Origin of the sequence: Zobellia russellii, from assembly GCF_018728565.1 — a bacterium.
GTDB lineage: Bacteria > Bacteroidota > Bacteroidia > Flavobacteriales > Flavobacteriaceae > Zobellia > Zobellia russellii.
Genome location: NZ_JACSOI010000006.1, coordinates 230,686 through 288,356 on the forward strand (window position 1 = coordinate 230,686; position 57,671 = coordinate 288,356).

The window sequence follows — 57,671 nt, forward strand, 5'->3', positions numbered from 1 at the left end:
ACGGTTGTTATCGTTAGCCTTGGCATAGTCCGATTCATTAAAATACACCAAACCCTTATTATAAATTAACCTGGCAACACCCTTTAGGTCATTGTTCTCCTCTCGTATTTTCATAGCCAAGTCATACGATTCCAAAGCCAGCGAGTCCATACCCAATGCGCTATAGTTATGCCCCCTGTAGGCATATGCAGTAGCCGTGCCTTCATAATTTCGCAATTGAAGCCCCAAATCTATAGCCTCTTGAGATGTATCTACCCCAGATTGGGGGTCAACGGAATAGTAGGTATACGCTAGCTCGTTCAAAGTTTTTAACCTAACTGAATCCTGATTCGTGGTTTTACGTAAAAGGAGAGTTAAACTATCAATTTTGGACCGCTGCGCTTCTACTGTATACACTGATAACAGAAGGAATAGAACAAGGCTGGTTATTCTAAAAAAATGCATTGGCGCAGTTGGTATATGGTTCTCCAAATTTAACAGTTTAGCAGAAGTGAGCACCACACAGGCAGAATAAATATTGTGATAAATTGTTCTTTTTGAGGTTTGTACATATAAAAATACAGAAATTACGATTATATCAAAAAAACCAACACATACCTCAACGATCATCACAGTTAATAAATGCCTATGGTACGGTAGGCCGCTTCTTCTTACTTTCATCGTACCAAACCAAACATCCAACTCCCATGATGAAGAACCACTACCAGCACAAATTTTTAATTATCTTCATCGCACTCTCCCTTTGCTTTGCTGTTGGATGTGACAATCATCCCATAAACGAATTAGCCGAAGACCTTTCAGATGAATTTGAAGAAATAGACAAAGAACAAGAAGAACAGAAACAAGACAAAGAACAAGAAGAACAGAAACAAGAGGAAGAACAAGAAGAACAGAAAGAAGAAGAAGAAGAAGAAGAAGAAGCCTTATATACTGGTTCTATGATTGCTATTGCTAACAGCAATGAATTTCAATCATCTGAATATTTAAAACAATTCAATACCATTTATGCAAGCATTACAAAGAACGATGAGCTATTTATGGTATACATCTCAGGTTACGACATAAGCTTAGGGCTGGTAAATGCTAAAACAATTATTTTATGGGCCGTAGGAGAAGACTTTTCCACTCTCAAAGCAGGCAAAACCTGGGATTCCCCCCTAGTAGATTTTCTCCACGAAGGAGTGATTGCAAATTATTACGAAAGTGAAGTGACAGATGACAATGAGAACGAAGACGATGACGAGGACCCTAACCTTGAAGAAGTAGATGATATATATCTAAAAATTACCGCAATTGATTTCGAAAATCAAAAATTTTCTGGTGAGTTCAATTTTGCGGGAAAAACTGAAGACGGCACATCCATTACCGTAACCGATGGCAAGTTTACCGATTACTATTTTGAATATAACGAACAATAACAACCTCACCCACAAACCTCTAAAAACCATGAAAAAATCTATAATCTATTTTTCAGCTTTTCTTTTAGCCTTGTCTACTTTTATTAATTGCTCCGTAAAAGATGTTGTAGACGACCTTAGCGACACACAAAAAGCACTTGATTGCGCCCGTTTAATTGAAGACATTGATGAAAAATGGGACGACGAGAATAGAGATTGTGATGATATAAAGTCTGATGTAGCAAAAATTCTGGACACTTGTAAAGATTTTATAAGCGAAGAACAAAAATCTCAACTGGAATTCTATGCCGCAAATTGCGACACAGCCAATTAATGATATTACAATAAACTTAACCTCACTTTGTTTTTCTAAATGAATGCAATAAACCTGAACCATTACCGCACTAATCTGCTGCTACTGGGTCTAAATCTATCCGTCCCAAAAAGCAAGGGCGCAAACAAAAGAAAAAACAAAAAGGACACCTGTAGTATTTCAGGAGTGATACGATTGTTCGGAAAAGAGACCCCAAATTTGGGAACGTCCTTAAAAATCGGAAACCTTGCCGTAGGCAGCTCCGCTATTGGAAAAACCATCTTACTTACAGATATCCACACCAAAATAAATGATTACGGCCCTAAGCCCAAAGATTGTCAAAACTATTTTCTGATCACTGGCCTAGACCTAAGAACAACATCTGCCAACAGTTCTTTCAGCTCCTTGTCCGTAAATATCACAATGGAGGGGGTAGCGTACAAATACACCACTCCCCCACCCATTTCCAACAACAAGTTACAGCAAACGACCAGTTACCTCATCGACTTGAAAAAAAAGGAAATTCAATTTTTAGAAACAAAAGTTGTCAATACTAAAACAAATTCTGTCTTGACCATGAACGGCACAGTAACCTGGACATAACTCTAAAACTAAAAACGCAAACATCTAAACATCGCGAACAATGAATCTACCGAAAATAGTATCCATATACACGCTTATACTCCTTCTGAGCACCACCATATCCTGTTCCGAAGATAATTCAACCATAGACCCTCCCGTTCCAAAAGAGCAAAGCGAAGAAGACCCGGTTACAGAAGAAGAGAACGAGAGCACCACCGAAGAGGAACAAGAAGAGGAAACCAACGAAGAAGAGGAAGTGGAAGAAAGTCCGCAAGAAGAAGAAGAAGAAGAAGAAGAAGAAGAAGAAGAAGAAGAAACAACTAACAATTTTGGCACTATAGAATTGTCCGGTGATGAAACCTCTGATGTTGGCACTGAGCTCGTTGTTGGACACATTGCCGTTGGTCGTGCAGATTTGACAGGCACGGAAAAATCAGTGATTTTAACGGACGAAAACACTCCAATTACAGAAGAAGGACCAGAACCTAAAAACCTTGACAAAGGCTTTGTTCTTATAGGTGGAGACGACCTTAATGCCGGTGGAACTACTTCCGCAGAAAAAGATATCTCTATGGTCATATTTATTGACGGTGAAGAATACCGCTTTGGATGTTCCGTACCTAGCAGCGGAAACTTTATTGATTGCGGAGCCGACTACAATATAGATTTTGATAAAAAGGAAATGGTTTTTAATGAAACCACAGTTGTTAATACCGAAACGAAAGTAACTTTGACAATGAACGGCACTATTACATGGGAATAGCTCCTATACAAAGGAAAAACATGCTTTTGCAACCTCTAAATAAAATGGTGTTCTATACCGAATTCACAAGCCAAAAGAAACCAATTAAAAAATATGTACGTAATTTTACTGAGAATTTTATTCTAAATAACAACGTTACACTAAACACTATTACAATGAAAAAAACACTTACACTATTAGCTGCCTTTACATTTGTAGTGCAGCTTGCATCCGCCCAGGAATTTGAGGTAGGCTCAAACGTAATTAACGTAGGTCTTGGCTTAGGAGGATATTACGGCGGATACGACACTTCTACACAAAGTCCTGTATTCAGTGCTAGCTACGAAAGAGGCGTTTGGGATGTTCCTGGCCCCGGTGTTGTTAGTCTTGGTGGATACCTTGGTTACAAAAAGTTCACCTATGACAGTAACTTCAACAATGCGGATTATAGCTGGTCCTATACGGTCATAGGAGCTCGTGGCGCCTATCACTATACCGGTTTTGATATTGATAACCTGGATGTATACGGTGGGGCTATGATATCTATGCGTATTTATAATGGAGATGATTTTAACGACCTAAACAGCAGACCTGGAGCAACCGCTTTTGTTGGAGGTCGTTGGTACTTTACAGACAGTATTGCCGGTTTTGCAGAAGCGGGTTATGGTGCTGCCTTCTTAACACTAGGAGCTTCTTTTAGGTTCTAACAGCCTAGAAATAAAATATTAAAAGCCTTCTTAGAATTTAATTCTGAGAAGGCTTTTCTTCTTTAAGTGCAGCTTTAATTTCTTGGTTCCAGAGCAACTGCTTTTGCAAGTCTCTGGAAAAATTGGTCTCCCTATCGTATTTGTTCTGAAAATTGCTTAGCTCTTTTAAAATAGATTTATATATAGCCCTCACTTCCGCCTTGGCATCCATTGTAAATTGAGTCTTGGCCAACCGTTCCCGCATTTTCCTGGCATAGAGCTCGGATATATCAAAATGCAACTGCTCATGGCTTAAAATAATTGAATCGCATAATTCCGGGCGATACCATGATTTATTGGGGTAAAATTCGCTCTGCACTACAAAATCCAAATAGAGCTGCCCATTTTTCTTAAAAGATGAAAACGAGTAACTAATACCGCTGGCCGTTGTTGCTGCGGCCCATTCGGTTTTAAAATAACTGCCCTTAAAATCGGACCATTGCAGTTTTCTGTCCGCATCCCAAACCATGATTTCTTCCTCTTGGGAAAAAACCATACCGGTCACCAACAAGCAAAAGGCCCAAAGGCTGTTTTTTAGAGCTCCCAATGAAATGTGATTACCTTTTCTATATCCGGATGCAAACTGTAGTGCACGGGGCACGTCATTGCCGTATGCTCCAAGATTTTTCTATCCTTCTCCGAAACATCCGAAGGTAAAATGAGTTTGGCTTCAATTTTAGAGATACGTCTTGGTCCGGCAGCCATGTGCTTCTTGATTTCCACCGTAGAACCATCCAACTTTACCCCTAGTCCTTTGGCCTTTATCCCCATCATAGTAACCATGCAGCTCCCCAACCCGGTAGCTACTGTATCAGTTGGTGAAAAAGCCTGTCCCAGACCATTATTATCTACGGGAGCGTCCGTAATGAAAGTGTTACCGGAGCGCACATGTTCACAAGTGGTTCTTAATTCTCCGTTGTAGGTTACTTTTGAAGTCATACTAAATTGGGTTTAGAATTTATTGTTCTATTCGTAAACCCTAAGTTAGTACTACCTGATTCAAAAAAGAAATAATTTTTACTGATTTCTAAACTTACTCCGCCTCTTTTATCCGAAGGTCCTCAAACATTAAAACGTAGGATGATTGATTAAAGTAACCAGAAGCTCCATGCTTTTCATAATCAAACTTACTACCGGAATACTCCGTTTCACCAATAACCTTGGAAGCTTCCATTAGGTTATTCTTGTACGCCAGCTTCAACAGAAGGTCATACGTAATATCAAAACCACGTACGGCATATCTATCCGGAGTACTTCCAAATCGTTTTTCATATCGTTTAGAAAATGAATCGTTTGAAGCTGTTTTATACACGGATGGGTAGGTGAAATGTAAATTTGATAAGTGGGCATTACTGATTACCTCGTTATCAAAAGCATTGTTTTTATTTGTAGTGAACATGCGCACTTTTATATCCTCTGTATTCCTAGAGTTTAATATAGAACTTACACTTGAAACCAATTTGAAATTATCGGTCTCTACAAAAACCCAGTTATCCGAATCTTCAGAAAGAAGCTCCGTTAACTTTTCTATGTTAATACCGATGTTCTTTTCCTCTTGGGCCACTTTTAATGTATCGGCACCGGGAAAGCTTGCTAACAGTTGTTTTTGCACAGCTTTGTTCTTGTCATCTGCAATAATGATAATATGCTGCTCAGCAGTGCGCTTTTCCTGTACATAGCTTATCAGACGGTCACGTAGCACCTTCTCAGAAGTATACGAAAAGAAAACATTGGACAAACTTAAATCGCTCTTAGCGGGAATAGGGGCTACAAGAGGAACTTGTTTACCACTAGCCCTTACCGCAGTCTCTTTCAAGGAAGGCATATCCAACGGACCTACAATTGCACCGTACCCGGAAAGATTCTCTCCTTGAAGGATTTCTTTGGTTCTTGCCAAGCTCAGTTGATTATCAAAAGTTTTAACATCTACTGAAATTCCTAAATCTGCAATAGAATCAATTGCTACCAATGCCCCCGAGTAAAGCCCCAAACTATACTTAAGACTATTTCTTTTATCTATGATGTTAGCTACGCGGTTTTTATCACTTAAGTCCAACTTATCCAATCGGAAAGGCAAAAGAAACATCAACTTTGGCTTGTTCTGCGTGTTAACACTATCCACAAGATTGATTTTATCCAACACCAATGAATTACGAACCTCAAAATTACCTTCCTGTTCTTTAGGCAATTTTAGTATCATACCTGCTTTTAACCCTTGGGACAAATCCGGATTCAATGCTAAAAGTTCTTTATAACTTATACCGAATTTACGAGTAAGTGAGAATTCGGTTTGTTTTGGCTTTACCTCATAAAAATTAAAGTTCTCCGTATTAATGGCTCCGCTATCCGCTTTTTTCTGCGGAATACGAATTACCATACCTTCTTTTAAGCCACCTCTTTCTGTAATTTCAGGATTCAAGCGAACGATTTCATCCGATTTTACTCCAAATTTCTGCTCTAACTGAAAGAAATTCATTTTAGGAGGAACCGTGTACGAAGTATACAGTTCTGTTTGCTGGTTATCTACAGTGCTTCCCGCAATCTTTGGCAATTTTAACTCTTGCCCTACGGCTAAGTAGTCATTGGATTTTGACAACTCAGGATTTAAGACCACCATACTATCTACAGTAATGCCATACTTATACGCAATACTCCATCTGGTTTCTTTGGGAGCTACCTCATAAATTTCAAAATCATCTTCGTTAATAACAATCTCGTCTTCCGGTTTTACCCTGCGGTATTTCGGAATCTTCAATGTCATTTTTCTTTTTAGTTGCGAAGAGTATAATTCTGGATTGTATTTCTTAATTGCTTCTTCGGTAATCTGAAACCGTTTCGCAATACTGTACAATGTTTCCTTTTTCTTTACTCGGTACGATGTGAATCCAATAGGTTCTTCTTGCGCTTCGCCCTCATCTTTTTTCACGGATGCGGGCTCTACTTTTCTTGTAGATTGAGAGGCAACTTCCTTGGCTTTACTATCCTTAGGAATAACCAATATTGTATTAGCCCTCAGCTCATCACCGCGTTTTACCTCTTTGTTTAATTTAAGTATAGTTTCAGTATCCAATCTATACTGTTTTGCTATACCCTCCAAGGTCTCACCCTTCTTTACGGCATGCGTGGTAAACTTCTGTGCAGAAGCTTTGCACCCCACAAAAACGAACAATAATAATGTTAGACCTACTTTAAAAAACTGATTCATATTTATTCCCATTCAATGGTTGCCGGCGGCTTAGAACTTATGTCGTACACAACCCTGTTAACGCCCGGCACTTTGTTGATAATATCGTTTGATATCTTTTGCAAGAATTCGTAGGGTAAATTCACCCAATCGGCGGTCATACCATCGGTACTTTCTACAGCTCGCAAAGCTACGCATTTTTCATAAGTACGCTCATCTCCCATAACTCCTACACTATTTACGGGCAAAAGCATTGCTCCGGCCTGCCAAACCTTATCATAAAGGCCCCAATCACGCAATCCCTGTATAAAGATATGATCCACCTCCTGTAGTATAGACACCTTTTCCGGCGTAATGTCACCCAAAATACGAATTGCTAGTCCAGGACCAGGAAAAGGATGTCTTCCCAAGCGCTCATCACCTATGGCCATACTCTTACCTACGCGCCTAACCTCATCCTTAAACAACATTTTTAAAGGCTCTACCACATTTAACTTCATAAAATCCGGCAAACCACCTACATTATGGTGACTCTTAATAGTTGCCGATGGACCTCCAGTAGCAGAAACCGACTCAATTACATCTGGATAAATAGTACCTTGTGCCAACCACTTTACATCCTGCACTAGGTGCGCCTCATCATCAAAAACATCTATAAACACCTTTCCTATTATCTTTCTTTTCTTCTCCGGGTCACTTTCTCCAGCAAGAGCATCCAAAAAGCGTGCCGAAGCATCAACTCCTTTTACATTAAGCCCCATATGCTCGTACTGATCAAGTACGTCCTGAAACTCGTTCTTTCTTAAAAGACCATTATTCACGAAAATGCAATAAAGATTCTTTCCAATAGCCTTATGGAGTAACACAGCCGCAACCGTAGAATCTACTCCACCGGACAAACCGAGCACAACTTTATCGTTACCTATTTTCTGTTTTAGCTCCGCCACGGTCAAATCAACAAACGCATCCGGCGTCCAAGTTTGTTCCACTCCAGCAATGTTTACCAAGAAGTTTTCCAGTATTTTTTTTCCATCTGTAGAGTGATAAACCTCTGGATGAAATTGAATAGCATAAGTATCCTCGTTTTCAATCTTATACGCAGCACGTTCAACATCATGTGTGCTTGCTAAAACCACTCCGTTTTCAGGAAGCTCTTGTATCGTATCGCTATGGCTCATCCAGACTTGACTACCTTCCGAAACACCTTCAAAAAACGCTTCGCCAGATTTAATATAGGACAGATTTGCACGACCATATTCCCTAGTATTGGAAGGCGCCACATTGCCGCCACCAAAGTGAGCCAAGTATTGCGCTCCATAACAAACCGCCAATAAAGGTTTCTTGCCTTTGATTTCGGACAGATCCGGATGCGGAGCATCATCGGCCCGTACCGAGAACGGGGAACCCGACAGGATTACCGCGTTATAAGAGGATAAGTCCTCCGGAGGCTTGTTATACGGCTTTATTTCACAAAAAATGTTGAGTTCTCTAACCCTTCTAGCGATGAGTTGTGTGTACTGAGAACCGAAATCGAGTATAAGGACGTTGTTTTGCATGGCCAAAAATAGCAAATTCCATTCTCCCAAAAAGACTCTTTTTACATATTTATAATCGGGTTTTTAACAATCACCCCAAATAACAGAATTACAACAGTAGGGAGTAAGCCAAATTGAAAACTAAAATTCCTACAATTCAAAAAACATCCACCCCAAAGATTCATCAAAAGCTAAATTTTTCACAATACCCAAAAGTCCATCTCAACGTTCCTTTTTTCAATTTTTTCACGAAAATCACCAAGGATTTCGCTCAAAAAAGAGCGATTTCAAAGAAAATATAAAAATCACAACTAACACTTCATTACAAATAATTTAAAATACTGGTTTTAAATAAATTAAAACAATTCCTACAAAGTGTTAAATTATGTTAAAATTAACCTTTTTTAGTTATTTTACGCGGTTATCTTGGCCGATTGGGTTACGGACGCAGAAAAAACTAAAAACCATTTTTGACCTCTCTTGATGTTCATTTTATTTATCTTTTTGTTAACAGCGTGCTTTAAAGATTATAACTTTCTTGCGTAAGAATTTACTGCTATAAAAACATTTCATCAGTGCACAAAAGCAGTAATTACATCAATCAAAAAACGAACACATCTTGAAAAAAGCCATCTGTTGCACCTCATTTTTTCTTGCTCTATTTCAACAAGGACATTCAAAAATGAGTAGACTCCATTGCGGGATAGAAAAGGGAATTCAAAAAAATTCCAGAACACCTTTTATTTTTAAAGACAACTTTTTTACCCCCGATCAAGCGGATGAAAAATATATCGTTAGCGGATATGTTACAGAAAGTGGAAGTGGAGAACATCTATTGGGGGTATCCGTTTATGTTCCTGAATTAAAATTGGGCACCACTACAAATGACTATGGTTTTTTCTCATTGACCCTACCCGAAGGAAACCATGAAGTCATCATTTCATACATTGGTTACGGAAATGAAAAACGACAAATTAATTTAACGGAGGACAAAATTCTATCCGTTACCCTAAAACCTTCTACCCAAAATCTGGATGAAGTTGTAGTGAAGGCAGATGAGAGCATAAAGGAAAGCAAGGTCACCCAAATGAGTAAAGTACAAATCAATCCTGCGGATATTCAAGATATACCTGCACTATTAGGTGAAAAAGACGTAATGAAGACCTTGCAGCTCATGCCCGGAATTCAAGGAGGTTCCGAAGGAAGTTCCGGTTTCTTTGTTCGCGGGGGCACACCGGATCAAAACCTTATTATCTTGGATGATGCGGTGGTCTACAACTCCAATCACCTTTTTGGATTTTTCTCGGTCTTTAACGGTGATGCCATTAAATCCGTAGAAGCTTTTAAAGGTGGTTTTCCCGCCCGTTTTGGTGGCCGACTATCTTCTGTCATTAAATTGGATATGAAAGATGGAAACAAAGAAAAGCTTTCAGGCAAGGTTAACATTGGACTTATCTCCTCATCCGCATTACTTGAAGGCCCTATTAACAAAGGGAAGACTTCTTTCATTGCCAGCGGGCGCCGTACTTATGCAGATATTATGGCACGACCCTTTGTAGATAGTAAAAAAGGCAATAGAACGGGGTATTACTTTACCGATTTCAATTTTAAGATTCATCATATTTTTAGTCCAAAGGACAAATTGTTCTGGAGCAACTACTTGGGCCAGGACAAATTCTATGACAATAGTGTTTATGATGATGGAAACAGAGACAAATCAAGGTTGCAATGGGGAAATATCACCTCTACCCTTCGTTGGAACCACCAGTTTAACAATAAACTTTTCTCTAACACCTCACTGATTTTCAGTAACTACAAGTTTAAAATATCAATTGAGGAAGATTTTGATGACCAACAATACCTGTTTAAAAGCAGTTCGGGTATTAATGACTATACCTTAAAGACTGATTTTGACTATTATCCGAACAATCAGCATACAATCCGGTTTGGTGCCAACGCAACCATGCACAACTTTACACCACAGCGGTTATTGCTAAAAGATGAATTTAACGCGGATATAGATAAAGAACAAGAACTAAATTCCTTTGAAGGTGCCATCTATGCCGAAGACGACTGGAAATTGACGGATAAATTGAGTCTGTCTCCCGGCCTTAGACTTAGCTATTTCAATTATAAGGATAAACACTATGTAAACCCTGAACCCCGGTTGGCATTATCCTATAACATGAAAACCGACCTGGCCTTTAAAGCCTCTTATTCCCGGATGAACCAGTATATTCACCTACTGTCCAGTTCCGGCATAGGCCTACCAACGGATTTATGGGTCTCATCTACGGACAACATAAAACCACAAACCTCCCAACAGTTCGCTGTAGGTATCGCAAAAGATTTCTTTGACAAGGATTACTCCATAAGCCTAGAAGGCTATTACAAGACCTTGGATGATGTTATTGCATACAAAGAAGGCGCCTCTTTTTTAGCAATTGATGATTTGGAGAGCGGAAAGAATACCAATTGGGAAGAAAATATTACCTCCGGAAAAGGATGGGCCTACGGTGCCGAAATACTTTTCAGAAAGCAAACAGGCCCCTTTACGGGCTGGCTAGGTTATACTTTAGCATGGTCCGAAAGGCAATTTGATGAATTGAACCTGGGTAAGAAGTTCTATGATCGCTATGATCGCAGACACGATATATCACTAGTAGGTATTTACAAACCAAGTGAAAAAATAACCTTATCGGGTACTTGGGTACTTTCTACCGGCAACAATTACACCTTGCCCAACCAACAGCATGTTGCGGAACCGGTAAATTTCCCGGTTGCCAATTATCCAACGTATTATAACTATTCGGGAATGGAAAATTTCACCACACAACGAAACAATTTTCGAGGTGAAACCAGTCATAGGTTAGATTTGGGCGTTCAATTCCATAAAAAGAAAAAGAAGAACAGAGAACGCACTTGGGGACTTTCGCTCTACAACGCCTATGCCCGTAAAAATCCGTTTATATACACCATTGAGAATAAGGATTACGATTTTTACAACCCAGATGCTCCGGAAGAAAAGCAACTGACCCGGACCTCCGTACTCATATTGATACCTTCTATTAACTACACCTTTAAATTTTAACCATGAGCAAATACATTCAGATAAGTTTAATGTTAGTTCTGCTGTGTAGCGCGTGCCAAGACCCTGTAGATGCAGATGAGTTGCTCAATGTAGACGACGGCACCTATATTATTGGATATCTATCCCCTACCGATACTGTGCTAACCGTTCATGTTTCAACAGCGGTTCCTGCTGTAGGAACCCCTATATATAACCATGTGGATGACATGGGCTCCGGGTCAAACACAGACCCATTCATCATAAAGGATGCAACTGTTCTCATTAGTGATGAAGATGACAATGAAATTCAACTTACCTATAATCCGGAAAGTAGAAATTATCAGGTAGATGCTTCCGAATTTGATATTAAAGGAGAGGCAACTTATTTTTTAAGGGTTTCCGCTAACAACCAAGAATTTACCTCATCCTGTAGCATTCCCAAAAAGATTGAGCCCATTACGGAAAAAATAACCGCGGGAGAAAAAAACGAATTCTACCAAGATTATAATCTGGATATTGCTTTTCAAGATATTAGCGGCTCAAAAAACTATTACATAATAGGAGCAATAGCCGAAGAAACGTACGAAGGAGAGACCTACCCTTACATAATAGATTTTGAACTAAGCAGTTTTTTAACAGATGTTATCGGAGATGGGGAAACTCTTAGTGCTAATACCATTATCACCAATTACGACGTTGAAAATTCAACTTCCGCCAAAATAACCTTACAAGTGGCTAATGTAGAAGAAATGCTTTATTTGAACCGCCGAGCCACTTATCTAAACGATTATAATGATGGTAATCCTTTTGTTGAGTACAGCATCATGCCTAACAATATTGAAGGAAAAAACGGGGTAGGCGTCTTTGCGGGATATCAACTTACTGAAAAGGTGATTGAATATGAATTAAACGGAAATCCTTAAAAAAGTAAAAGTCCGGGATACCAAACCCGGACTTTTCATCAAAATCAAAAAAACCAACCTAAACACATGAAATCGTTTAGTTAAAAAACTTTTTCATAGCATTTTTACTAATAACACTCTACTTGACAAATACCCTACCCTTTTTTAAAAGTTTTTTCTACTTTTATTTAAAAGCATATAAATGACTTCTATTTTTTGGGATGAAACCCTAAGCGAAATAAAAAAGGGAATTGTAGAAAGAGGACATCCTTTTCGGTTTTTTACATTAGCCACCATGGGCAAATCTGGGACTCCAAGTCAACGTACAGTAGTCTTTAGACATTTTAATGACAACCTAAGCCTTGTATTCTATACGGACAAGCGTTCCCAAAAAGTTAAGGATATTGAGAATAAAGCAGATGTAAGTTTATTATTCTATCATCCTGAAAATCTTTTGCAGATTGTCATAAAAGGAAAAGCATCAAAAATTACTAAACCTGAAATACTAAAAGAATACTGGAGTGCTGTTCCGGACAGCAATAAAAAAGACTACACTACCCATGTGGCCCCCGGGAGTATTATAAAAGCACCGGATACCATTACATATTTAGATGACCGCAACCATTTTTGCGCTATTGAAATAGTACCTGACACTATTGAGTACCTAAAATTAAAGCGACCCAACCATATTAGGGTGCTTTTTTCCAGAACCGATGCATCTTGGGAAGGGGAGTTTTTAACCCCTTAACTTGTACTGCCAACTATACCTTTACTACTGTGAACTCTTGTTGAAGTGGCTTTAAGGTATCCAAAAGCATAGGCACTAGACTTTCTCCTAACTCCAAATAAAGCTCGGAGAAATTTACGTTCCGCTCCTGTAAAGACTTATTCGGAAAAAGTTCGTTCTGAATTTCCGTCATGCGAAGCACGTGGTCTTTAAGTTTTCGTTTTTGAGCCTGCAGCAACCTTTTTTCAAGATGGTCCAAACCTTTCTTTTGCTTTACTTCTTGGGCCTTTACGGCTCCCAAGAAAGAAGCATCGGTCTGTTCTGCTAAATCATACAAAGCTTTAAATTGCTCCTCTAACAGTTGTTTTTGAGGGGCAAAGTCAATATCAATATTAGATATTTCCCTGATTTTTTTATTAATGAAGCTACTTTGTTTTAAAAACAGGTCTTTTACGGCAAGGTTCATTTTAGCCAACTTTTCCGCTTGCTTTTCAGTTATCACCAATGCCGAATTTCTCAGCAACAAAATAGGAAAAGGTACTTGCATGGCCTCGAACATGGCTTTCAGCTCCAACCAATAAGCTATTTCCCCTCCTCCACCTATATAACATAGATTAGGCAGGATTACCTCTTGGTATAATGGTCTTGCGATTACGTTGGGAGAGAACCGTTCCGGGTAAGCTTTTAATTCTTTTTTCAGTTCTTCTTTCGTAAAACGAATTTCAGTATCGTTTATAAAATATTCCCCGTTTTGCTCCACAATCCTTTCTCTGAGCCCCTCCTTTAGGTAAAAATAATTGATTTCACGAGGGTTTACCTGAATGGTATACTTCTGCTCCAAAGCTTCAAATTCCGCTATGGTTTCGGAAACCTTCCGGTGTGCCAATTGGTCAAAAATATCCTTCTCGGCATAAGGCACTAAAAGACTTTTTAAGCTCTTATCATCACCATCTACAATGACCAAACCTTCATTTCCAAAAAGTGCATTGGCTAAATAACGTGTTGCATTGGTTAAATTATCGTGCTGTAAATAAGCTTTCTTAAAAAGCTCTTTTAACGCAATGGCATTGGTACTATTCCCTATTTGATTTGAAAACGCTTCAAAAATTTCATCCAGACCTTCCGTATCCAAGTGACCTACGGCCCCAGATGCCGTTCTATTCCATTTTAACTTTTTTCCTTGAAAGTTAAAGTAGTTGATTTCCTCAAAATCATGGTCTTCCGTAGCCATCCAATACACAGGTACAAAATTGTATTTTGGATATGCTTTTTTAAGCTCCTTTGTAAGATTTATGGTAGATACTATCTTATAGAGGAAATATAACGGTCCCGTAAAAAGGTTTAGTTGGTGCCCGGTAACTATAGTAAAAGTAATGGGTTCCTTTAGTTTTTTTAGGTGTGTCTGGGTTTCTTCCGTTACATCAAACCCCTGGTATTGCTTTTGTAATGCTTCATAGAGCACTTCTCTATGGGCTTCGGGAAAACTTGTGGCCTTTTCAGCTATTTGACCTTTAAAATTCTCTAGGTTGGGAAACCGGTTGTAAAAGTTGCGCACCTGCGGTTCTTGGGCAAGATAATCACATATAAATTCCGAAAAATAGCCGGTCCGGTAAAAGGGTAAACAGTCAATATCCATAAGGGTGTAAATATAAAACTCTTCGCTAATGCGACTTCCTAAAAATACGTTAATTACTTCAACCTAATTTTCATACCACTAATGGAGAAACCGCATCTTTATTTAACCATAATCGTTAGCTTTGGTAGTATTCTCTGGAAACACCTTACAAATGAAAATTCTCTTATCTGTTTTTGCCTTTTGTATTTGCCTTACACTCTCGTCCCAAGAAATAAAATCGCCCTCTGATTTTTTAGGTTATGAACTGGGCTCACAGTTTACCAGACACCATCGTGTAATGGACTATTACGAGTATCTGGCCCAAACTGACCCGGCCAGAGTGAAATTAGAGAATTATGGCGAAACCAATGAGGGAAGACCTTTGTTACTTGCATACATATCCGCTCCGGAGAACATAAAAAATATTGAAAACATCCGCCAAGAACACTTAAAAAACACAGATGGTGAAGGGAACCCCACAAAAGCCATTGTATGGATGAGTTATAATGTACACGGCAATGAGAGTGTAAGTACTGAAGCCTCTATGAAAACAGTCTATGAACTTCTGACTAAGAAAACGGAATACCTAAAGAATACTATAGTTATCATAGATCCTTGTATGAATCCGGATGGTAGGGAACGTTATGTAAATTGGTACTATCAATATAAAAACGCACCTAATACCATAGACCCTAATAGTAAGGAGCATCACGAACCTTGGCTAAACGGTAGACCCAACCATTATATGTTTGATTTAAATAGGGATTGGGCATGGCTTACACAGACTGAAAGCCAACAGCGCATTAAAGCTTACAATAAATGGCTGCCCCATGTACATGTAGATTTTCATGAACAGGGTGTAGACAACCCTTATTATTTTGCCCCTGCCGCAGAACCGTTTCATGAGGTTATTACGGATTTTCAGAGAGAATTCCAGACCACCATGGGGAAGAACCATGCTAAATATTTTGATGCCAACGGGTGGTTTTATTTTACAAAAGAAATTTTTGACCTCCTTTATCCTAGTTACGGAGATACCTACCCTACGTATAGTGGAAGTATTGGCATGACCTACGAACAAGGTGGTAGCGGAAGCGCCGGATTAGGGGTCATAACAGGTTCAGGTGACACCCTTACCTTAAAGGACAGAATCCTACATCATCACACCACCGGATTATCTACGTTAGAGATTGCCTCTAAAAACGTATCAAGATTAAACGAGGAATTCAAAAAATTCTATCGCCCTAAAGACTATAAATACAAGAGTTATGTTCTTAACGGCAATACGGATAAGCTGAAAGCTCTTACCCATTTATTGGAGCAACACGAAATAAATTATGGTTGGGCCACGGATAAAATCGCCAAAGGCTACAATTACAGTACAGGTAAAGTAAGTAGTATAAAAACCAATACAAACACCTTAGTTATTGGCACCGAACAAAAAAAGGCTACACTTGTAAAAGTACTTTTTGAACCCAACACCAAACTTACGGACTCCCTTACTTACGATATTACCGCTTGGTCTTTGCCCTATGCATACGGACTTGATGCCGTAGCTTCGGAAACCAGAGTAAACGCAGATACCCGTGAACCGAAATTATCGGCGCCGGAAAAAGCTAAAATCACCAAGGAAGCTTACGCATTTATAGTAGAATGGAACAGCTTTAGCGACGCCCAATTTTTAGCTGAGCTTCTGAATAGCGGCATTAAAGCCAGGCATGCTAAGAATCCTTTTTCAATGGAGGGCACCGAATACAACCGTGGTACACTTTTAATTACCAAAGCCGATAATAAAAACAATCCTGATTTTTTAAAGTCTCTTTCCGCCATTGCCAACAACCATAATAAGACCCTAAAAGCCTCCACAACAGGGTTTGTTGAGGATGGTAAAGACTTTGGCTCCAATTCCGTACAAATCATAAAGCGGCCTAAAGTAGCCATCCTCTCGGGAGAACCTACTTACACTCTAAATTTTGGCGAAATCTGGCATTTTTTTGAACAACAGTTAAAATACCCTGTTACCATATTGGATACGGATTACTTTAAAAATGTAAACCTTTCACAATACGATATTCTCATCCTTCCGGACGGAAGTCATTACAGTAGCTTCCTTACCGAAAACAGAATGAGCCAGTTAAAAGATTGGATAAGCGATGGAGGAAAGTTGTTAGCTTTAGGTGGAGCCTTAAAGGCCCTGGCCAAGGAAGATAAATTTCAACTGAAACCAAAGGAAACCGAAGAAGACACCAGCTCTGCCATCCCCGTTTACGACCATAATCAGCGAGAACAGATTAGAAAAGAAATTACAGGAGCTATATTCAAGACCAAAGTAGACCAAACCCACCCTTTGGCCTATGGTTATAATCACACTTACTTTAGCCTAAAATTAGGTGGGGCCGCTTATAAGTACCTGGAGAAGGGCACAGTAGTTTATCTGCAGGAAGAAGACACCAAACCTGCTGCTGGTTTTGCAGGAAGTGATGCCCAAAAGAAAATTGGGGAAAGCTTGGTGTTTGGGGTAGAATCCCACGGTAAGGGAAAATTAATCTATTTTGTTGACAATCCTCTATTTCGTGGGTTTTGGGAAAACGGAAAACTATTTTTTGCCAATGCACTTTTTATGGTAGACTAAATTTCAAAACTTCTTTTCGCTAAAATATAACGACTTTACACTTCCTTTTTCAATTACAAAACGCCGCGCACCTTTGACAAACTCCTATATTTGTTTATCTAAGGGAGAGCAGTCAAATGAAAAATTTTAAAAAGCAGTTCGGAGGTAAATTAACGAATGACTTAACCGAACGTTACGGCCAATCGGAAAATTGGAAAGATGGTAAGTTTCTTAATCTTGAAGAAACCAGTATGTCCATTAACTTTTGGGATATTCCAAAACTTTTGTACAAACAATTTACGGATACGGAGAAAAGAGAACCTGCCGCTCCATTGCCTGTTGCTTCGTTTCATAAAGAATCTTTTCTGTTGGATGACGCACCATTTAAATACATATGGTACGGACACTCCGTAGTATTAATGAGAATGAATGCCAAGACCATTCTAATAGACCCCATGTTAGGGCCCAATGCGTCTCCCATAGCACCGTTCAAAACCAAACGCTTTTCTGAAAACACACTGGGCTTGATCGATGATTTTCCAGAAATAGACTTGATGGTACTGAGCCATGACCATTATGACCATTTAGACTATGACAGTATCTTAAAACTAAAAAACAAAACCAAAAAGTACTATGTAGCCTTGGGAGTAAAACGGCATCTGGTCACTTGGGGCATTGACCCGAAGTTGATAACGGAATTCGATTGGTGGGACAATACTACATTCCATGATATAAAAGTAACATTTACTCCAAGCAGACATTTTTCGGGCAGGGGATTAACGGATAGGTCCAGATCGCTCTGGGGAGGATGGACGTTTACATCTAAGAATCAAAACATCTGGTTTAGCGGAGATAGTGGCTATGGTTCCCATTTTAAAGAGATAGGTGAGAAACTTGGTCCGTTTGATTTTGGTTTTATGGAAAATGGTCAGTACAACCAAAAATGGCATCAGATACATATGTTCCCGGAAGAAAGCATACAAGCGGCGCTAGATGCCAAAGTTAAAAAAGTAATGCCGGTACACTGGGCCGGATTTGCCTTGGCCCAACATGATTGGAAAGAACCCGCAGATAGATTTAAACAGGCCGCCAAGGAACAAAAACTTGAGGTAACTTTTCCAAAGTTAGGCGCGTTATACGCCCTTGATAATTGTACTGAAGAAAAATGGTGGTAAGTTTTTTAGGGAATTTAAAAAGTCCGCTACAAAAGACCGATTATTAAAGTATGGAGTAGTATCCGTAAAAACAAACCCCCAGACCTATAAAACCTACACCAATCATAAAACCGGTAAAAACCTCTTGCAATCTACGGTTTTCATTAATAATCAGTCCTAACACCCCAAATAAGATACTTATTTGAAGAAACAAAATTCCTATGTCTATCTGGGCCACTAAACCGCGGTTTGTAAGGCCTATTTCCTCCCATGCCCGCAGACCTACAATTTTACCCATTTCACCATCCAAATCTTGAGACCAGGCTTCTCTAGGTATATTATCCGAGCCTAAAAGAATCTCGGTCTTTTCTTCTTCGTATTTTCGGATAAGGTCATCTGTAAGTTCTATTCTAAAATCTAACTGTTCCAGTTTATCATCTGCAACAAGTCCCGTGCCACGCAATGACTCCAAATAATCGCGTTGGTTCTCTTTTAGTATCTGTTTGATACTTTTGGCATTGTACCAACTGGAATAACTCACGTGCTTATAATTGGCCCTGGCTATCTTCTCCTCCAACTTACTGTTAACTACTTTCATAACAGCTAATAAGGCCACTAGTATTATAATTATTACACCTCCCCTATTCTCTATTTTACTATTTTTAGACATTGTTTTGTATTAAAACTGATTTGGTTTTGGTCAAGACCAGATCTAAAAAGGACTAATCTTATTTATTATACGTAAAAAACCGCATTAAAGTTGATATTAGACATAGAATGGCCTTTGTTTTAACGAAACTATCTAAACTTTAAGAAAATAGACTTTCAAAAATAGAAACCTCTGTAGAAGTTGAAATTTTACTCTTACAAAAACATACATGAAAAGTTTTTACACCAATAGACTTGAGATAAAACCAACTTCTGAGGAAGACGCCGCATTCATACTTAGACTATTCAATACTCCGGATTGGATTAAATATATAGGGGATAGAAACATACATTCCACAGATGCCGCCAAAAACTATATTCAAACTAAAATAAAACCACAGTTCAATAGATTAGGCTTTGGCAACTATACTGTAGTTCGCAAAGAAGATGGTGCAAAACTGGGCTCATGCGGATTGCATGATCGAGATGGTTTAAAGGGTATAGATATAGGGTTTGCTTTTCTGCCCGAATATGCCAACCAAGGTTATGCTTTTGAAGCATCGTCAAAATTATTGGACCTAGCATTTAAAGAATTTCATTTAAACGAGATAATCGCTATAACGGGAAAGGACAACCTTCCTTCTCAGAGGCTATTAAACAAGCTTGGACTATCTAAAACCAGTACAGTTATCCTACCAAATGACTCCTTAGAACTTTTACTTTACTCCATAACAAACGTTACCGTTTAATTTTTGAAAAACAAGGTGTTAAACCTATGCCAAGGCTCAAAATATTTCAATAATACTTTTAAATTCGCACTCCAAAAAAATAATTAAAGGTTGATTGGACAATTCCTCCCTATAAGCAGTCAACACAAAATACAAATTACCGTTTTATATGAAAATGGCCTTCTTTTCATTACTGATAACCCTTGCCGCTACGTGCAATAGGCAAGCATTAGAAATTGAGGTAGTAGACACCAAATTGCTACACAACGTTCCCAGCGCTTCCGGCATCACCAAAGCTGGTGAAAATTTTTATGTGGTAGGAGATGATTCTCCATATCTGTTCAAGGTCGATGATAAGGGAACCGTTCTAGACCAAACCTCTATTTATTCTACGGAATTTTTAAATGGTAATAGGCTGGACAAAGCAAAGAAACCCGACTTCGAGGCTTTGGAAACTATAAACGGAAATGAAATCTTGGCTTTTGGGTCAGGTGCCAAATCTCCGGAGCGAGACATTTTCCTTCATATCTCACTAGAAGATAGCACCTCTTTTAAAACCTATCAAATTACAGAATTATACAATCATTTAAGAAGTAACAAAACCCTTGGTGGCGCACACTTGAACATTGAAGGCGTAGCAATCTATCGTGACATCATTTACCTTTTTAACCGAGGAAAAAACGTTATATTCAGTTTTAAATATGCAGATTTAATCGGATATATTGAAGGGATTAACCCTGTATTTCCTGAACCAGAGACACTTCTTTACGAATTACCTATAATAGACGGGTTCCAATCCGGTTTTTCCGGAGCTACTATTTTAGAGGACGAAAACCTGGTCATATTCACGGCTTCTGTAGAAAAAACAGGTACTGCATATAATGATGGTGAAATAGCCGGAAGTTTTATAGGCGCCATTCCTATAAAGAACAATACCTTTTCGAACAAATACAGCGTTGCCTCCGTTCCATCTTCAGATACTCCGCTTAAAGTTGAATCGGTTACCGTGGCCGAAAAAACTCCGGATGGAAAAATCAGAATTGCCCTGGTAACGGATGACGACAAAGGAAACTCGTTACGATTGAACTGTCTTCTAAAACTATAATCTGTAAAACCTTTTATTCAAAATTCTGTTAAAATTCATTTTTCTTCGTGGCAGAAAATATATTAATCGTAATATTGCAATGTACTTATGAAATAAATACATGGGATTAGCTAAAACAGAAATATTCACCGATTTACAAAATGAAATTGCACTTTATGCCAAGGTCTTTGGACATCCGGCCAGAGTATCAATTTTACAGCATTTGTTCAAAATTGACACCTGTGTTTGTGGCGATTTGGTAAATGAAATCGGTTTGGCACAACCTACCATTTCACAACATTTAAAAGAACTAAAGAATTTAGGCCTTATACAGGGCACGGTTGAAGGTACAAGTGTTTGTTATTGCATTCACAAAGAAAATTGGACAAAAATGAAAGAAGTGATGTTCAAATTTTTAGACCAAGACTTGCCTAAAAGCGATTGTTGCTAAAAAAATTTAAATCCTTTTATCGTAAAAATACAATAAATAAAAATTCAGTATGAAAATATCAGAAATTAAAACGGAGCTTTCTAAACTAGACAAAATTGCTTTTCAATTACCTAATGGGGAATTGGTACCAAACCACTTTCATGTAACAGAAGTAGGTAAGATTACCAAACATTTTATAGACTGTGGAGGAACGGTTCGCAAAGAAGAGGTAGTGAACTTTCAACTTTGGAACGCCAATGACTACGACCACAGGCTACATCCTGAAAAGTTAGTTCACATCATAGAGCTTTCCGAAAAAACTTTGGGAATTGAAGACTTGGAAATAGAAGTGGAATACCAAGCGGACACTATAGGTAAGTTTGGATTGGACTTTGACGGCACTAACTTTTTATTGACCACCAAACAAACAGATTGTCTTGCAAAGGATAATTGTGGTATTCCTGCCGAAAAACCTAAACTACAATTCTCAGATCTAGGCCAGGGTAGTTCTTGCGACCCAAAAAGTGGCTGTTGTTAACTATTCTATAATATCCAACTAAATAGAACATAATGAAAACTTTTGAACAGATTGAAAAGACCATTGCTTCTTTGGAAGTGAACTCTATATCTAACGAGCGTAGAGAAGTATTGCAACTCTTAACAGACTTTATACAAAGTAAGGTAGACGCGAACGAAGAAATACGATTGAATTTTATTTGTACCCACAACTCACGAAGAAGTCACCTTTCACAAGTTTGGGCCCAGGCTATGGCGTATCATTTCAATATTAAAAACGCCTTTTGCTATTCTGGAGGAACTGAAGCAACAGCACTGTTTCCAATGGCTGCCGAGACCCTAAAAAATACGGGTTTTGATGTGGTAAAGCGTTCAGAGGACAAAAACCCTGTTTACAGTATTAAGTATGCAGAGAACGAACATCCTGTAATCTGTTTTTCAAAAACATTGGATGACGATTTTAATCCGCAATCCAATTTTGCTGCAATTATGACTTGTAGCCAGGCAGATGGTGGTTGTCCTTTTATTGCTGGAGCGGAGAAGCGTATTCCCATTACGTTTGAAGACCCTAAAGCTTTTGACAATACTCCTCAACAGGCAGAGAAGTACCATGAAAGAAGTATACAGATAGCTACTGAGCTCTACTTTGTCTTTTCAAAAATAAACGCATAGCCATGGCTAAGAAATTAAGCTTTTTAGACAGTTACCTGACCCTATGGATTTTTGCGGCCATGCTTATAGGAGTGGGCGTTGGAAATTTATTTCCACAGCTCCCTGAGCTAATAAATTCCGCTAGTAGTGGTACAACCAATATACCAATTGCCATAGGACTTATTCTTATGATGTACCCGCCATTGGCCAAGGTAAATTATGCACTGCTACCCAAGGTTTTTAAGAATGTAAAAATTCTATCGATTTCCTTATTATTAAATTGGGTTTTAGGTCCCGTATTGATGTTTCTATTGGCCATAACCTTTCTTCAGGACTATCCTGAGTATATGGTGGGGCTAATTTTAATAGGTCTGGCGCGCTGTATAGCCATGGTTTTGGTCTGGAACGATTTGGCTGAAGGAAGTAGCGAATATGGTGCCGGACTGGTAGCTCTCAATAGTATATTTCAAGTGTTTGCATATAGTTTTTATGCATACATTTTTATCACCGTACTACCTCCCTATTTTGGTTTTGAAGGTGCTATTGTTGATATTTCAATTGCTACAATTGCCGAAAGTGTTGTTATATACTTAGGTGTTCCCTTTGTGTTAGGTATATTGAGCCGCTTTATTCTGGTTCGGTTAAAAGGCGAGGAATGGTATTCAAAGAAGTTTATCCCTACCATTTCGCCTATGACACTTATAGCCCTTCTTTTTACGATTGTGGTGATGTTTTCTTTAAAAGGTGAATTAATAGTTGAGATACCTATGGATGTGCTCATTATAGCCGTTCCTCTACTCATCTACTTTTTACTGATGTTCATCATTGGCTTTTTCGTTACTAGAGCAACTGGTGCCACGTATGATAAAACTACCTCTGTAGCCTTTACGGCTGCCGGCAACAATTTTGAGTTGGCCATAGCTGTAGCCATTGCTGTCTTTGGATTAAATTCCGGACAGGCATTTGCCGGGGTAATTGGTCCCCTGGTAGAAGTACCCGCTCTTATTTTACTGGTTAGGGTTTCCTTCTGGTTGCGGAAGAAGTATTATAAAAAGTCAGAAAAAGTAATAGTGTAAAATTAGATTTTGCCAGTAGTATTATAAACTTTGCTCTTCGCATAGCTATAATGGTACTGGAATTCTAATTATCTTAGGTACTAGTTAATCTGGTTAACGCTTAACCCAAACTGTAAGCAATAAACTAAAATATTTTAGGGTTTTAAAAGGTGGACGAAACAAGCAACACCCTTCAAACACCGTTATATCTTGGTTTTTAATACTTGTATAAAATGTTTTCCTCAAAGCTTTTTAAATTCAGTTGGACCTGGCCTCCGTTTACTTGCAGGTTAGAAATATCAAATGTTAGCTCTTTAGTGATGTATGCTTCACACATTTCCTCATTCTTCAATAACAATCTCAAATTTCTTTGAGGCGGGTTTGATTCTAGAACATCTTCTGAATCTATAAGCTTCAATTCCCAAGTGTCTCCGCTACAACCACTAGAACTAAAACTAATTTTCAAGCATTTATCATTAATTTCCATACTATTTATGTTTATATGGTCAGACGGTGAGTTTTTGTATTGTTCATTACTTACTATAGTTTCAAAATCACAATTGCTTAAACTTTCATCGTTATCGGAACAACTTAAAAAAGCTACCCCCATTATAATTAGAATTAGTATTTTCTTCATGCTGTAACGTTCTTTTCTCTTACTTAGATAATTTTTCTTAAAAATGGTTGCGCTAAATATAACACTGCAACTACGCCTATTGTATTTTTTATTGGTCTTTACGGCAACTCGCCCTTGTTTTTGATTGATTTCCTTCTTTAGAAACAATATCTTGCACAGATACTTTTTAAGCATACAAAGGGAATGAATCTTACTATTGAAAATATTGTTTTAATTGGCTCTCTATTACTGTTTATTAGTATTGTTGTTGGTAAAACATCTTATAAATTTGGTGTTCCTACCTTATTACTTTTCTTGGGTATTGGTATGTTGGCCGGATCGGAAGGAATTGGAGGAATTGTTTTTGACGACCCCAAAATAGCTCAATTTATTGGCGTTGTATCTCTAAACTTTATTCTATTCTCCGGTGGATTGGACACGAGTTGGCCCGCGGTAAAACCCATTCTTAAAGAGGGTATTCTACTTTCTACCATTGGTGTATTGCTTACCGCCGTTTCATTGGGAACCTTCGTGCATTTTGTTACCGACTTTACAATTTACGAAAGCCTGTTATTGGGCTCTATTGTATCTTCAACAGATGCTGCAGCGGTCTTTTCTATTTTAAGAGGTAAAAGCCTAGCCTTAAAAACCAACCTTAGACCCACATTAGAGCTAGAAAGTGGTAGTAACGACCCCATGGCCTATGTGCTTACCATTGCCTTTCTTTCTTTGGTAATTAATCAAGACCAAGGTTTACTATCCATTATTCCTCTTTTTCTACAACAAATGATACTTGGTGGAGCAGCAGGGTTTGGCTTTGGAAAGGTGAGTAAACTGGTTATCAACAAAATTAAGTTAGATTTTGAAGGGCTTTATCCTGTATTGGTTATTGCTTTGATGTTCATCACCTTTTCTGCTACTGATTTTATTGGTGGAAACGGATTTTTGGCCATTTACATTTGTGCCGTTTATTTAGGGAACCAAGACCTTATCCATAAAAAAACCATTTTCCGTATGTTTGATGGTCTGGCTTGGCTAATGCAAATTGTACTCTTCCTGACTTTAGGACTACTGGTTTTCCCCAGTCACGTTGTGCCGTATATAGGAATTGGCCTTACCATTTCATTGTTCCTGATTTTTGTAGCACGGCCTGTAGGCGTATTTATCAGCCTTATGTTTATAAAAATGAAACTCCGCAGGCGTTTCTATATTTCATGGGTGGGCCTACGTGGTGCCGTACCCATTGTATTTGCCACTTACCCCCTATTGGCCGGTATAGACAAGGCACATATTATCTTTAACATCGTTTTCTTTATTTCGGTTACCTCGGTGCTTATACAAGGCACCACGTTGGCACTGGTTGCCAAATGGCTTCATGTAGGTTTGCCCGAAAAAGCAAAACGTATTTATGAAAAAGAGAAGTTCCTTGCAGAAGTTCCCAAGGCGGTCATGAAAGAAATTGTAATTACGCCCCAATGTTTTGCGGTAGATAAGAAAATAGTGGATTTGAGTTTCCCCAAGAACGCCATTATTGCCATGATCAAAAGAGAAGACGTTTATATTACCCCAAAAGGCTCTACAGTTATTGAAGACGGTGATACATTAGTAGTGCTTTCCGATAATATGGAAGGGCTGAACGAGGTTCAGGAATGTTTAAATCAATAACATTTTTTTAGCATTTTCAGGTAAATATAATTCTACCTTTGTTCTCATGAAAAAGGTTAAACAGTTATTTGGTCTGTTCATGCTAACAGCAATTTATTGCTGTGCCATTGGCATGGGATTAAATACTGACCAAACCCTTACGACCGAAAGCTCCAATCATTCCCAAAAAGAATCGTTTGCTGCGGTAAGTGCCAAGCTTTATTGCCATACCTCGGAATCCGAAACCCTAGTTGATGCCCCATCTAACAGCGCTCCCAATCAACTTGAAGGTTCAAACCACTTATGGGGAACGCAAAAAATAAGCGAAAGCAGCTTTGAAAGCAAGCTGGCGCAATACACCCGTTTCTCGCAAAACCTGCTGGTTTCTTTACGTAAAACGGATATTATATTTCCTTTTCATTACTTCTGGTAAATCATTTTTAAGTCACTCATAGTCAAATCCTGAATTTGACACTTTTTCATTGGGCTTGCATCGCGCATAGCTCCATTTATCAATTTAAAAAACTTAAAAATGAATTTAGATTTAGGTACAACCCTTATTGGGACCATATCAGTAGTAATTTGTGTAGCCCCTTTTGTTTTGGTTACCAGAAGTGTAAAGAAAAAAGAAAAAGAAATGCTTCGCGCTTTGAACGATTTTGCAAATCTTGACAACTGCAAAATACACGAGCATGAATATATTGGTGATTTTATAATAGGAATGGACACCACTAAAAATGTGGTTTTCTTCTATAAGAAAGAGAAGGATACTCTAGAGAAACTATCTGTTGACCTGAAGGATGTAAAAAATTGCAATGTCTCCAAAATAGGGAAATCTGTACGGAAAAATGGAAAGGTAGAACAAATTATTGAACGTATAGAACTTGTTTTCACCACTAGCCCATCTGCAAGTCGTGATGTGGTTTTTGAGTTGTTCAACACTCAGAACAACCTACAACTTAACGGAGAATTGCAAACCGCAGAAAAATGGGCCCAAAAGGTAAATACCATAGTTTAATTTACAGCAAGGTCATAAACCAAAAATCCCCACAGTGTACCGTGGGGATTTTGTTTTTTTAGCCACAGATTCTATTTAAGCGAAACACTCAATATATAATCATCAGCGGTTAAATACAGTATTTTTTCATCCTTCCCAAAAACACAGTTGGCCGTCTTTTCACCTGTAAGGATTCTGGCGATAGGTTTTCCCATATCATCAAAAATCCAAACACCCCCGGGTCCCGTAGCGAACAAATACCCCTTGCTATGCATTTTCATACCATCGGGTAAACCTTGTTGTTCTTTTTGACCCACCAGTTCAGTTACATTATAAAACAGCTTTTTATTATCTACCTTACCGGGTGCAAAAACATCATACTGGTACCATACCGCATGCTCAGGATTGGAAACCGCAACATAAAGTTTAGAGCCATCGTTACTCACCGCAACACCATTGGGGCGAGATAATTTATCAACCAAAACAACCTCACCAGATGTCTTTAAACAATACACTCCTTGGTAGTCCAGTTCTTTTTGTGAATCATCCATTTGTTCGGGCAATCCGTAAGGAGGGTCTGTAAAATAGAGATTTCCCTCTGCATCATATACCCCGTCATTAGGGCTATTGAAACGTTTACCTTCAAAAGAATCCGCCAACGCCTCATACTCGGCCTTTGGAGCGTTCAATGCACTTTTCATTTTAGCCACACGTCGTTCTCCGTGTTGCATTAACACCAATTCCCCTTGGGGACTTAAAAGTAATCCGTTGGAACCAGGTTCGGCCCCATAATCGCTTTCCCCTAAATATCCAGAAGGTTTTAGATAAACACTTTGCTTTCCTAAAGCATCAATCTTAAAAACCGTATTGTTAGGTATATCCGAAAACAATAGATAATCACCATCTGCAATCCATAAAGGCCCTTCTGTCCAGGTAAACCCGCTTCCCAGCACTTTTATTTCAGCATCACTATCAATGAGCTGTAATGCTCTGTCATCAAGTATTTCTACCGAAAAGGCATTCATTTTTTCTTGTGATCGGATGGTAATATGAAGTCCTAACACCAAAGCAAACAAAAAAAATCTTCTCATAATTATTTGTTTAAGGTAAAATACCGATTTAACATCACCCCATAATTTTAGAAATACAGAAAATCAAAGTCATTGCAGATGTACCTAATATTAAGGTACCTACGGTCTGTATCTGGTTTCCTTGTTTGACATCCATTCCCGTTAATTGTGTAAATACCCAAAAGAAACTATCATTGGCATGTGAGACCACTGTAGAGCCTGCTCCAATAGCTAAAACGGTCATAGTCTTCATAAAAGTTTCATCTAGACCAAGGGCAGGCATCATTGGTGCCACAATAGAAGCGGTAGTAATCAAGGCCACCGTAGAAGAACCTTGTGTGGTCTTTAAACAGGCCGCTAACAGAAAAGGGAAAAACAAACCGATGGACATACCCGAAAAGCTTTCCGTAATCAACTCTGCAAAACCCGAATTTTGAAGCATTGCCCCAAAAATACCACCTGCACCGGTAATTAGGATAATAGGAGCGGCAATACGCAACGAATCTCCCAGCCAACCGGTTGCGGAGTATACATGTTGGTCTAATTTCTCCGGAAGCAGCAAGGACAAAAGAACACCTATTAAAAGCGCTATAACCGGTGTTCCCAAAAAAGCTATGATGGGGTACATAGTGGAGCCTGTCATATCTAGTTCCGGATAATCAAAAACCGATTTTAATACAATCAGAATAATAGGTACTATGATGCATAATAATGAAAGTGACAATTTTGGCCTGTGCACCACATCTGGCGCAACTTCCATACGAATAGGGACATTTACCTTAGAAGCAATCTTAGTGGCAAAAAAATAACAACTGACCAATGACAATGAACTTACTACCAATCCCCACAAAATTACACTACCCAATTCCGCATTTAAAATTCCCGCTGCGGCAATAGGGCCAGGTGTTGGTGGCACCATTACATGCGTGGCCGTAAGTCCCAATGCTAAAGCTGCCGTCGTACCAGCGTAGGCAACCTTTGCTTTTTCCGAAAGTGCCTTATTAAGCGAATTCATAATAATAAAAGCACTATCCGCAAAAACGGGTATGGAAAGAAGATACCCCGTTAACATCATGGCCAGGTGAATGGATTTCTCTCCAATAAGTTGAATCATACGGGTTGCAATAACCATTGCTCCTCCCGATTTTTCAAGAACGGTACCGATGGCCACACCAAAGAAAATGATGAGACCAATTTTACCCATTATACTTCCAAAGCCATTATTAACAGAATCAATTATTGCCGTAACACTCATTCCGGTTATAAAACCATAGCCTATGGCCGCCAACAGCAACACAAAAAACGGATGGATTTTCCAGCGAACAATACCCAGAATAATAAATGCAAGGGCGCAGACTAAAGCAATAATATAAAGCATAGCGGGTTGGTTAATTTTCTTTTAAATTAAGAAGTAAATCGTTCAAAAACTGCTATTTAGACAGATTTTTTTTACCACTCCGCAAAACTTCCGTCCTCATTTCTCCAAACGGGATTTGCCCAATTATGACCAATTTTTTGGCCTTCCCTTAATTTTTCTTCATTAATTTCTACTCCAAGACCCGGTTTTTTTAGAAGCTCTATGTAACCATCCTTCACATCAAAAATTTCAGGATTATCCATATAATCTAACAAATCAAAACCTTTGTTGTAATGTATGCCCAAACTACTTTCTTGAATAACGGCATTTATGGAGTTAAAATCTACATGAAGACATGAAGCAAGGGCTACAGGTCCCAATGGACAGTGTGGTGCCAATGCTACATCATAAGCCTCTGCCATTGCGGCAATTCTACGTACTTCGGAAATACCCCCTGCGTGACTTAAATCTGGCTGAATAATATCTACGGTGCCACTATGTAAGAGTTCTTTAAAATCCCAACGAGAGAACATCCGCTCTCCGGTTGCAATAGGAATGCTGGTATATGGATAAATATGATCAAAAGCCTCCTTGTTCTCGCTCAGTACGGGTTCCTCAATAAACATAGGATTGTATGGTGCCAGTTCATCAATTAAACGCTTGACCATGCCTTTATGGATTCTTCCGTGAAAATCAAGTCCTATATCCAACGTATCTCCAAACTCTTCGCGAAGCAACCTAATATTGTCGGCCACGGTTTTTATCTTCTGTAAGGAATCAATCCAGGCAAAAGCTCCAGTAGCATTCATTTTTACGGCCTTATAGCCTTGCTCTACTTTTTCACGAGCCTGCTCAAGAACAACTTCCGGATGGTCCCCCCCAATCCAACAGTACATTTTCATTTTCTTACGAACTGCACCACCCAAAAGGTCATAGACCGGTACTCCAAGATGTTTGCCTTTAATATCCCAAAGAGCTTGATCTATACCTGAAATAGCACTCATAAGGATAGGTCCACCACGATAAAAGCCGCCGCCATACAGAGTCTGCCAAATATCTTCTATATCATTGGCCGAACGTCCAATTATATATTGAGATAGTTCTTGTACGCAAGCTTCCACAGTAGCCGCTTTACCTTCTACAACAGGCTCACCCCAACCTAGAATTCCACTTTTTGTTGTTATTTTCAGAAAAAGCCAACGTGGTGGCACTTTAAAAAGTTCTATTTTTTCAATTCGTAAGTCGTCCATACTCCACTACAGTTCTTAAGGTTGATTAAATACGTTCAATTAGCAGTACGCACTGCTAAAATTAGTTTCCCCTAAAGTAATGAATAATTTTGAAGTGTAATTATTACGTTTAAAATAACCCTAATACGCAACTATCTGCCACAAAAAAACCTGTCCATTACCGAACAGGTTCTAATTTTTAATAAAGAGTTTACGCCATTACGCAGGCTCACCATATAAATCAAAATCAGCCGCTTCGGTAATCTTTATATCTACAAATTCTCCTTGTTTCAAATAGAATTGAGCGGCATCTATCAGCACTTCATTATCAACATCGGGCGAATCAAATTCCGTACGGCCTACAAAATACTGCCCTTCTTTACGGTCTATGATACAACGGAAAGTCTCCCCAATTTTCTCTTGGTTCAACTCCCATGAAATTTGAGATTGTATTTCCATAATCTCATTGGCTCTTTCCTGCTTTACGTCTTCCGGCACATCATCTTCTAAAGTATATGCATGCGTATTTTCTTCATGACTATAGGTAAAGCAACCCAAACGCTCAAAACGCATTTCGGTAACCCAGTCTTTTAAGGTTTGAAAATCTTCCTCGGTTTCACCGGGATAACCAACTATCAAGGTAGTACGAATGGTCATTTCTGGAACGACGGCCCTAAATTCCTTCAACAATTTTGTTGTTTTGGCCTGTGTAGTACCACGCCGCATACTTTTTAAAATGGAATCGGAAATATGTTGAAGCGGAATATCTAGGTAATTACAGATTTTAGGTTCTTCCTTCATTACATCAAGCACGTCCAAAGGAAATCCTGTTGGGAAAGCGTAATGCAACCTGATCCATTCAAGACCATCAACTTTAACCAAAGCCTGTAATAGCTCTGCTAAATTTCTCTTTTTATAAAGATCAAGTCCGTAGTAAGTCAAATCTTGCGCAATAAGAATCAACTCTTTAACACCCTTTGCAGCCAATTTTTCGGCCTCGGTCACCAAATCTTCTATTGGTGTACTGCGGTGTTTACCCCTCATTATAGGAATAGCGCAGAATGAACAAGGTCTATCACAACCCTCAGCAATCTTTAAATACGCATAATTCTTAGGCGTAGTAGTCAGCCTTTCACCTATAAGCTCGTGCTTATAATCCGCCCCAAGTGCCTTTAACAAGTTTGGCAATTCACTGGTTCCAAAATACTCGTCTACATTTGGAATTTCTTTTTGCAAATCCGGTTTATAACGCTCACTAAGACAACCGGTCACAAACACCTTATCTACTTGTCCGGCTTCCTTTTTTTGAACATATTCCAAGATAGTATTGACACTTTCTTCTTTTGCGTTCGCGATAAATCCGCAGGTATTGATTACCACAACATTACCTTCCTCTTCATGTACCACTTCTTTGTCGTTGGCACGCAATTGCCCCATGAGTACTTCGGAGTCGTAAACGTTTTTAGAGCACCCCAAAGTAACTACATTGATTTTATTCTGCTTCTGCGATTTTGTTCTCATAACTAGAAATTGAGCGCAAAAATACAACAAGCTGAACGAACAGCTCAGTTTTGGTACGATTTCTTACAGAATTACGTTAAACTTTCATATACATCTGATGTCCAACATGAAACCAAGGTCATGAAATATAAGAATTGTATTATCATAGGTTTAATCTTAGCCTTCCTCAGTAGCTGTTCAAAAGATACTCCCCAAGTTGAGCCGGAAATAGAAACCAAACCAAGTGGTATGTATTTTCCTGAGGTTGGAAGTACATCATGGGAAACGGTTAGCCCACAACAACTAAATTGGAACGAAGACAAACTACCCAATTTATATGATTACCTAGAAACCAAGAACTCAAAAGGGTTTATTGTTCTAAAAAACGGACGCATCGTAATAGAAAAGTATTTTAACGGTCATTCCCAAAATGACAACTGGATTTGGTACTCGGCCGGAAAAACGCTGGTTTCCAGCACCGTGGGCATTGCTCAAGACGAAGGTTATTTATCTATAAACGATACATCTTCCGACTATTTAGGAACCAATTGGTCTTCCTTAACTACCGAAAAACAAGATTTAATAACTGTTAAAAATCATTTGAGTATGAGCACAGGGTTGCAAGATTATGTAGGACAGACCTTAAAATGGATTTGTACACAACCCTCCTGTTTTAATTATGAAGCCGATGCCGGTGAAAGATGGGCCTATCACCAAGGTGCTTTTACTATGTTAAAAGACATCGTAACCAACGCTACCGGAACAGACTTTAATGATTATTTCTACACCAAAATCAGGGACAAAATTGGAATGAACGGCTCTTGGAACGAACAGACCTTATTGACTTTGTACGCTAGCGACACTAGAAGTATGGCGCGCTGGGGGTTATTGATCCAGAATGAAGGGATCTGGGACTTTGAACGTATTATTAGTAAAACTTACTTTGATGAAATGACCAGCACTTCCCAAGACATTAATAAATCATACGGCTATTTATGGTGGCTAAATGGCAAAGAAAGCTACATGAGCACTACTTCACAAACCGTAGTTTCAGGTTCGCTAATACCTAATGCTCCAACAGATATGATCGCCGCTTTAGGTGCTAACGACCAGAAAATATATGTGGTTCCCAGTAGAAATTTAGTGGTGGTACGCTGTGGTGATAGTGCGGGAGAAACCCAATTGGGTCTTTCTAGCTTTGACAACGAATTATGGGGTAAAATAAATGCAGTAATCAATTAGTGTAACCTTATACCTGGCCACCCCAAAACCTAGATACTATACGTTAAAAAATGAATCTACAAATTCATGTTTATTAAACACCTGTAAATCTTCTATACCTTCGCCAACGCCAATATATTTAACAGGAATTTGAAACTGATCAGAAATTCCGATAACCACTCCCCCTTTTGCAGTACCATCTAGTTTAGTAACTGCCAGTGACGTTACTTCCGTAGCCTTTGTAAATTGCTTAGCCTGCTCAAAAGCGTTTTGACCTGTAGATCCGTCAAGTACGAGCAGAACATCGTGCGGGGTATCATCCACAACTTTTTGCATTACGCGCTTTACTTTCGTCAGCTCGTTCATTAAGTTCACTTTGTTGTGTAGACGTCCGGCGGTATCAATAATAACCACATCGGCATCCTGTTTTACGGCGGAACTCAAAGTGTCAAAAGCTACTGAGGCCGGATCGCTGCCCATCTTCTGTTTTATGATGGGTACATCTACCCTATCTGCCCATACCTGCAATTGGTCAATGGCTGCAGCACGGAAAGTATCTGCAGCACCCAAGACTACTTTTAGACCTTGCTTTTTAAATTGATGGGCCAATTTACCAATGGTAGTTGTTTTACCCACGCCATTAACGCCCACCACCATAATTACATACGGTTTTTTATCTGTTGGAATCGAAAATTCCGTTTGGTTGCCAAGATTGGTTTCCGAGAGAAGACCGGAAATTTCTTCACGAAGAATGGTGTTAAGCTCATCCGTGCCCATATATTTGTCCTTGGAAACGCGGGCTTCTATACGTTCAATAATTTTTAAGGTCGTTGTTACCCCTACATCCGAAGAAACTAGCACCTCTTCAAGATTATCCAATACATCATCATCTACCTTAGACTTACCGGCAACCGCTTTGCTAAGCTTTGAAAAGAAAGAAGTTTTGGATTTCTCCAGGCCCTTATCAAGGCTTTCTTTTTTCTTTGACGAAAATATATTTTTGAATAAACTCATGTGCTCTTTGTATTAATAGGCTCAAAGATAATAAAGTAAGGCGGAAGTTTTTACTATAAATAGCACTACTGTGAATTCAAACCCACGGGCTATGCCCTGAAACTTCTTCAACCTGTGCGGTAAACAACAAAAAAAGCCCCTTCTTTATGAAGAGGCTTTATCATACTTTAAAAAAGTATCTTACTTTTTAGACAACCATTCGTTGACCGCTTCTGGGGCCATAACAGATTCTACAAAAGTGTAAGAACCACTTTTTGGAGACTTCACCATTTTAATGGCTTTTGTCAATCTTTTTGAACTTGTCTGTAAACTTGCTACCGTCTTCTTTGCCATGACTAATATGCTTTTATGTTCTCGCTAAAACGAAAACTTATTTAATCTCCTTATGGATTGTCATCCTTTTTAAAATAGGATTGAACTTTTTAATCTCCATTCTTTCGGGAGTATTCTTTTTATTCTTGGTAGTAATGTACCGTGAAGTACCTGGCTGTCCCGATTCTTTATGCTCGGTACACTCCAAAATTACTTGTATTCTATTTCCTTTCTTTGCCATCGTATTCTAAGCTTATTTTACCAATCCTTCTGCTTTTGCATCTTTCAATACAGCAGAAATACCCTTTTTGTTGATAATCTTCAACGCCTTTGCAGAAACCTTCAAGGTTACCCAACGGTCTTCTTCGGGAATATAAAAACGTTTCTTAGAAAGATTAACATTGAACCTTCTTTTGGTCTTATTGATAGAAAACGATACGTTGTTACCGAACATCGCTCTCTTCCCCGTAATTTCACAAACTTTTGACATCGCGCTGATTTTTCTTTAAACAGGGTGCAAATTTATATCATTTTTATGGATGCACAAAACAATATTTCAGATTTTTGAAATTTCTTTTTGCAACAGCTCCAAAGCCTTGTTTACGGACTTCTCTACAATGCGTTCTCTATGGCTTCCCATATTGAACTTATGGGCATAAACTCCGTTTGGTGTTGCAATGCCTATAAAGACCGTTCCGATCTCCGCATCCGAATCTCCTTTTGTAGGACCGGCATTACCTGTAGTGGCTATAGCATAGTGCGTCTTGAACAGGTGTCTAACGTTTTCTGCCATTTCCTTAGCTACTTCTGCACTCACTACAGAGTAAGTTGTTACAACGTCCCTTGGCACTTTAAGCACGTTTATCTTCGCATCTGTGGCATAGCTTACCACACTACCTTGAAAGTAAGCTGACGCTCCTGGCAAGGCTGTTAGTTGCTCCGCAATTTTCCCTCCGGTAAAACTTTCGGCCGTAGAAAGGGTCAATCCTTTTTCCGTACATAGTTTGGCCACAACTTGTTCCAAGGTTTCCTCATCCTCAGTGCCGTACATAATATCACCGATCAACGGATTTAATTTTTGTACCTCGGCATCAACGGCATCCTCAAGCGCTTTCTTATCCGGACCTTTAGCGGTCAATCGTAACCTTACTTTACCCAAACTGGGTAGATATGCCAATCGCATGGAAGCAGGTAAGTTATTTTCCCAATCTTCTATTTTATCCGCAATGGAACTTTCGCCCAGACCATAGGTAACCACTGTTCTATGCAAAATATAAGGACGCTTAAATTCTGAAATGATTTTAGGAATTACCTTATCCGTTATTAAATTCTTCATCTCATAGGGCACTCCCGGCAACGAAATAAAGGCCACACCATCTTCTTGGATCCACATGCCAGGAGCCGTACCAAAGGCATTGTGCAAAACCGTGGCCTTAGAAGGAACCAAAGCTTGTTTTCTGTTGATATCCGATATGGGCGTAGTGGTAATATACTTCCTAAAAAGTTCTTCTACATGTGCCAAAACACTTGCATTTTCTACCAAGGTGTCATTAAAAAACTCACATAGCGTGTGCTTTGTAATATCATCCTTCGTAGGGCCAAGCCCTCCGGTTATGATAACAACTTGAACCCTCTTTTTGGCGTCTTCCAACGCCTGAAGAATATGCTCCCTATCATCTTGAATTGAAGTAATCTGGTAGACAGACACCCCAATTTTATTAAGTTCTTTGGAGATAAAAACGGAATTGGTATCAACAATCTGACCTATTAGAATCTCATCGCCAATGGTAATGATTTCAGCAAGCATTAGATGTTGAAATCTTTTTTAAGCTCGGCCACTACTTGGTCTATGTCTTTTTTCAACAAGGGAAAAACCACTTGTATCTCGGACATATTGGCTTCTGCTTTTCCCAACGTTTCAATCTGTAAGGCAGCGGCACGCGTCTGTTCCATACCCAACAAATCTACATTAGGTTTAATTTTATGAGCTAATTTGTAAACCTGGTCATGGTTTTGCTCATTTAGGGCAGCTTCTAGATCTTCTAAATCCTGCGGCACCTCTTCTAAAAATACAGAGATAACAGAGTTGATGAAATCCTCATCTCCTTCTGCCATTTCATTGATTTTATCAAGACTGTAAATCATTATTTTACTTTTAAATGAAAAAGTTCACGACCCTCCAGAATACCTGAAAGGTAGTCATTTGCTTCAATTCTACCAACACCGGCCGGTGTACCCGTAAAAATTACATCGCCTTTTTTTAACATAAAAAACCGGGAAACATACGACACCAGCTCATCTATCTTCCAGAGCATGAGACCGGTATTCCCTTTTTGGACTTCACCTTCGTTCTTCAACAAAGAGAAATTTAAATTGTTTAAATCTTTAAAATTTGTTTTCGAAAGCCACTCTCCTATGACCGCTGAACCATCAAAACCCTTTGCTTTTTCCCACGGCAAACCTTTCTCTTTAAGCTTTGATTGTAAATCTCTAGCGGTAAAATCTATTCCCAAACCAACTTCGTCATAATAGGTATGGGCAAATTTTTCATTAATGTGCTTCCCTACTTTTTTAATCTTGACCAATACCTCTACTTCATAGTGTATGTCATTGGAAAATTCAGGAATATAGAAATCCTGTTCTTTGGGTAGAATTGCGGAATCCGGTTTAATAAACACTACAGGTTCATCTGGTCTTTCATTGGCCAATTCCTCTATATGTTCAGTATAATTTCTACCGATACAGATAATTTTCATGGAAACCCTCTTAGTTTTTAACTTAGCTTATTGTTCAGCTGACTTAATTTAACTTGTGTCAGCACCTTTTTTGTATATAGCGGAAAATCTGCATTAAGAATCCACCCGAAATAGCCAGGTTCTTTTTCCAATACATCCAGAACCTTTCTCCCTTTATGTTTACCAAAGGCAAAAATTTCTACACCATCCTCATCATATCCTAAAAAGCCTGCAAAATCCGCAAACTGCCTATGGGTAGAAAATTCGGCCAGCTTCTTTACATTGTTCTCCAGTTCCGGGTATCTATCCAATTGGGACAATAATACCTCGTAAGTAGCCAATGTATCCGCTTCGGCACTATGGGCATCGGTAAGGTCTTTATCACAATAAAACTTGTACGCTGCCGCTAGGGTACGCTTTTCCATCTTATGAAATATAGTCTGTACATCTATGGAGACCATACTCTTCATATCAAAGTCTAGCTCTGCCCTTAACATTTCTTCGGCCAACAGAGGAATATCAAAACGATCTGAATTAAACCCTCCTAAATCGCAGTCTTTAATCATGGCGTAGATGGTCCGGGAAAGGTCTTTAAAAGTTGGCTCATTGGCAACTTTTTCATTTGAAATACCATGAATAGCAACCACCTCTTCCGGGATTTCCATTTCCGGATTTACCAACCAGGTTTTACTTTCCTTATTCCCGTTAGGGTATACTTTTAAAACAGATATTTCTACGATCCGGTCTTTGGCAACGTTAGTTCCCGTAGTTTCCAAATCAAAAAAACAAATGGGACGCGTAAGATTAAGTTCCATGTTTTTAGCAATTTTTTTAAACAAAGATAACCTTTAACAAGGTTCAAGAAAACATATCCATACTTTTCTTATTAAAGAAAAATAGCATTACAACCTAGTATTTATAACATTATTAAACGCGGAACCAAAAGTATAGCTAAGACCAACACTAAGGCTGGTCTCAAAATCAGTAGCAATCTGTTTTTGCTGCAGTAACACATCCTCTAGAGATGCATCTCCTCCCGGCAGGTTGATCTGATCCCTTATAATCTCGAACCTGCCCGAAAACCGTGCCGCTAAACCTTTTAACAATCGCACTGAAAAACTTCCGTTCAACTGAATTCTATTTTTGGCAAAATCATTCAAAAAAGTAGACCCCCTTAGCCGTGCATAAACGTTACCCCAAGGCTGACGATACCTTATCTGTACATCTAACGAATGATTAAAAACACCTTCCGTTTCTTTATTAAAAATGGTCGGTTCTATATAATCATTATGAAAGTAGCCTATTTTATATGCAAAAACGATTTCTCTACGGAGCACTTCTTTGTACGAGTAGATATTGTATTCTATGGCCGGGGTTGCGTAATATTTAAAGTCAAGATTCGTAAAGGTGTTATGTTGCACACCTCCAAAAATACCGGCAGACCAATGGTCCGATAGACTGGCAACGATACTACCATCCGCAGAATACCTAAAACGTTCACTGGTAAACGTTTCCTCATTCCTAACAAATTCTTTATTGGCCTGATTGAGTTCAACATCCGTACGAATCCGTAATTTTTCCGTTACATGATCACTTTGAAAGCCCAACTCATATTCAAACTCTTTACGACTAGATTCTCTTTTAAGCTTGGCTTCCCCATAAACTTCAAAAATCCAATTGTTCCAAGGATCCCTAAAATCTACCTCCTGAATCTCACCAAGTCCTTCTTTATTGACCGTGTACGTAATATTCTCCGCTAAATCCGATTCCAAAACATATTGAAGAAGTCCGGATTGTACTTTCTTTAAAAGTCCCTTGCGCACCTCATCATCCGTCATGCTGGCAGTACTATCGTAAGTAAGTTTTCCAAAAATATCCTTATAATCCTCTACACCCTCAAACTCCAACATATAGGTACGTCCTCCGCTACCATTGGCTATATCGTAAATAAAGAGTTTAACATTGGCCTGTGCCTGATCACGAACGTGATTTACATAGTTTATTTCTTGCCTTAGATAATTCTTTTCGCAATTACAATCTATATAAAGTTTTAGGGGTGCTTTTTCTTCTTGATCTACACTTGCCTCTTGCGCAAACATAAGAACAGGAGTCAAAAATAAAAGGAAAAGAAACGAATCTAAAATTCGTATTGGGAACGTTTTAAAATCTGTTATTGGCATTGTTGGTTTGGCGACCTGATGGTTATTTATCTATCGCATGAAAATAAGACTATTAATCTATTTATAGCGAAAGCCCAATGAAAAACCGAAATAAATTACGGATTTAAAACAAATACGCTTTTTAAGTGAGAATGCCTTAACAAAATAGTGTTGCCTCCAAATCTTACACTTCACGATCCATATCCCAAGCTTCCAAATAATCTGCCACCGCTTTTGCGAACATACTACCTAAAGCTCCATTTACCACCCTGTGGTCATAACTATGGGAAAGATACATTTTGTTTCGTATACCTATAAAATCTCCTTCCGGAGTTTCTATAACAGATGGAATTTTTCGGATAGCGCCCAATGCCAATATACCCACTTGAGGCTGGTTAATGATCGGGGTGCCAAAAACACTGCCAAACGTACCCACGTTGGTAACGGTATAGGTACCGTTTTGAACTTCGTCCGGTTTTAGTTTGTTCTCCCTTGACCTAGCTGCTAAGTCGTTTACCACCTTGGCCATTCCCACTAAATTCAATTGATCTGCATTTTTTATCACGGGAACAATAAGGTTTCCATCCGGAAGGGCTGCAGCCATACCTATATTTATATTTTTCTTTTTAATCACTGTATCACCATCCAAAGAAATATTCATTAAAGGGTATTTCTTAAGTGCCTTTGCAACGGCTTCCATGAAAATTGGGGTAAACGTAAGCTTCTCTCCTTCTCTCTTTTCAAAAGCGTTCTTTACCTTGTTCCTCCAATTCACAATTTTTGTAACGTCTACCTCTATAAAGCTTTGAACGTGAGCAGAAGTAGATACACTGCTGACCATATGCTTAGCAATAAGTTTGCCCATTCTGGACAACGGAATAACCTCGCCATCTTCTATCTGTTTTACATCTGAACCATTGGCCATACCAACATCCGAAGTAATTTGACCTACTCTGGAGGACACCGCTTGTTTTGGAGCAGGAGCTACAGGTTGCTGGGTCTTTGCTTTTTTGCCATTTTCAAGATAGGCCAGAATATCATTTTTGGTAACCCGCCCCTCATTGCCCGTACCTTCTATGGTATCAAGCTCAGCAATAGAAATACCTTCTTGCTTAGCAATATTTTTCACCAAAGGCGAATAAAAACGGTCAGAATCCGATTTTTGGACCTGATGCACAGGAGCACTTACCGTTTCTTTGGCCACTTTTACAGTGTCCTCTACCAAAGCAGCAGACTCTTCGGTGGCTTTAGATGCTTCAACCGGAGCGGTAGATGTCTTGGTCTGGGCCACTTCAACAGATTGTTCCGTTTCAATGATAGCCACGGTATCCCCTACTTTTATTACATCGTCTATATCATAAAGCTTCTCCACCAAAACACCTTCAACCTCACTGGGAACCTCAGAATCTACTTTGTCCGTCGCTATTTCAAAAACAGGCTCGTCCAACTCAATAGTATCCCCAATTTCTTTTAACCAAGTGGTTAGAGTTGCTTCTGCAACACTTTCACCCATTCTCGGTAATTTCAGTTCAAACTTTGACATATTCTTATTTTATTCTGCTTTTAAGCTAATTTGGTCGCAAAAATACCAAAAAAAACGCCTATTTATTAAACTTACTATATTTTAATTCGCTTTCAATGAGCCCTCAAACGGAATTCGGTTTAAAATACTCCGCCCTAGAGTAACCTCATCTGCATATTCCAACTCGTCCCCCACAGCTATTCCCCTAGCAATGGTAGATGTATTAATATCCAAGCCATTCAATTGCTTATAAATATAAAAATTGGTGGTATCGCCTTCCATGGTGGAGCTCAACGCAAAAATAAACTCTTTGACCTCTCCTTTTTTTGCCTTGTCTATCAAAGATCCAATGGTTAAATCCTGCGGGCCAATTCCTTCCATTGGCGATATTTTACCTCCAAGAACGTGATACAACCCTTTATATTGGCTCGTATTTTCAATGGCCATCACATCTCTAATATCTTCAACCACGCAGACCAAGCTTCTATCCCGTTTGGGATTAGCGCAAATTTCGCATATAGCCACATCCGAAATATTATGACAGTTCTCACAAAACTTTATCTCGCTACGCAAATCCAACAACGCATTAGAGAGCCTGTCTGTCTGTTCCTTAGGCTGCTTTAGTAAATGAAGTACCAAACGAAGTGCCGTTCGTTTACCGATTCCCGGTAACTGCGACATTTCGTATACGGCATTTTCTAGAAGTTTAGATGAAAAATCCATAGACACAAAATTACGTACTATTTTTACTTTTTGTACTTTGGTTTGAAATTTTATTCCATGACCGCCACCCACATCCTAATCTTGATAGGTGCTTATTTTCTCCTCCTTTTATTGATATCCTATTTTACGGGAAAAAATGACTCTAACGTTGATTTTTTTAAAGCAGGGAAATCATCGCCTTGGTACTTGGTTGCTTTCGGTATGGTGGGCGCTTCGCTTTCCGGTGTAACATTTATATCGGTACCGGGTTGGGTAGAGGCCTCGGAATTTAGTTACATGCAGGTGGTTTTTGGTTATCTGGCGGGCTATTTTGTAATCGCCTTTATCTTGCTTCCCATCTATTATCAGCTTAACGTAACTTCTATATACGAGTATCTTAAAAAGCGATTTGGAACCGTAAGTTATAAAGTGGGTGCCATATCTTTCTTTATTTCCAGGGTTTTAGGCGCCGCTTTCAGACTTTTCTTAGTAGCCATTGTTTTGCAGCAGTTTGTTTTTGACGAATTAGGTGTTCCTTTTGAAATTACAGTGGTTCTCTCTATTTTACTAATCTGGATCTATACTTTTAGAGGTGGCATAAAAACTATTGTCTGGACAGATACGTTACAAACCTCCTTTATGCTCCTTTCTGTTGGATTGAGCATCTACTTCATTAACCAAAAACTGGACTGGAGTTTTACGGAGTTCCTAGCGTCCGAAGAACTAAAACAATACAACAAAGTACTATTTACCGATAGTTTTTTTGACAAGAACCACTTTCTAAAGTCTTTTCTTGGCGGTATGTTCATTACCATTTGTATGACAGGGTTAGACCAGGATATGATGCAAAAGAACCTTACCTGTAAATCTCTTAAGGATGCACAAAAGAATATGGTTTCCTTTAGCGTGGTATTAGTAATCGTAAATTTTGTTTTTCTTTTACTAGGTGCGCTCTTGTTCATATATTCCGCTAAGTTCAATATTGCAACGCCATTGATGGACGGCCAAGCAAAACCGGACCTGTTATTTCCAGAAATAGCACTTAACAGTGGTCTGGGCATGGTAGTTGCCATTACCTTTATGCTAGGTTTAATAGCAGCGGCCTACAGTAGTGCAGACAGTGCGCTAACCTCTCTGACCACATCTTTTTGCGTAGATTTTCTCAGCATTGATGAAAAGGCCGAAAAAGACCAGAATAGAATTAGGAAAACCACTCACATTGGCATGAGCATCTTGCTCATAGTAACAGTTATTGCGTTCAAATATATTCTGGACAGAAATGTTATTGATGGCCTATTGACAGTTGCCACCTATACCTATGGACCTTTACTAGGTCTTTTTACCTTTGGTATATTCACCAAATACGCCGTAAAAGACGGTTATGTGTGGATTATAGCGCTATTATCCGTACTTTGTATTGTAGCGCTGGCCAATCTTCCTGTTGAATATTTGGGCGGGTATAAAGTAGGTTACGAGCTACTCCCCTTAAATGGCCTATTAACATTTATAGGACTTTATTTTATTCGTAATAAAAGCAGTCAAGAAATAACAAGTTGAGAAGAAAACTTTAAAACGTTAAAGTTTTATGCGAAAAAACCTACATGTTTTTCGTCGATCAATTAATATTGCCCTGTAGCCAATAAGACCAAGGTGCAAGCCACGACCGCTTCAATCCCTTTGGATTCCAGTAATTTGTAAAATTCAGGGTTTTCTGTGCCCGGATTAAATATTACACGTTTCGGATTTATTTGTAAGATTTTGTCGATATATTCAGGCTGACGTGCTGGACCTATATACAAAGTAACGGTATGAATGTTTTGAAATTCATTTAAATTGGTCTTTATTTGTATATCCCTGATTTTACCTTCGCGTAAACCGAATGCTTCAGTTTTGATGCTATGGTCTAAAAGCCGATTAACCGCTAGATTGCTATATCGATTCGTTTTTAGAGAAGCTCCGAATACAAGGGTATTTTTCATATGTTAAATATGATGTTAAAGTTCTTTAAGGATGTAACTTTTTAGTAAAATATACGTCTATTATAAAAGTCGTTCTAAAAAGTGTAAACTTTCAAAAAATATTGGTCGGTGATAAAGCTATATGTTTATAGTTAATGGTTAGTGTTTAGTATAGCAGAATCAACGACAGAAACCCCGATGGAGACATCGGGGTTTTGTGTTTTATAAGCTTACCATTTTATAATAGCACTACCCCAAGTAAAACCGCTACCGAACGCGGCAAGAACCACAAGGTCTCCTTCTTTTATCTTACCGCTTTCCCAAGCTTCCGTAAGCGCTATAGGGATAGACGCTGCAGTGGTATTACCGTATTTCATAATGTTGTTGAAAACCTGATCATCTCCTAAACCAAACTTTTTCTGTATAAACTGGGAAATTCTCAAGTTAGCCTGATGGGGCACCAACATATTAATATCCGAAGGTGTTAAATCATTAGCCTTTAAACCCTCCATAATTACCTCACTAAAACGGACTACTGCATTTTTAAATACAAACTGTCCATTCATGTATGGAAAGTAAGATTCATCATTAGGGTCGTTCTCATCAATAATATCCGTAACCCAACGTTTGCCCATACCCGGAGCTATTAAGGACAACTCCTCTGCATGCTGGCCTTCACTGTGCAAATGTGTAGAAAGAACCCCTTTTGAGGTATCTTCTTCCCTACTTACAACCGCTGCTCCAGCTCCATCTCCGAATATTACGGACACAGATCTACCTCTGGTAGTCATATCAAGGCCATGGGAATGTAACTCAGAACCAATTACAAGAATATTCTTGTACATACCGCTTTTGATATACTGATCTGCAACACTAAGCGCATATATAAAACCGGAACATTGGTTTCTTACATCCAAGGCCCCTACCGTTTTAATCCCAAGGTCTCTTTGAACCAAAACGCCCGGCCCAGGAAAATAGTAATCAGGACTAAGCGTCGCAAAGACAATAAAATCTATATCATCCTTATCTATACCTGCACGTTCTATAGCTATTTTTGCAGCCTTTACGCCCATGGTTGTAGTGGTATCACCACCCTTTACGACATGTCTTCTTTCTTTGATACCCGTTCGTTCTTGGATCCATTCATCATTGGTATCCATTACCTTGGCCAAATCATCATTGGTCACTACGTTTTCGGGCACAAAGTATCCAAGTCCCGTAATTTTTGAATTATACATAGAAGGTTTTTTTTAATTTAAAAAGCTAAAGCTTTAAACCAGGGTGCAAATTAACCCGTAAATTTCTAAGATAAGCAAAATTAATAGGATGAATTAACCTTGTGCTATTTGTTGAAGGTATTGCTTATAGCTATTTACATCAATTTTTGCCCTAAGGTCATGAAGTAAATTGTAGAGCCCAAAGAATGTCCTGTTCATATACAGAAAGTGCTTAGACCCTCTGTTTCCGTTCATTTTACGAATCTGACTATCCTTGGAATAGCGTTCACTTAAATCTGCTATTTTCTCCCAGAAATCATTAGAACCAAAGTCAAAACTAGTTTCGTGAAAAGGCGAAGTAAAAAGTGTGAGCATTTCTTTGAATAGCGCTTTAAAGAATTTGAGCTCTTCGGGCGAGTCGGTTTCCGTTAATATTTCCAACTCATACAGTTTCGCCATAAAAACTGCGTCATTTTCAATGTTTTCTTTTTTCGCCAACTCAAAATAAGGCACATAAAATTCGTTGGGTACCTCTTTAATACAGCCAAAATCTATGGCAATCAATGTATTTTGCTCACTTACCAAAAAATTTCCTGGATGAGGATCAGCATGAACCCTTCTTAGACCATGAATTTGGAACATATAAAAATCCCAAAGCGTCTGCCCCAATTTATTACCTATTTCCTGACTAAAATTTTTATTGGTGAATTCGCCCAGATGTTGGCCATACATCCAATCCATTGTAATAATTCGCTCACTTGAAAGCTCCTCATAATACTTGGGGAATTCTAAATTTTTAATCCCGGAACAACTATTAGTAATACTAATGCTCTGCTCAATTTCTAAAAAATAATTGGTCTCTTCTATGAGTTTGTTTTCTACTTCTTTAAAATATTTATCAGAGTCTTTTCCCTGTAGATTAAACATCTTTATGGCAATGGGTTTCACCAATGCCAAATCACTGGAAATACTTTCCGCAACACCCGGGTATTGAATCTTTACCGCCAATTCCTTACCGTCTTTTGTTGCCTTATGCACTTGGCCTATACTAGCGGCATTTATACTATCTTTTTCAAAAGTATCGAACAGCTCCTCTGGATATTTGCCCAAATATTTCTTAAATGTTTTACGTACCAAGGGAGCAGAAAGAGGTGGTACGGAAAACTGTGAGAGCGAAAACTTGTCTACATACGCCTTTGGGAGTATATTTTTCTCCATACTAAGCATTTGAGCAACTTTTAGGGCACTACCCTTTAAGCTCTTAAGTCCGTCATAAATATCCTCCGCATTGTTTTCGTTCAGTTCGTTTTTATCCATTTCAGGATTCACCAACTTTTTACTGTAATATTTAACATAATTGCCCCCAATTTTAACACCTGTTTTAACCAGTTTTCCTGCCCTTTCTATTTTACCTGTAGGTATACTATCAATTGTTTTCATATCGTCTCTTTTGGAAAAGTGAGTATGTTATAAGTTGGCTAAGCAAATGTTTCCTTATAAAGAAACTTACCGAAGTCAAGAATGTTTTCAAGTGGGGTATTATCAAAAATATCAAACACGGTATGTATAGATTTCTCTATGGCTACATCGGTTTTTTCAAATCCGGGAGAAGTATCGTCCATCCAAAATTTTAGCAAGAATAAAAACTGCAACCATGCTCCTTCCGAAAACACTTGGGGATTATATTTGGTAATTTTAAGATTCTTGTTAGCATTGGCATCATTAATAAGTTCTGCCGCAAAAGATTTAACATGCTGGCGCAGCCCTTTTAGTTGTCCAAGATTTTTTAATGGACTATTATGTTCTTTTAAAGCGAATAGAACATAACTACGGTTAAGGGTGAGCATTTCAAAAAATGTATAGAAAAAAGTAAGCATCTTATCCTTATTGGAAAAGTTATTATACGCTTCATTTTTGAGAATAAGAGCTTCTGTGTTTGTATAGAATTTGTTCCATATTTCCTTTTGCAAACTCTCTACTGAACCAAAAAACCTATAAAAATCGGCCTCCGATAATTTATTTTGTTTACAAAATTTATAAATGGATTTAGGTACGCTCTCATGCTCTAGAACATAATCCATATACATAGAGATTATACTATCTTCCGTTACCTTACTTGCTTTAGATTTTGCCACCATTTTCCAACAATTTAGTTATATAAAATTACGCCTAAGAGCGCGCATTCGTTGTTAAGGGAATACCAATTTTATCACAAAAGACAAAAACGTGCCTTCAGATGAAAGCACGTTTTAAAAACAACCTAACCAATAAATGATTATAAACGTGATATTGATCGAAAATTTTCCCTTTCACAGCAATCTTCATCACATCTTCTTCAAAGATAATAAATGTTTAACTAAAATAAAAATTAATTAAACAAAATTACAAACCGCAACCATTCCGTCATACGAACGTGTCAGTTTGTCACAGTCTCTCTGTATGGTATTTTTTTTGACAAACAGCAAACAGGTGTACATCACCTATGTTTTTCTATGCCGAAGAATGAAAAAATAGTATTAAACAAAGTTCAAGCATTAGCGCGAACATTTCTAAAATTTATAATTTATGGCTACAGGTAAAATCAATGTTTCAGTAGAGAACATTTTTCCGCTGATTAAGAAATTTTTGTACAGTGACCACGAAATCTTTTTAAGAGAGCTTATTTCCAATGCAACGGATGCTACTTTAAAGCTAAAGCACCTTACTTCCATAGGCGAAGCCAAAGTTGAATATGGCGACCCTATGATCGAGGTAAAAGTAGATAAAGAAGGAAAGAAAATTCACGTGATTGACCAAGGTATTGGTATGACCGAAGACGAGGTTAAAAAGTATATTAACGAACTTGCCTTTTCCGGTGCGGAAGAATTCTTGAACAAGTATGAGGACGGAGCCAAAGAGTCCGGCATTATAGGTCATTTTGGTCTTGGTTTCTATTCTGCCTTTATGGTTGCTGATAAAGTACAGATCAGTACCAGAAGCTTTAAGGAAGATGCAGAACCGGTATTATGGAGCTGTGACGGCTCTCCAAATTTTACATTGGAACCAGGTGACCGCCAAGAACGCGGTACAGAGATTATTCTTCATATTGCCGAAGACTCCACTGAGTTTCTAGAAGACAACCGTATTAGCGAGCTTCTGAACAAGTATAACAAGTTCATGCCTATTCCAATTAAATTTGGAATGAAGACAGAGACGCTTCCTAAGCCAGAAGATGCCAAAGAAGAAGATCCAGCACCTACTCAAGAAGTAGATAATATTATTAACAACCCTACCCCTGCCTGGACCAAACAACCGGCAGATTTAGAGGATCAAGATTACAAGAATTTCTACAGGGAACTGTATCCAATGCAGTTTGAGGAACCTTTGTTCCACATTCACCTGAACGTAGACTACCCGTTTAATCTTACAGGTATACTTTATTTTCCAAAGTTGACCAATGATCTTAACGTTCAAAAAGACCGCATTCAACTGTACCAAAACCAAGTTTTTGTAACGGATAATGTAGAAGGTATTGTTCCTGAATTTTTAACCATGTTGCGTGGTGTAATTGATTCTCCGGATATTCCTTTGAATGTTTCCAGATCATACCTACAGGCAGATGGTGCCGTAAAGAAAATTTCTTCGTACATCACAAGAAAGGTTGCAGATAAATTAAACTCACTGTTCAAGAACAGTAGAGAGGATTTTGAGCAAAAGTGGAACGATATTAAAATCGTTATTGAATACGGAATGCTAAGCGAAGATAAATTCTTTGACAAAGCAGACAAATTTGCACTCTACCCTACTGTAGACGGCAGCTACTTTACTTTTGAGGAACTCCAAGAAGAAATAAAGGAAAACCAAACGGATAAGGATGACAAACTTGTTATTCTTTATGCCTCCGACAAAGTTTCGCAACATAGTTATATTGAAGCTGCAAAAGCTAAAGGTTATGAAGTTTTGCTGATGGATTCGCCAATCATTGGTCACTTAATGCAAAAACTGGAAACCTCTAAAGAGAAGATTTCTTTTGCCCGTGTAGATGCAGATCATTTGGATAACTTGATTAAAAAAGAGGACACTCAGATTTCTAAATTATCCGATGAGGAAAAGGAAACCCTTAAAAAGAATCTTGAAGAAGCCATTACGGACAAGAGCTATACCGTTCAACTAGAAGCCATGGATAGTGATGCCTCTCCGTTTATCATTACCGAGCCTGAATTTATGCGTCGTATGAAAGAGATGCAACAGACTGGAGGTGGTGGCGGTATGTTTGGTATGGGATCAATGCCTGACATGTATAACCTTATCGTAAATACAAATCACGAGCTGGTAGGTGAAATATTGAACACCAAAACCGCAAAAAAACGTGAACGATTAATTAGTCAATCTATTGACTTGGCCCGTCTTTCAAAAGGTCTGTTGAAAGGGGAAGAATTAACCAATTTTATAAAACGTAGCTACGAGATGGTGAAGTAGCACTTAATAAATAAACTTACAAAACGCCCAGTTGCATAACTTTGCAATTGGGCGTTTTTTCTTGTTAAAATTCATATCTTCCCGAAAAATTTCAAAAACCATGAAATAGTATGAGTTTCCCCTATGCATAGATTTTTTTGTAAACTACGCTCATTATTTATAATAGATTATAGCTAGAAATACTGCAGATATCTCCAAAATTTACACCTACTCTATAAATTCTTTAATCCAAAATAATGTTAGGAATCCAACATTAAATATCAAAATCAAACAAAAATAAATCACATTTTGTACTATTAATCTTTCTAAATTGTTAAATGTTAAGGAACTTTGGAGACAGAATTAATTTACACTAAATATAAGAAGAGCACACTATTCCGCCCAGGTTATTGCTCCGTTTATTGAAACTAAGCACATTTTGTATGGTATTTACAGAACTTAATCCCAAGGGTAATTTTGACAGTTGGGATAAAAAGAAACTAAAAGAAATAGAAGAAGAAAAATTTAGCGAAAATATTGGTGATACTCTTTTTGAAAATGAAGAACTAATTCTAACCGAAATAGTATTGAAACCTAAGGAACGGACTCCGTTTAGAAGGCATACTAATGACTATAGTTGCACCTGTTTTACGGACGGTCTTATGATTTCAAGAAATATTAACGGACAAATAGCCTTGCTGCGTTTGGAAGAAGGTGACCATTTTTACTGGGCCTGCAGTGGGGAAGAAATGGTTCACGATTTAGAAAATATTGGTGAAAACACTATAAACATCAAAATTCTTGCGGTAAAAAAATAAACGGCCGCTAACTTAATAGTAAGGGGCCGTTTGTAAATTTTAAGAGGGTTATTACCAATTTATAGGACCTTTACCCAAATATTTTTCTGCAATAGGCTGGTAATAATCCTTTACATCTTCTAAATCATATATCTTTTGCGACTTAGTATACAAATCGTACTTATTGAAATCTTTAATAAGTTCTAAATATTCTTTGTCACCTTCGTTCAACAACTCTTTGTAACTACCTCCCGTATGCCATGGGTAAAAGGAATGGTAACGTATCATTACCATAGCTTCTTTGGGCAGTTGGTTCTCTTTATGATTAGAGAGTACTTGAAACAGATACTCATCATGCCCCCATGCTAGGTTAAGATTGTCCATACCACAACCTTTTTCATAAATACCTGTAGGCGTATTATAACGGGAATCGGCCATATCCGGATTCAATTTATTAAACTCAGGATATACACAAGTATCCGGCAATTCGCAACCTACTACGAACACATCACCTACGGTTCCCCATTGCTCGTCCTGGCTGGTACCGTCCTCATCGCTTCCCCATAGGAACATCACCTTTCCTAGGTCATGAATAAGACCGGTAAGCTGCATCCAATCTGGGCGATTGTCTTCTCTAATAGCCTCCGCGCTTTGAATTAAATGCTGTACGTTGGGCAAATCCAAATCGGGATCGCTAACGTCTATCAATCTATTCAAATGTCCCATAGCCTCCCATAGGTCCATTGGTTTGTCATAGGTCAAATATTTCTTGTGCATACGTTGAACATAGTCTACCGTTTGCTTTGACCGCATTTTTCTATAATGCTCCTTAACGGCCGCCGACACATCTACAGCCTCATAATCCCTGAACGTTTTTTCCATCTTTAACAATTTAGCTTTAAACTACTTACTCCGACTATTAATCTACACCACGGCATTGGTTATGCTTTACACATTACCTAAAACAAGATATAAAATAATAGTAAATACCACTAGAAAGAGACTAAAGGGCTTGGCATACTTCCAAGGTTGAAGGTTTAATACCCCCGCATCTTTCATTATAAATTTTTCTTCTTTTTTCCCTAATGCGGAAACTAGGTGCATAATCAATATATTCAGCACGAATTCTATTCCCCAAATATGAATAAAATGAAGATTCACTTCAAAAATGTAATACATGGCCACGTAGAATACCAATCCAAACATAAGTCCGGCTTTCGCCCCAATAGCACTAACCTTAGGAAATAGAAAACCTGCAATAATTACACTGGCAATGGGTATAAAGAATATTCCGTTCAACTGTTGTAACAACTGGTAAAGTCCATCTGGCGCATTAGCTACAAAAGGCGCTATACCTATTGCTAAAACGGCCAAAATAGCAGAAGTACTCTTGCCAATGACCACCAATTTTTTTTCACTGGCATCTTTTTGTATGTATTTTTTAAAAACGTCTAAACTAAATACAGTGGCAGCACTGTTCAATGCACTATTAAAAGTACTTAAGATAGCTCCCATCATTACTGCTACAAAAAAACCAGTGAGCCACAGAGGTAAAACTTTTTTTACCAAAAGTGGATAAACGTTATCCGGATTGTCATAAAGACTTTCCCCAAAATAGTAAAAGCCGATAAGGCCCGGCAAAACAATTACCAAAGGCACCAATATTTTAAGTAAACCCGTATAAAGTAATCCCTTTTGGGCTTCTTTTAGACTTACCGCTCCCAAAACCCGTTGAATAATGGATTGGTGCATGGTCCAGAAATATATCTGATTGATCATAAGCCCCGTAAACAGCACTTCAAAAGGTAAAATTGCGGAACGTGCTCCCTCCCCTATTCCCGACTCCTTACTTACCACATTGAATTTCTCTGGGCTGTGCTTGAATACTGTTGCCATTCCTTCAAACAAATTGCCTTCGCCAATGCTTAGCAAAGCCAAAATAGGCACCAATAACCCTGCTACCAATAGGCCAAACCCGTTTATCGTATCTGTATAGGCCACCATTTTTAAGCCGCCAAAAATGGCATATACGGCACCAATACTACCTACGATCAAGATAGTTATCCATATACCTTCACTTTGGGTGACATTCAATAATTCGGAAATTTCAAAAATAGCTTCTATGTTTAAAGCACCTGTATAGAGCACAATAGGCAGCAAAGTGGCTACAAAAGAAATAATCAAAAGGAGCGCCACAAAAGTACGGGTGAGACCGTCAAATCTTTTTTCCAGAAATTCTGGAATGGTAGTCAATCCCATTTTTAAATAGCGAGGGGCAAAATACAGGGCCGCGATGACCAAAGCCAAGGCAGATGTAACTTCCCATGCTACAATAATAGCTCCGTTTCGATATGCGGAACCGTTCATTCCCACCAAATGCTCAGTAGAAATATTGGTTAAGAGTAAAGAACCTGCTATTACAATTCCGGTTAAGGATCTACCTCCCAAGAAATAGCCGTCTTTGGTGTTCAATTTATCGCGTCTAAGCTTATATGTTGCATAGAAAGCAACAAAACCAGTAAAGAGTAAAAAGGTCAATAACGCCATAAGAAGGTGCCCAGGGGGATTAAGTTGCAAAAAATTACCTTAGATAAATATCAAATAAACACAAAAAAAACGAATAAATTACCATATTCACAAACATTTCGTGTGCGCAAACGAAATATTAAGACAAAATACACTCACTGATCACAAACATAGACTAATCTAGTAATGTACTAGCGCAAATAGATTACCCATCACAATTGTTTTTTAAACCGCAGTTATCATTCGTTAATTGCGGATGGTTTACTTATTTTTAATTCATGAAAATTATATCAACTAACATTGGTAGCCCAACTACCATTACCTGGAACGGTAAAGAAGAACTAACGGGCATTTTTAAATACCCGGTAGAAGCCCCCCTGTTTTTAGGAAAAACGGATGTAGCTAATGATACCGTAATTGACCGTAAACATCATGCAGGCGTGAACAAGGCCTGTTTTCTATTCTCCACGGAACATTATGAGTACTGGAAAAGCTTATACCCAAGTTTGGATTGGAACTGGGGTATGTTCGGAGAAAATCTTAGCGTTAGTAATTTTGATGAATCCGTTATACGTATAGGCGATATTTATAAAATAGGAAGTGCCTTGGTTCAAGTAGTACAACCTAGAGAGCCTTGTTATAAGTTGGGTATACGGTTTCAAAACCAAAGTATTTTAAAACAGTATATAGATTATGGGTTTCCAGGCACTTATGTACGCATCCTAGAAGAGGGTGAAGTAAAGGTAGGAGACGAATTACTGCTGGTGGAGCAATCTCAAAACACGCTTACCGTTAAGGATTTTTATCAATTATTATTTACCCGCCAAAAAGACCCGCAAATATTACAGTTGGCCTTGACCAATACTTCTTTGCCCGAGTATAAACGTGAACGTTTAAAGAAATTCCTTCCTAAATCATGAATTATCCATGGCACTTGTACGTAATGGGAATCGTTTACGTAATGGCAGGTATTATGCATTTTGTAAAACCAAAAGCCTATATGCGTATTATGCCCCGGTATCTACCCAACCACAAGCTATTGGTGCAATTTAGCGGTATTGCAGAAATTTTATTAGGTATAGGTGTTTGCATTCCTGCTGTGAAGAACTACGCTATATACGGAATTGTACTCATGCTAGCCGTGTTCTTACTGGTACATTTTTATATGCTATCCAGCAAAAAAGCTTCGGCCGGATTTCCCAAGTGGCTCTTAATAGCAAGATTGCCTTTACAACTGGTCTTAATGTATTGGGCCTATAGCTACCTATCACTATAAAAAAAGCCCCTAACGCTCTCAACAACATTAGGGGCAATTAACTCAACTCAACTTAAACTATCTTAGTTTACCGAAATCTCCTTGTAATAAGTTTCTTTGCTATCTCTTACTACAACGGTATACTCACCTTCGTAAGCTTTGGTAAAATCAAATGCTTTTTCAATAACCATTTCATTCTCTCTTTTTTCAGAGAAAACTAGTCTGTTACTACTATCGTAAACTTGAATATCTACGTCTTTGCTATCTAGGTTCAAAAGGTTTAAATAAACCATTCCACCTTTTTGTCTAAAGACCGGTTTACTGTTTTCTTTTTTGTCTATTACCTCTACATTGCTTCCGTTTACACTAATTGTGTAAGAAATTGTAGTTAAATCATCTTCTGATTTAAAGAAATATAGACCATCTTTAAGTTTAGAAAGGTCAAACTTCTTGGCATAGTTTTCTTTTTCAACAGTTTCAAAGAATATAACGTTCTGCTCTGCATCCATAAACTTGATGGTTGTTCTTCCCGCATGGGCATCTAGTTCATAAACAAAGCTTTTTACATTTTCATTTGGTACAACACTAAGCTTGGGCTCGCTGGCGATACTAGCAGTTGTAGTCAATAACAAAGCGATCATTGCGGCGGTTCTTACTACTTTTCTCATATCGTTTTTTTTTATATCCCGCTGTTACACAGGGTAGGTTAATAATATGATACAAACATACTGCCGTTATCCTGCTCTCACTACTCCACAATTCGCCAATAAATGTGCTATTTTACCATTCCATATACAGCAATATTGCCCATAAGGTAATATTGAACATATTTTAGTTAATTTTGCAAAGAAAGAAGGAATTAGCCTTGTTTAATTTTGTATTATGAGCAAACCCCCGCTAACAAATCAGAAGCCCGCTTTTGAGGCCATAGAACCTAGTTTTGGGCATTCTTATACGTATCAAAGGTTTGATGCGACAAAGAATAATAAAAACACCGTATGGCATTACCATCCGGAAATAGAACTCGTTCACGTAAATGGCGGGTCTGGTAAAAGACAGATCGGAAGCCATGTTTCGTATTACTCAAAAGGAGACCTTATATTAATAGGTAGTAATTTACCCCATTGCGGTTTTACCAATACACTTACCGGTAATGAAAGCGAAACGGTCATTCAAATGAAATTGGATTTCTTGGGAAACGATTTTTTTAATATTCCCGAAATGAAAAAAATTCAATCGCTTTTTGAAATGGCAAAAGGTGGTATAGCCTTTTCCGGAAAGACCAAAAGAAAGATTGGAGAGAAAATGCAGATTCTGGAATACCAGACCCATTTTCAGCGTTTACTTTCTATATTGAATATTTTAAACGAATTGGGCAACTCCAAAGAGTTTAAGATTCTTAATGCCGAAGGATTCTCTATGGAAACCGAAGTGAAGGACAATGATCGTATTAACGTAGTCTTTAACCACGTTAAGAACAACTTTAAGGAAGAAATAACATTGGATGAAATAAGTAACATGGTAAGTATGACCGTACCCTCTTTCTGTCGTTACTTTAAAAAGATTACCAATAAAACTTTTGTTCAGTTTGTAAATGAGTACCGCTTAGTGCATGCCTCCAAACTTTTGGCAGAACAACCTTTAAGTATTACCGAGGTTTGTTTTGAAAGCGGTTTCAACAACTTTTCACACTTTAACAAACAGTTTAAAGCCTTTACAGGTCAAAACCCATCTGAATACAGGAATGAGTTAAAAACGGTTCTTAAATGATAGACGGCCTGTTCCCGGAAGAAATGAATTTGAACCTACCGGATAGTGACATTACCTATTATCCAAATTTTATAGAACGGGCAACGGCCGATTCTTATTTTCAGTCGCTCAAGGAAGAAACCCCTTGGCAACAAGATAATATTACGGTATTCGGTAAGACCTATGCCCAACCAAGGCTAACGGCTTTATATGGTAATAACGGTAAGCCCTACTCCTATTCTAAGTTGGTAATGGCGCCCCATAAGTTTACACCTATGCTTTTAGAAATAAAAAACAAGGTTGAAACTTGTACAGGGGTGGTGTTTACTACTTGCTTACTCAACCTCTACAGGAACGGTCAGGATAGTAACGGGTGGCATGCAGATAATGAGAAGGAGTTGGGCAAGAACCCAATTATTGCATCGATAACTTTAGGGCAAGAGCGTTTCTTTCATCTAAAACATAGAAAGGATAAAAACCTGAAACAAAAAATTCTACTACAACACGGTAGTCTTTTACTAATGAAAGGTGCTACACAAGAACATTGGCTGCATCAGGTTCCAAAAACGGCCAAAGTTATTGATGAACGCATCAACCTGACATTTAGAATTATTACATAAAAAAATCGGCCATTAAAAATAGCCGATTTTTTTTTACCCTTTACTTATGAGAAGATTACTGCCTTTAGCCGCCGGGTGCCAACTAATGTCCTCGCAACCATCTACTCTAATATAACATAGACATTTACTTAAAAATGTATTATGTCGTTAAGAAGCCAAAATTTTAGTTCTATTGAGTTCAAATATTAATTTGTCCTTAATTACTTTTGTAATGCTATGAGACAGACATTTACGGAAAGAGAATTAGACCGAATTATTGAAATGGCTTGGGAAGACCGCACTCCTTTTGATGCTATAACTTTTCAATTTGGCATATCGGAACAGGAAACTATTGAACTTATGAGATACCACCTTAAACCCAAAAGTTTTAGGATGTGGCGTAAACGAGTTCAGGGCAGAAATACCAAACATGCCAAGTTGAATAATACGGAAGACCATAGGTTCAAGAGTACACGGCAGCGTCATATATCTATGAACAAAATTTCAAAACGGTAAACTATTTCGTTTTTAAATCTAAAAAAGTTCGTTCAGAACCTTGGCCAAACGCAACCCTCCTTTTTGTAGTTGGGTTTCAACCGTGCCCCACCATTCGTAACTGTAACGGTAATATAGCTTCTCTCCTACTTCAACGGAATCATAGAGTTTATCTGCAATTTCTTGAGATTCCTCTACCCAATCATAAATTGTACCTTGTTGAATAAATTTTACTTGTTCTTTTGAAAGTTGGGGTAAACTAGAAGCCAACTCGGTATAGCTCATACCATAATCATTTATCATGTTGGAGTCCCAAACTCTATGCAGGTTAGTTCCGGTATTGAACCATTGCAACTGAATATCGTTGCCTCCCTTATCCTCATAACGTCCTACATGCATGGGCTGGTGTAGGTCTCCTATTAAATGTACCAGCATTTTCAGATAAAAAACCTTATCCTCTTTTTTGCTGTTATAGTCTTTGATAATTTCAATACATTTATTGATACCCACTATAAGATCTCCGTGCTCACTGGGTTCTATATCTGAGTAATTTTTTCCTTGGGGAATATTTACATAATGCCAAGCGCTAAATTCTTTATAGGCCCTGTCGGCTTTTATATCATCTGCAAACGTAGATACATAAGCAAGACTCTCTCCGTTCAACAACTTTTTAAGTGCCTTTCTGGTTTTTTTTGAAAGGTGATGTTGAGCCACTTCGCCCACAGTGCGGTGTCCGGTTTTTGACCACTCACCATCATTTGCGTTAGAAAGTGTTGTTATTAAGAACAGAAAGAATACTATTTTTCGCATGAAATTTATTTAGCCGCAAAAGTAGAAAATTGAAGTTAAATCTATTGTTAAGAAACCCTA

At 38.4% G+C, this 57,671-nt stretch carries 59 protein-coding genes (1 of these 59 running past the window's edge); 28 read left to right on the plus strand and 31 right to left on the minus strand.

Annotation, left to right across the window (positions count from 1 at the left end; all coding sequences use genetic code 11):
- A protein-coding gene (locus H9565_RS15410) for a tetratricopeptide repeat-containing sensor histidine kinase (protein WP_215440960.1) crosses the window boundary here: on the minus strand, positions 1 to 471 show its 5' end (the start). Its footprint begins 1,635 nt before the window's first position; only the first 471 of its 2,106 coding nucleotides appear in the window; the start codon lies at positions 469 to 471; its stop codon lies off the left edge, out of view.
- A gap of 215 nt (positions 472 to 686) precedes the next feature.
- Between H9565_RS15410 and H9565_RS15415 the strand changes: the two genes are divergently transcribed.
- The 5 genes from H9565_RS15415 (at position 687) to H9565_RS15435 (ending at position 3,741) form a co-directional block, all read left to right on the plus strand.
- Entirely contained in the window at positions 687 to 1,418 is a 732-nt protein-coding gene (locus H9565_RS15415; RefSeq protein ID WP_215440962.1) for a hypothetical protein, read from the plus strand.
- 28 nt (positions 1,419 to 1,446) lie between these two features.
- Complete coding sequence (locus tag H9565_RS15420; protein ID WP_215440964.1) at positions 1,447 to 1,731, plus strand: hypothetical protein; 285 nt, start codon at positions 1,447 to 1,449, stop codon at positions 1,729 to 1,731.
- A gap of 39 nt (positions 1,732 to 1,770) precedes the next feature.
- Positions 1,771 to 2,313, plus strand: coding sequence for a hypothetical protein (locus tag H9565_RS15425; RefSeq protein ID WP_215440966.1), 543 nt, complete (start codon positions 1,771 to 1,773; stop codon positions 2,311 to 2,313).
- A gap of 40 nt (positions 2,314 to 2,353) precedes the next feature.
- Entirely contained in the window at positions 2,354 to 3,055 is a 702-nt protein-coding gene (locus tag H9565_RS15430) for a hypothetical protein (RefSeq protein WP_215440968.1), read from the plus strand.
- Between the two features lie 155 nt (positions 3,056 to 3,210).
- On the plus strand, positions 3,211 to 3,741 hold the full coding sequence (locus H9565_RS15435) for a hypothetical protein (protein ID WP_215440970.1): 531 nt from the start codon (positions 3,211 to 3,213) through the stop codon (positions 3,739 to 3,741).
- A gap of 37 nt (positions 3,742 to 3,778) precedes the next feature.
- On the opposite strand, the gene H9565_RS15440 is transcribed toward H9565_RS15435, so the two are convergent.
- The 4 genes from H9565_RS15440 to guaA form a co-directional block, all read right to left on the minus strand.
- On the minus strand, positions 3,779 to 4,327 hold the full coding sequence (locus H9565_RS15440) for a DUF922 domain-containing protein (RefSeq protein WP_246560691.1): 549 nt from the start codon (positions 4,325 to 4,327) through the stop codon (positions 3,779 to 3,781).
- Positions 4,315 to 4,719 (minus strand): OsmC family protein, encoded by a 405-nt coding sequence (locus H9565_RS15445; protein ID WP_215440972.1) that lies wholly within the window; start codon positions 4,717 to 4,719, stop codon positions 4,315 to 4,317. The genes H9565_RS15440 and H9565_RS15445 overlap by 13 nt, the downstream gene beginning before the upstream one ends.
- Before the next feature lie 94 nt (positions 4,720 to 4,813).
- Entirely contained in the window at positions 4,814 to 6,985 is a 2,172-nt protein-coding gene (locus H9565_RS15450; RefSeq protein ID WP_246560694.1) for a LysM peptidoglycan-binding domain-containing protein, read from the minus strand.
- 2 nt (positions 6,986 to 6,987) lie between these two features.
- The gene (gene guaA / locus H9565_RS15455; RefSeq protein ID WP_215441071.1) at positions 6,988 to 8,520 is read right to left on the minus strand and encodes a glutamine-hydrolyzing GMP synthase; all 1,533 of its coding nucleotides are present in this window, start codon (positions 8,518 to 8,520) and stop codon (positions 6,988 to 6,990) included.
- A 661-nt stretch (positions 8,521 to 9,181) separates the two neighbouring features.
- On the opposite strand from guaA, the gene H9565_RS15460 reads away from it, so the two are divergent.
- From H9565_RS15460 to H9565_RS15470, 3 genes are all read left to right on the plus strand, one after another.
- Complete coding sequence (locus tag H9565_RS15460) at positions 9,182 to 11,590, plus strand: TonB-dependent receptor (RefSeq protein ID WP_215440976.1); 2,409 nt, start codon at positions 9,182 to 9,184, stop codon at positions 11,588 to 11,590.
- Between the two features lie 2 nt (positions 11,591 to 11,592).
- On the plus strand, positions 11,593 to 12,492 hold the full coding sequence (locus tag H9565_RS15465; protein ID WP_215440978.1) for a DUF4249 family protein: 900 nt from the start codon (positions 11,593 to 11,595) through the stop codon (positions 12,490 to 12,492).
- A 181-nt stretch (positions 12,493 to 12,673) separates the two neighbouring features.
- Positions 12,674 to 13,219 (plus strand): pyridoxamine 5'-phosphate oxidase family protein, encoded by a 546-nt coding sequence (locus H9565_RS15470; RefSeq protein ID WP_215440979.1) that lies wholly within the window; start codon positions 12,674 to 12,676, stop codon positions 13,217 to 13,219.
- A gap of 13 nt (positions 13,220 to 13,232) precedes the next feature.
- Here H9565_RS15470 and bshC read toward each other — a convergent pair whose 3' ends face one another.
- Entirely contained in the window at positions 13,233 to 14,834 is a 1,602-nt protein-coding gene (gene bshC / locus H9565_RS15475) for a bacillithiol biosynthesis cysteine-adding enzyme BshC (protein WP_215440981.1), read from the minus strand.
- Positions 14,835 to 14,985: 151 nt separating this feature from the next.
- Between bshC and H9565_RS15480 the strand changes: the two genes are divergently transcribed.
- Positions 14,986 to 17,445 (plus strand): M14 metallopeptidase family protein, encoded by a 2,460-nt coding sequence (locus H9565_RS15480; RefSeq protein ID WP_215440983.1) that lies wholly within the window; start codon positions 14,986 to 14,988, stop codon positions 17,443 to 17,445.
- 116 nt (positions 17,446 to 17,561) lie between these two features.
- On the plus strand, positions 17,562 to 18,599 hold the full coding sequence (locus H9565_RS15485) for an MBL fold metallo-hydrolase (RefSeq protein ID WP_215440985.1): 1,038 nt from the start codon (positions 17,562 to 17,564) through the stop codon (positions 18,597 to 18,599).
- A gap of 43 nt (positions 18,600 to 18,642) precedes the next feature.
- Here the strand turns inward: H9565_RS15485 and H9565_RS15490 are convergent, their stop codons facing one another.
- Entirely contained in the window at positions 18,643 to 19,248 is a 606-nt protein-coding gene (locus tag H9565_RS15490) for a DUF4337 family protein (protein WP_215440987.1), read from the minus strand.
- 208 nt (positions 19,249 to 19,456) lie between these two features.
- Between H9565_RS15490 and H9565_RS15495 the strand changes: the two genes are divergently transcribed.
- The 6 genes from H9565_RS15495 to arsB all read left to right on the plus strand — a co-directional run bounded on the left by H9565_RS15495 (position 19,457) and on the right by arsB (position 23,711).
- Positions 19,457 to 19,975, plus strand: coding sequence for a GNAT family N-acetyltransferase (locus tag H9565_RS15495; protein ID WP_215440989.1), 519 nt, complete (start codon positions 19,457 to 19,459; stop codon positions 19,973 to 19,975).
- Positions 19,976 to 20,123: 148 nt separating this feature from the next.
- Entirely contained in the window at positions 20,124 to 21,059 is a 936-nt protein-coding gene (locus tag H9565_RS15500) for a DUF6929 family protein (RefSeq protein WP_215440991.1), read from the plus strand.
- A 100-nt stretch (positions 21,060 to 21,159) separates the two neighbouring features.
- Complete coding sequence (locus H9565_RS15505; protein WP_215440992.1) at positions 21,160 to 21,489, plus strand: ArsR/SmtB family transcription factor; 330 nt, start codon at positions 21,160 to 21,162, stop codon at positions 21,487 to 21,489.
- Between the two features lie 49 nt (positions 21,490 to 21,538).
- The gene (locus H9565_RS15510; RefSeq protein WP_215440993.1) at positions 21,539 to 22,006 is read left to right on the plus strand and encodes a DUF6428 family protein; all 468 of its coding nucleotides are present in this window, start codon (positions 21,539 to 21,541) and stop codon (positions 22,004 to 22,006) included.
- A 32-nt stretch (positions 22,007 to 22,038) separates the two neighbouring features.
- Complete coding sequence (locus H9565_RS15515; RefSeq protein WP_215440994.1) at positions 22,039 to 22,656, plus strand: arsenate-mycothiol transferase ArsC; 618 nt, start codon at positions 22,039 to 22,041, stop codon at positions 22,654 to 22,656.
- Positions 22,657 to 22,658: 2 nt separating this feature from the next.
- Positions 22,659 to 23,711 carry an ACR3 family arsenite efflux transporter gene (arsB, locus tag H9565_RS15520; RefSeq protein WP_215440995.1) on the plus strand — a complete coding sequence of 351 codons (1,053 nt, stop codon included), beginning with the start codon at positions 22,659 to 22,661 and terminating at the stop codon, positions 23,709 to 23,711.
- 196 nt (positions 23,712 to 23,907) lie between these two features.
- Here arsB and H9565_RS15525 read toward each other — a convergent pair whose 3' ends face one another.
- Positions 23,908 to 24,327: a hypothetical protein gene (locus H9565_RS15525; RefSeq protein WP_215440996.1), complete on the minus strand. Its 420-nt coding sequence runs from the start codon at positions 24,325 to 24,327 to the stop codon at positions 23,908 to 23,910.
- Between the two features lie 183 nt (positions 24,328 to 24,510).
- On the opposite strand from H9565_RS15525, the gene H9565_RS15530 reads away from it, so the two are divergent.
- From H9565_RS15530 to H9565_RS15540, 3 genes are all read left to right on the plus strand, one after another.
- Positions 24,511 to 25,971, plus strand: coding sequence for a potassium/proton antiporter (locus tag H9565_RS15530; protein ID WP_215440997.1), 1,461 nt, complete (start codon positions 24,511 to 24,513; stop codon positions 25,969 to 25,971).
- A 46-nt stretch (positions 25,972 to 26,017) separates the two neighbouring features.
- Positions 26,018 to 26,383, plus strand: coding sequence for a hypothetical protein (locus H9565_RS15535; RefSeq protein WP_215440998.1), 366 nt, complete (start codon positions 26,018 to 26,020; stop codon positions 26,381 to 26,383).
- Between the two features lie 99 nt (positions 26,384 to 26,482).
- Complete coding sequence (locus H9565_RS15540) at positions 26,483 to 26,968, plus strand: hypothetical protein (RefSeq protein WP_215440999.1); 486 nt, start codon at positions 26,483 to 26,485, stop codon at positions 26,966 to 26,968.
- Between the two features lie 71 nt (positions 26,969 to 27,039).
- Here the strand turns inward: H9565_RS15540 and H9565_RS15545 are convergent, their stop codons facing one another.
- From H9565_RS15545 to rimO, 4 genes are all read right to left on the minus strand, one after another.
- Positions 27,040 to 28,038, minus strand: coding sequence for an SMP-30/gluconolactonase/LRE family protein (locus tag H9565_RS15545; protein ID WP_215441000.1), 999 nt, complete (start codon positions 28,036 to 28,038; stop codon positions 27,040 to 27,042).
- A gap of 34 nt (positions 28,039 to 28,072) precedes the next feature.
- Positions 28,073 to 29,395, minus strand: a complete 1,323-nt coding sequence (locus H9565_RS15550; RefSeq protein ID WP_215441001.1) for a GntP family permease — start codon at positions 29,393 to 29,395, stop codon at positions 28,073 to 28,075.
- Positions 29,396 to 29,466: 71 nt separating this feature from the next.
- Positions 29,467 to 30,624 carry a galactonate dehydratase gene (dgoD, locus tag H9565_RS15555; protein ID WP_215441002.1) on the minus strand — a complete coding sequence of 386 codons (1,158 nt, stop codon included), beginning with the start codon at positions 30,622 to 30,624 and terminating at the stop codon, positions 29,467 to 29,469.
- A gap of 198 nt (positions 30,625 to 30,822) precedes the next feature.
- A complete protein-coding gene (gene rimO, locus H9565_RS15560) occupies positions 30,823 to 32,124 on the minus strand; it encodes a 30S ribosomal protein S12 methylthiotransferase RimO (protein ID WP_215441004.1) in 1,302 nt (433 codons plus the stop codon).
- A 120-nt stretch (positions 32,125 to 32,244) separates the two neighbouring features.
- Between rimO and H9565_RS15565 the strand changes: the two genes are divergently transcribed.
- Entirely contained in the window at positions 32,245 to 33,345 is a 1,101-nt protein-coding gene (locus H9565_RS15565; protein WP_215441006.1) for a serine hydrolase domain-containing protein, read from the plus strand.
- 36 nt (positions 33,346 to 33,381) lie between these two features.
- Here H9565_RS15565 and ftsY read toward each other — a convergent pair whose 3' ends face one another.
- The 11 genes from ftsY to recR form a co-directional block, all read right to left on the minus strand.
- Positions 33,382 to 34,338: a signal recognition particle-docking protein FtsY gene (gene ftsY / locus H9565_RS15570; protein WP_215441008.1), complete on the minus strand. Its 957-nt coding sequence runs from the start codon at positions 34,336 to 34,338 to the stop codon at positions 33,382 to 33,384.
- A 180-nt stretch (positions 34,339 to 34,518) separates the two neighbouring features.
- A complete protein-coding gene (locus H9565_RS15575; protein WP_215441009.1) occupies positions 34,519 to 34,671 on the minus strand; it encodes a DUF4295 domain-containing protein in 153 nt (50 codons plus the stop codon).
- Positions 34,672 to 34,708: 37 nt separating this feature from the next.
- The gene (rpmG, locus tag H9565_RS15580; protein WP_038234759.1) at positions 34,709 to 34,891 is read right to left on the minus strand and encodes a 50S ribosomal protein L33; all 183 of its coding nucleotides are present in this window, start codon (positions 34,889 to 34,891) and stop codon (positions 34,709 to 34,711) included.
- Positions 34,892 to 34,903: 12 nt separating this feature from the next.
- Positions 34,904 to 35,140 carry a 50S ribosomal protein L28 gene (gene rpmB, locus H9565_RS15585; RefSeq protein ID WP_155597461.1) on the minus strand — a complete coding sequence of 79 codons (237 nt, stop codon included), beginning with the start codon at positions 35,138 to 35,140 and terminating at the stop codon, positions 34,904 to 34,906.
- 66 nt (positions 35,141 to 35,206) lie between these two features.
- Positions 35,207 to 36,457: a competence/damage-inducible protein A gene (locus tag H9565_RS15590; RefSeq protein WP_215441011.1), complete on the minus strand. Its 1,251-nt coding sequence runs from the start codon at positions 36,455 to 36,457 to the stop codon at positions 35,207 to 35,209.
- The gene (locus tag H9565_RS15595) at positions 36,457 to 36,795 is read right to left on the minus strand and encodes an Hpt domain-containing protein (protein ID WP_215441013.1); all 339 of its coding nucleotides are present in this window, start codon (positions 36,793 to 36,795) and stop codon (positions 36,457 to 36,459) included. Before H9565_RS15595 ends, H9565_RS15590 begins: the two co-directional genes overlap by 1 nt.
- Positions 36,795 to 37,406, minus strand: coding sequence for a fumarylacetoacetate hydrolase family protein (locus H9565_RS15600; protein ID WP_215441015.1), 612 nt, complete (start codon positions 37,404 to 37,406; stop codon positions 36,795 to 36,797). Before H9565_RS15600 ends, H9565_RS15595 begins: the two co-directional genes overlap by 1 nt.
- A 17-nt stretch (positions 37,407 to 37,423) precedes the next feature.
- Complete coding sequence (locus H9565_RS15605; protein ID WP_215441016.1) at positions 37,424 to 38,200, minus strand: 3'-5' exonuclease; 777 nt, start codon at positions 38,198 to 38,200, stop codon at positions 37,424 to 37,426.
- 87 nt (positions 38,201 to 38,287) lie between these two features.
- Positions 38,288 to 39,565, minus strand: coding sequence for a hypothetical protein (locus tag H9565_RS15610; RefSeq protein WP_215441017.1), 1,278 nt, complete (start codon positions 39,563 to 39,565; stop codon positions 38,288 to 38,290).
- A gap of 163 nt (positions 39,566 to 39,728) precedes the next feature.
- Positions 39,729 to 41,087 (minus strand): dihydrolipoamide acetyltransferase family protein, encoded by a 1,359-nt coding sequence (locus H9565_RS15615; RefSeq protein WP_215441018.1) that lies wholly within the window; start codon positions 41,085 to 41,087, stop codon positions 39,729 to 39,731.
- A gap of 81 nt (positions 41,088 to 41,168) precedes the next feature.
- Positions 41,169 to 41,789 (minus strand): recombination mediator RecR, encoded by a 621-nt coding sequence (recR, locus tag H9565_RS15620; RefSeq protein ID WP_215441019.1) that lies wholly within the window; start codon positions 41,787 to 41,789, stop codon positions 41,169 to 41,171.
- 57 nt (positions 41,790 to 41,846) lie between these two features.
- Here recR and H9565_RS15625 point away from each other — a divergent pair, with 57 nt between their 5' ends.
- On the plus strand, positions 41,847 to 43,325 hold the full coding sequence (locus H9565_RS15625; RefSeq protein ID WP_215441020.1) for a sodium:solute symporter: 1,479 nt from the start codon (positions 41,847 to 41,849) through the stop codon (positions 43,323 to 43,325).
- 62 nt (positions 43,326 to 43,387) lie between these two features.
- Here the strand turns inward: H9565_RS15625 and H9565_RS15630 are convergent, their stop codons facing one another.
- The 4 genes from H9565_RS15630 to H9565_RS15645 form a co-directional block, all read right to left on the minus strand.
- Positions 43,388 to 43,747 carry a CoA-binding protein gene (locus H9565_RS15630; protein ID WP_215441021.1) on the minus strand — a complete coding sequence of 120 codons (360 nt, stop codon included), beginning with the start codon at positions 43,745 to 43,747 and terminating at the stop codon, positions 43,388 to 43,390.
- A 209-nt stretch (positions 43,748 to 43,956) separates the two neighbouring features.
- Positions 43,957 to 44,964: a 3-oxoacyl-ACP synthase III family protein gene (locus tag H9565_RS15635; RefSeq protein ID WP_215441023.1), complete on the minus strand. Its 1,008-nt coding sequence runs from the start codon at positions 44,962 to 44,964 to the stop codon at positions 43,957 to 43,959.
- Positions 44,965 to 45,057: 93 nt separating this feature from the next.
- A complete protein-coding gene (locus tag H9565_RS15640; RefSeq protein ID WP_215441025.1) occupies positions 45,058 to 46,383 on the minus strand; it encodes an ABC1 kinase family protein in 1,326 nt (441 codons plus the stop codon).
- A gap of 38 nt (positions 46,384 to 46,421) precedes the next feature.
- Complete coding sequence (locus H9565_RS15645; protein WP_215441027.1) at positions 46,422 to 47,081, minus strand: TetR family transcriptional regulator C-terminal domain-containing protein; 660 nt, start codon at positions 47,079 to 47,081, stop codon at positions 46,422 to 46,424.
- Positions 47,082 to 47,508: 427 nt separating this feature from the next.
- On the opposite strand from H9565_RS15645, the gene htpG reads away from it, so the two are divergent.
- Together htpG and H9565_RS15655 are read left to right on the plus strand one after the other, a co-directional pair.
- Entirely contained in the window at positions 47,509 to 49,401 is a 1,893-nt protein-coding gene (gene htpG / locus H9565_RS15650) for a molecular chaperone HtpG (protein WP_215441029.1), read from the plus strand.
- A gap of 422 nt (positions 49,402 to 49,823) precedes the next feature.
- Positions 49,824 to 50,198, plus strand: a complete 375-nt coding sequence (locus H9565_RS15655; RefSeq protein WP_215441031.1) for a hypothetical protein — start codon at positions 49,824 to 49,826, stop codon at positions 50,196 to 50,198.
- A 51-nt stretch (positions 50,199 to 50,249) separates the two neighbouring features.
- Here the strand turns inward: H9565_RS15655 and H9565_RS15660 are convergent, their stop codons facing one another.
- The gene (locus H9565_RS15660; protein WP_215441033.1) at positions 50,250 to 51,059 is read right to left on the minus strand and encodes an inositol oxygenase family protein; all 810 of its coding nucleotides are present in this window, start codon (positions 51,057 to 51,059) and stop codon (positions 50,250 to 50,252) included.
- A 66-nt stretch (positions 51,060 to 51,125) separates the two neighbouring features.
- Positions 51,126 to 52,754 (minus strand): solute:sodium symporter family transporter, encoded by a 1,629-nt coding sequence (locus H9565_RS15665; protein WP_246560696.1) that lies wholly within the window; start codon positions 52,752 to 52,754, stop codon positions 51,126 to 51,128.
- A 227-nt stretch (positions 52,755 to 52,981) separates the two neighbouring features.
- Here H9565_RS15665 and H9565_RS15670 point away from each other — a divergent pair, with 227 nt between their 5' ends.
- Together H9565_RS15670 and H9565_RS15675 are read left to right on the plus strand one after the other, a co-directional pair.
- The gene (locus H9565_RS15670) at positions 52,982 to 53,623 is read left to right on the plus strand and encodes an MOSC domain-containing protein (RefSeq protein ID WP_215441035.1); all 642 of its coding nucleotides are present in this window, start codon (positions 52,982 to 52,984) and stop codon (positions 53,621 to 53,623) included.
- Positions 53,620 to 53,979 (plus strand): DoxX family protein, encoded by a 360-nt coding sequence (locus tag H9565_RS15675; protein ID WP_215441036.1) that lies wholly within the window; start codon positions 53,620 to 53,622, stop codon positions 53,977 to 53,979. The genes H9565_RS15670 and H9565_RS15675 overlap by 4 nt, the downstream gene beginning before the upstream one ends.
- Positions 53,980 to 54,041: 62 nt before the next feature.
- Here the strand turns inward: H9565_RS15675 and H9565_RS15680 are convergent, their stop codons facing one another.
- On the minus strand, positions 54,042 to 54,626 hold the full coding sequence (locus H9565_RS15680; protein ID WP_215441037.1) for a hypothetical protein: 585 nt from the start codon (positions 54,624 to 54,626) through the stop codon (positions 54,042 to 54,044).
- Positions 54,627 to 54,840: 214 nt separating this feature from the next.
- Between H9565_RS15680 and H9565_RS15685 the strand changes: the two genes are divergently transcribed.
- The 3 genes from H9565_RS15685 (at position 54,841) to H9565_RS15695 (ending at position 56,822) form a co-directional block, all read left to right on the plus strand.
- Positions 54,841 to 55,728, plus strand: coding sequence for an AraC family transcriptional regulator (locus H9565_RS15685; protein WP_215441038.1), 888 nt, complete (start codon positions 54,841 to 54,843; stop codon positions 55,726 to 55,728).
- On the plus strand, positions 55,725 to 56,327 hold the full coding sequence (locus tag H9565_RS15690; protein ID WP_246560699.1) for an alpha-ketoglutarate-dependent dioxygenase AlkB family protein: 603 nt from the start codon (positions 55,725 to 55,727) through the stop codon (positions 56,325 to 56,327). The genes H9565_RS15685 and H9565_RS15690 overlap by 4 nt, the downstream gene beginning before the upstream one ends.
- 216 nt (positions 56,328 to 56,543) lie before the next feature.
- Positions 56,544 to 56,822, plus strand: coding sequence for a TIGR03643 family protein (locus H9565_RS15695; protein ID WP_215441039.1), 279 nt, complete (start codon positions 56,544 to 56,546; stop codon positions 56,820 to 56,822).
- An 18-nt stretch (positions 56,823 to 56,840) separates the two neighbouring features.
- Here H9565_RS15695 and H9565_RS15700 read toward each other — a convergent pair whose 3' ends face one another.
- Positions 56,841 to 57,611, minus strand: a complete 771-nt coding sequence (locus H9565_RS15700) for a S1/P1 nuclease (RefSeq protein WP_215441040.1) — start codon at positions 57,609 to 57,611, stop codon at positions 56,841 to 56,843.
- Positions 57,612 to 57,671: the final 60 nt, after the last annotated feature.

Bases quoted from the DNA above. Each gene is read 5' to 3' on its own strand.
- H9565_RS15700 (WP_215441040.1), bottom strand. From the start codon at position 57,611: ATGCGAAAAATAGTATTCTTTCTGTTCTTAATAACAACACTTTCTAAC.
- H9565_RS15630 (WP_215441021.1), bottom strand. From the start codon at position 43,747: ATGAAAAATACCCTTGTATTCGGAGCTTCTCTAAAAACGAATCGATAT.
- H9565_RS15435 (WP_215440970.1), top strand. From the start codon at position 3,211: ATGAAAAAAACACTTACACTATTAGCTGCCTTTACATTTGTAGTGCAG.
- rpmB (WP_155597461.1), bottom strand. From the start codon at position 35,140: ATGTCAAAAGTTTGTGAAATTACGGGGAAGAGAGCGATGTTCGGTAAC.
- H9565_RS15535 (WP_215440998.1), top strand. From the start codon at position 26,018: ATGAAAAAGGTTAAACAGTTATTTGGTCTGTTCATGCTAACAGCAATT.
- H9565_RS15430 (WP_215440968.1), top strand. From the start codon at position 2,354: ATGAATCTACCGAAAATAGTATCCATATACACGCTTATACTCCTTCTG.
- H9565_RS15590 (WP_215441011.1), bottom strand. From the start codon at position 36,457: ATGCTTGCTGAAATCATTACCATTGGCGATGAGATTCTAATAGGTCAG.
- H9565_RS15465 (WP_215440978.1), top strand. From the start codon at position 11,593: ATGAGCAAATACATTCAGATAAGTTTAATGTTAGTTCTGCTGTGTAGC.
- rimO (WP_215441004.1), bottom strand. From the start codon at position 32,124: ATGAGAACAAAATCGCAGAAGCAGAATAAAATCAATGTAGTTACTTTG.
- H9565_RS15640 (WP_215441025.1), bottom strand. From the start codon at position 46,383: ATGAAAACAATTGATAGTATACCTACAGGTAAAATAGAAAGGGCAGGA.
- H9565_RS15510 (WP_215440993.1), top strand. From the start codon at position 21,539: ATGAAAATATCAGAAATTAAAACGGAGCTTTCTAAACTAGACAAAATT.
- H9565_RS15500 (WP_215440991.1), top strand. From the start codon at position 20,124: ATGAAAATGGCCTTCTTTTCATTACTGATAACCCTTGCCGCTACGTGC.
- H9565_RS15685 (WP_215441038.1), top strand. From the start codon at position 54,841: ATGAGCAAACCCCCGCTAACAAATCAGAAGCCCGCTTTTGAGGCCATA.
- H9565_RS15610 (WP_215441017.1), bottom strand. From the start codon at position 39,565: ATGCCAATAACAGATTTTAAAACGTTCCCAATACGAATTTTAGATTCG.
- H9565_RS15615 (WP_215441018.1), bottom strand. From the start codon at position 41,087: ATGTCAAAGTTTGAACTGAAATTACCGAGAATGGGTGAAAGTGTTGCA.
- H9565_RS15680 (WP_215441037.1), bottom strand. From the start codon at position 54,626: ATGAGAAAAGTAGTAAGAACCGCCGCAATGATCGCTTTGTTATTGACT.
- H9565_RS15550 (WP_215441001.1), bottom strand. From the start codon at position 29,395: ATGCTTTATATTATTGCTTTAGTCTGCGCCCTTGCATTTATTATTCTG.
- bshC (WP_215440981.1), bottom strand. From the start codon at position 14,834: ATGGATATTGACTGTTTACCCTTTTACCGGACCGGCTATTTTTCGGAA.
- H9565_RS15490 (WP_215440987.1), bottom strand. From the start codon at position 19,248: ATGTCTAAAAATAGTAAAATAGAGAATAGGGGAGGTGTAATAATTATA.
- guaA (WP_215441071.1), bottom strand. From the start codon at position 8,520: ATGCAAAACAACGTCCTTATACTCGATTTCGGTTCTCAGTACACACAA.
- H9565_RS15670 (WP_215441035.1), top strand. From the start codon at position 52,982: ATGAAAATTATATCAACTAACATTGGTAGCCCAACTACCATTACCTGG.
- H9565_RS15470 (WP_215440979.1), top strand. From the start codon at position 12,674: ATGACTTCTATTTTTTGGGATGAAACCCTAAGCGAAATAAAAAAGGGA.
- H9565_RS15480 (WP_215440983.1), top strand. From the start codon at position 14,986: ATGAAAATTCTCTTATCTGTTTTTGCCTTTTGTATTTGCCTTACACTC.
- H9565_RS15595 (WP_215441013.1), bottom strand. From the start codon at position 36,795: ATGATTTACAGTCTTGATAAAATCAATGAAATGGCAGAAGGAGATGAG.
- dgoD (WP_215441002.1), bottom strand. From the start codon at position 30,624: ATGGACGACTTACGAATTGAAAAAATAGAACTTTTTAAAGTGCCACCA.
- H9565_RS15645 (WP_215441027.1), bottom strand. From the start codon at position 47,081: ATGGTGGCAAAATCTAAAGCAAGTAAGGTAACGGAAGATAGTATAATC.
- H9565_RS15445 (WP_215440972.1), bottom strand. From the start codon at position 4,719: ATGACTTCAAAAGTAACCTACAACGGAGAATTAAGAACCACTTGTGAA.
- H9565_RS15690 (WP_246560699.1), top strand. From the start codon at position 55,725: ATGATAGACGGCCTGTTCCCGGAAGAAATGAATTTGAACCTACCGGAT.
- H9565_RS15635 (WP_215441023.1), bottom strand. From the start codon at position 44,964: ATGTATAATTCAAAAATTACGGGACTTGGATACTTTGTGCCCGAAAAC.
- ftsY (WP_215441008.1), bottom strand. From the start codon at position 34,338: ATGAGTTTATTCAAAAATATATTTTCGTCAAAGAAAAAAGAAAGCCTT.
- htpG (WP_215441029.1), top strand. From the start codon at position 47,509: ATGGCTACAGGTAAAATCAATGTTTCAGTAGAGAACATTTTTCCGCTG.
- rpmG (WP_038234759.1), bottom strand. From the start codon at position 34,891: ATGGCAAAGAAAGGAAATAGAATACAAGTAATTTTGGAGTGTACCGAG.
- H9565_RS15575 (WP_215441009.1), bottom strand. From the start codon at position 34,671: ATGGCAAAGAAGACGGTAGCAAGTTTACAGACAAGTTCAAAAAGATTG.
- H9565_RS15565 (WP_215441006.1), top strand. From the start codon at position 32,245: ATGAAATATAAGAATTGTATTATCATAGGTTTAATCTTAGCCTTCCTC.
- H9565_RS15415 (WP_215440962.1), top strand. From the start codon at position 687: ATGATGAAGAACCACTACCAGCACAAATTTTTAATTATCTTCATCGCA.
- H9565_RS15695 (WP_215441039.1), top strand. From the start codon at position 56,544: ATGAGACAGACATTTACGGAAAGAGAATTAGACCGAATTATTGAAATG.
- H9565_RS15425 (WP_215440966.1), top strand. From the start codon at position 1,771: ATGAATGCAATAAACCTGAACCATTACCGCACTAATCTGCTGCTACTG.
- recR (WP_215441019.1), bottom strand. From the start codon at position 41,789: ATGGATTTTTCATCTAAACTTCTAGAAAATGCCGTATACGAAATGTCG.
- H9565_RS15515 (WP_215440994.1), top strand. From the start codon at position 22,039: ATGAAAACTTTTGAACAGATTGAAAAGACCATTGCTTCTTTGGAAGTG.
- H9565_RS15660 (WP_215441033.1), bottom strand. From the start codon at position 51,059: ATGGAAAAAACGTTCAGGGATTATGAGGCTGTAGATGTGTCGGCGGCC.
- H9565_RS15420 (WP_215440964.1), top strand. From the start codon at position 1,447: ATGAAAAAATCTATAATCTATTTTTCAGCTTTTCTTTTAGCCTTGTCT.
- H9565_RS15605 (WP_215441016.1), bottom strand. From the start codon at position 38,200: ATGGAACTTAATCTTACGCGTCCCATTTGTTTTTTTGATTTGGAAACT.
- H9565_RS15485 (WP_215440985.1), top strand. From the start codon at position 17,562: ATGAAAAATTTTAAAAAGCAGTTCGGAGGTAAATTAACGAATGACTTA.
- H9565_RS15545 (WP_215441000.1), bottom strand. From the start codon at position 28,038: ATGAGAAGATTTTTTTTGTTTGCTTTGGTGTTAGGACTTCATATTACC.
- H9565_RS15540 (WP_215440999.1), top strand. From the start codon at position 26,483: ATGAATTTAGATTTAGGTACAACCCTTATTGGGACCATATCAGTAGTA.
- H9565_RS15460 (WP_215440976.1), top strand. From the start codon at position 9,182: ATGAGTAGACTCCATTGCGGGATAGAAAAGGGAATTCAAAAAAATTCC.
- H9565_RS15495 (WP_215440989.1), top strand. From the start codon at position 19,457: ATGAAAAGTTTTTACACCAATAGACTTGAGATAAAACCAACTTCTGAG.
- arsB (WP_215440995.1), top strand. From the start codon at position 22,659: ATGGCTAAGAAATTAAGCTTTTTAGACAGTTACCTGACCCTATGGATT.
- H9565_RS15505 (WP_215440992.1), top strand. From the start codon at position 21,160: ATGGGATTAGCTAAAACAGAAATATTCACCGATTTACAAAATGAAATT.
- H9565_RS15450 (WP_246560694.1), bottom strand. From the start codon at position 6,985: ATGAATCAGTTTTTTAAAGTAGGTCTAACATTATTATTGTTCGTTTTT.
- H9565_RS15525 (WP_215440996.1), bottom strand. From the start codon at position 24,327: ATGAAGAAAATACTAATTCTAATTATAATGGGGGTAGCTTTTTTAAGT.
- H9565_RS15655 (WP_215441031.1), top strand. From the start codon at position 49,824: ATGGTATTTACAGAACTTAATCCCAAGGGTAATTTTGACAGTTGGGAT.
- H9565_RS15625 (WP_215441020.1), top strand. From the start codon at position 41,847: ATGACCGCCACCCACATCCTAATCTTGATAGGTGCTTATTTTCTCCTC.
- H9565_RS15600 (WP_215441015.1), bottom strand. From the start codon at position 37,406: ATGAAAATTATCTGTATCGGTAGAAATTATACTGAACATATAGAGGAA.
- H9565_RS15675 (WP_215441036.1), top strand. From the start codon at position 53,620: ATGAATTATCCATGGCACTTGTACGTAATGGGAATCGTTTACGTAATG.
- H9565_RS15530 (WP_215440997.1), top strand. From the start codon at position 24,511: ATGAATCTTACTATTGAAAATATTGTTTTAATTGGCTCTCTATTACTG.